The organism is Hyphomicrobium sp. (genome assembly GCF_035548195.1).
Taxonomy (GTDB): Bacteria; Pseudomonadota; Alphaproteobacteria; order Rhizobiales; family Hyphomicrobiaceae; genus Hyphomicrobium_B.
On sequence record NZ_DASZTY010000035.1, the window covers coordinates 115,344 to 157,500 of the forward strand.

A 42,157-nucleotide genomic window follows, 5' to 3' on the forward strand; every position below is an offset into this window, starting at 1 on the left:
TTCAGGTAGGACAGCCACCCGGCATGCCACCTCGGACTGCGGCTAGATAAGGACGCTATTTCCGTAGTTCAAGATTATTGAACTATTGAATTATCACGAAGGCGTGTCTATATGTCGCCGCATGCAAAGACCCTTCGTCCATCCGGCGATCGAGGACATCACCCTCGAAAGCGTGCTCTATGCACTCGCCGATCCGACTCGCTTGGAAATTGTGAAACGCCTCGCCGGGGCCGGGGGCGCGTGCGGTATGAACTGCTCGGCTGCAGCGCCTGCCGATCTGCCAAAATCGACACAGTCGCATCACTTCCAGGTGCTGCGCGAGGCCGGGCTCATTCGTTCCGAACGCCGCGGCACCGAGGTCGTCAACGCCCTGCGCTGCGCCGAAATCGAGAAGCGCTTTCCCGGCGTCATCTCGTCGATCCTGAAAGCCAGCGAAAAAGCCAAGAAGCGATAACGAGCCATCTGCGCTTTCAAGATCAGTTTTTTTAATCCATGGCCGGGCTCGACCCGGCCATCCAGGGCCGCATGCTCCGGACCGTTCCTTTCATTGCCCTCGACGGCCGCCTCGGCGCGACCATGACGTGGGGTGAGAGAAAGAGTGCTATCGGAAATGCTTCGACAGCTTCAAACCCTGACCTTGATAGTTCGATTTTAATCCCTGGCCGTAGATCATCTCGGGCGTCTCGATCATGCGCTCGTAAATCAGCCGCCCGATGATCTGACCGTCTTCGAGAATGAATGGCACCTTGTGCGAGCGCACCTCCAGCACGACGCGCGACCCGACACCGCCAGCCGCCGCATGCCCAAAACCGGGATCCATGAACCCCGCATAATGCACGCGAAACTCTCCCACGAGCGGATTAAACGGCACCATCTCGGCAGCATGCGTCGGCGGTACATGCACGGCTTCCTTCGATGCCAAAATATAAAACTGATCCGGATCGAGGATCAGCCGGTGCTTGTCCTTGACGTAAATCGGGTCCCAATAGTCTTCGACTGGATAGGAGGCCGGCTTGTCGACATCGACGACGCCCGTATGCCGCCGCGCGCGGAAACCGACGAGGCCCTTCGCATCGCCTGCAAGATCGACCGTCAACGCGATACCGCCCGAAATATCCGCATCGTCCGACGACACCAGACGTTCCCGCTTGTGCAACTCCCGCAGATCGACGTCGCTATCGGCAGCAGTGCCAATGCGAAAGCGGATTTGCGACAATCGTGATCCCTTGCGCACGACGATCGGAAACGTTTGCGGACAAATCTCCGCAAAGAGCGGACCAGAATATCCGTGCGGAATTTGATCGAACGCGCCGACACCGTCCGCGATCACGCGCGTAAAAACGTCGAGCCGCCCTGTCGAACTTTTTGGATTGGCCGACGCTTCGACGTCCGGCGGCAACTCCAGGCTTTCGAGCAGCGGCACGATATAAACGCACCCCGTTTCGAGAACAGCCCCCTGGCTGAGGCTAATCGTATGCAATGCAAGATCGTCGAGCTTCGACTGTACCCGGCCCCCGGGGCGCGGTAGAAAGCTCGCACGCACTCGATAAGCAACGGGCCCGAGCCGGAGATCGAGACTCGCAGGCTGCACTTGCGTCTCAGCGGCAGATTCGGCGAGCAGCACCTGCCCCGACGCGATCATCCGCGCGATCCCTTGCGACGGTACGATACCCGTGGTCGCGTCGCCACGTTTCGTCGCCGCAATTGTCTTTTCTGCTCTCGCCATCTGCCTGCTTTGCTTTTTCATCGAAACCAGAAGCGTTGTTTAACGCCAGCGGTTTCGATCCCTAAGGCAGTGGGCCCTTGACGCCAAGAGGCACCGGCGTTAATCCCCGCTCTGTTCGTGGTCCTTTGGCCGGCCGGCTTGCAGCCACGTTAAACAAATCGCTAAAGAGGCCGTGTGCGCTCCCCCGGTTTCCTGCGCTCGGCCTCGACGTCCGGCGATTGTGGACCGGGTTTTTTGTTGGCGCGAAAGGCTTGTTCCCGATGACGAAAAACGAGCAAAAATCTTCCGGGCACAATTGGCGGCCCGAGACCGCTCTCGTTCACGGCGGTATCACGAGGTCCCAGTACGGCGAAACCGCCGAAGCCCTCTATCTGACGCAAGGCTTCGTCTACGACAGCGCCGAACAGGCCGAAGCGCGATTCAAGCAGGAAGACCCCGGCTTTCAATACACGCGCTTCGGCAATCCGACGATTGCGATGTTCGAGGATCGATTAAAGATCTTTGAAGGCGCTGAAGAATGTCGCGCCACAGCGACCGGCATGGCCGCCGTTACGGCCGCGATCCTCTCTTATGTCAAAGCGGGTGATCACATCGTCGCCGCACGGGCGATGTTCGGTTCGTGTCGTAATGTCATCGAAACGATTTGCTCCCGCCTGGGCGTCACCTCGACCTTGATCGACGGCAAGGACCTCAACGCCTGGCGCGATGCAGTCCGTCCGAACACCAAGCTGTTCTTCTTTGAAACGCCCTCAAACCCGAACCTTGAGCTTGTCGATATTGCCGCGGTCTGCAAGATCGCGCGCGAGAAGGACATCATATCGATCGTCGATAATGTCTTCGCAACACCGATGCTGCAACGGCCGCTCGCGCTCGGCGCCGATGTGGTAGTTTATTCGACGACGAAGCACATCGACGGGCAAGGCCGCTGCCTCGGAGGCGCCGTCCTCGGCTCCACGGAATTCGTCGGAAAGTATGTCCAGGAGTGGTTGCGTCAGACAGGTCCTTCGATGGCCCCATTCAATGCCTGGGTCATGCTGAAAAGCTTGGAAACCATGCCGATCCGCATCAAGGCGCAATGCGAAACAGCCGCAAAAATTGCCGATCTGCTGGCCCAAACCAATGGCGTAATGCGCGTCCTCTATCCGGGCCGCGCCGACCATCCGCAAGCGGACCTCGCCAAAAAGCAGATGCCGGGCGGCGGGCAGATGATCGCGTTTGAAATCGAAGGTGGCAAAAAGGCGGCGTTCGAATGTTTGAATGCGCTGCGCCTCATCCTCATTTCGAACAACCTGGGGGATGCAAAAAGCATCGTTACCCATCCTGCGACCACAACTCATTTCAAGTTGACTCCCGCACAACGCGAGGAACTAGGCATCAGCGACGGTATGATACGACTTTCGGTTGGACTTGAAGCCGCCGAAGATTTGGCGGACGATCTCACTGGAGCTATACGAGCGGCCACGGGCTAACGGGAAACCCATGACCAAGAGCACATCGACCTTGAAATCGAAGCGGCGTGGACGCACGGCCGCACATCCTTATGAAGCCACGACGCGCGGCATCCGCATTCGCGTCGAGCCGGAGTATCTGGAGGACCAATCCTCGCCGGAAGACGGCCATTTCGTCTGGGCCTATGCGGTCGAGATCAGCAATGATGGCGCGGAAACGGTTCAACTTAAGTCGCGCATGTGGCGCATAACGGATGCACTCGGCTTTACCGAGGAAGTGCGCGGACCGGGCGTCGTCGGCCAAACACCCGTCATTCCGCCGGGGGAAACCTTTAACTACACCTCGGGCTGTCCCCTAAAGACGCCGCAAGGCATCATGGTCGGCAGCTATCAAATGACTGACGAAGCCGGCGAGCTTTTCGACGTTGCGATTCCCGCGTTCTCGCTCGATAGTCCCCATACCCGGCGCAGCATGAATTGATCGCGACAGACAATGAATGCGAAAGGTCCGATCTACGCGCCGGCCGAACTGCTGGCCCGCCTTGTCGCATTCGACACGACGAGCCACCGCAGCAATCTTGAACTCATCTCGTTCATCGAAGACTATCTGCGTCAGCATGGCGTTACGTCGCGCCGCATCGTGAGTAGCGATGGCGAAAAGGCATCGCTTTACGCCACCATCGGGCCGGACGGCGGAGGTGGGATCGCCCTTTCGGGACATACGGACGTCGTGCCCGTCGATGGACAGAACTGGACCAGCGACCCATTCACGGTGCGCATTGCCGATGGCCGCTTCTATGGACGCGGCACAGCCGACATGAAGGGTTTCATCGCCGCCGTCCTCGCCGCCACCCCGGATTTCAAGCGCCGCAAACTGAAAACACCCATACATTTTGCTTTCTCTTACGACGAGGAGATCGGCTGCATCGGAGTCCGCCCGATGCTTGCCGATCTTGGCAAGAACCTGCCGAAACCGCGCATGGTCATCGTCGGCGAACCGACGTCGATGCGCGTCGTCGATGCGCACAAGGGACCTGTGCGCTGGCACGTCGAGGTCAAAGGACGCCCGGTGCATTCGAGCATGGCGCCGCTCGGGGTCAATGCCATCACTTATGCCGCCCGCCTGATAGAAGAACTCGAACGCATCGAGGACGAGTTCAAGCATACGACCGTCAATTCGCGCTTCGATCCGCCCTATCCGACCGTACAGGTGACGACGATCGATGGCGGAACCGCGTCGAATATCATCCCCGTCACATGCACATTCGGTTTCGAGGTTCGAGCGCTTCCTGGGCTAGACCCATTGCTCATCGAACAGCGTCTCCGCGCGTTCGCCGAAGAAAACTGCTTGCCCGAGATGCGGGCCGTAGCGCCGGAGGCCGACATCTCGATCAGGCGCAATGAAGGCGTTCCACCTTTCGGGGCAGACCGTGCTTCTGATGTCGTCGCGCTCGCGCTGAAGCTGACAGGACAGAACGAGACGCACACCGTTTCGTTCGCAACGGAAGCAGGACTGTTTCAAGACGCGGGTGCTCCGGCCGTCGTTTGCGGACCGGGCGATATCGCGCAGGCTCACACCGCCGACGAATGGATCGCCGAAAGCGAAATCGCGAAATGCGCGGAATTTCTCACTCGCCTCGGCGATTGGGCCGAGAGCTGACGCGTAAAGAGAGCTTAAACCAAGCCGAAACCCGTAAGCCACGCAAACGCGAATGCGTTTCCCGAACAAAAACAGAAACTTGACGATACCGGACGGTCGTGTGACATGAGTGCGACATCTTCGGGCTCATCGGCATCAACCCACCGTTTTTTCCAATGCTGCCGCGCTATCGACGCAGTGTTGGGAGTACCAATGCGCCCTGATCTGCATGCACTCGCGAACTCAGAGACAGTCCCATGCCCGTGCGCTCGAAATCCGTTTCTAATCTGATCTGCGCAATGGTCGCCGGGATGGCCCTCTCGGCTTGCTCCACTGCGCCGCTGCCGTCGATTGGTTCGATAGGTTCGATCAACCCGTTTGGCGGCAACACGCTGTCCGACGTCGATCGCGCCTTTTTGCAAGCCGCGGGAAGCTGGGACACCAACCATGACAACGTCGTCACCTGCAACGAATGGAAGTCGTACGCAGAAGATCTTTTCAATGGTGCCGATACCAATCACGACGACTCGCTTGAAGCCGACGAATGGCCAAATCTCGTCAAAGTCGATCGTCTCTTTCAAACAGCCGACCTGAAATATTACGACGCCAACGGCGATGGCAAGGTCACCCGTGCTGAGTTTGTCGATAAGCCGAATCCCGCGTTCGTCCTGATGGACAAAGCCGGTACTTGCAGGCTCGACGGCTCGCAGATCGCCAGCGCACGATCCAAGACACAGTATGACGTTTCAGGCGCAAAGCCCCAAAACAGCGACCCGCGCGACGCAACTGGTCAGCAGGGCAAGGCCGCAAACGGCGGGCTATGAGCTAAAACAAGTCCGGCCGTACGCACATCCTGCTCCGACAGGATAAAAGATGGTTAGTCTTGCGCCTGCTTCAAATCTCCCAACGAGAACGAATACTGCGCCGTACAGAACTCGCACGTGACGACGATCCGGCCGCTTTCGTCGCGCATATCCGAAAGGTCTGCCGCCCCGAACGCCAGCAGCACATTCTCGACTTTCGCACGGCTGCATCGGCAAAAGGACGAAAGCGGTATAACACGTTCAACAACAACCGCTTCCTCGTGAAAAAGCCGAAGCAGTAGGCGCTCCATCGATAGCTCCGGATCGAGAAGCTCGTGATCCTCGACCGTCGCCGCGAGCATCTCGACACGACGCCAATTTTCGCTAGCCTCGTCATCGTCGTCGCGTCCCTGCGTCGCCGCGCTTTGCATCATCAGACCGCCGGCCCGCCGATGCCATCGCGACTGTGCCGGGGCCGCGTTTTGAGAGCGGATAAATTGATCCGCCACCGCAAGCCGGATAAACGTCGGCATCATCTCTCGCTGCTCGAAATAAGCGGCGGCCGTCGCCGCAAGCGGTGTATTCTCGAAAGCAAGGATACCTTGATAGCGCTCTTCACCGGGTCCCGGATCGAGTGTAAGGGCAAGATGCCCGTCCCCAAGCGCATCGCCTTTCGCAATCTTGTCCGCGTCGTAGCGCGCATATCCACGCAACCGGCCGGGCGCTGCATAATCGGCAACCAAGATCGAAACGGCACCGTCAGAGCGCGTCTGAAGATTGAGATTGCCGCCCTCAGGTAACGGCGAACCGCAAAGAGCCGCGAGCGCGACGGCTTGCGATAAATAGCGGCTGGGAACGTCGGGCAGCGCGTGCGGCGTAACGACAGCGTCCAGCGTCTTGCCTAGCCGTACAAGGCGACCACGGACATTTGACCGCTGCGTGCGGAAAACGACGAGGCAATCGTCCGATGCGGTCAACGCTGGCTGCGATTCAATCGCCATGGACCTGGGCTCTGGCCATCAGCCGCCAAAGCACCATCCAAGAATGGCCTTTTGCGCATGAAGCCGGTTCTCCGCCTCGTCGAAAATAACCGACTGCGGACCTTCTAGAACATCTTCGCTCACCTCGTGCCCGCGATAGGCTGGTAAGCAGTGCATGAAGATCGCTTTTTTGTTCGCCTTGCTCATCAGCTTCGCATCGACGGCATAGGGCTGAAGCATCTTTTTCCGCTTCGCGGCATCCGACTGTCCCATCGACACCCACGTATCGGTCACGACGCAGTCGGCACCCTTGACCGCTTCATTGGGATCAGTCCCGACTTCGACGTCGCCTTTCTCACGGCGCACCCAATCCAGGGCCTCCGCCTCGGGATAGAGCGCTTTCGGACAGGCGAGCTTCAACTTGAAACCAAAACGCACAGCAGCGTGCATCCACGAGACGGCGACGTTGTTACCGTCTCCGATCCAGGCGACGGTACGCCCCTTGATCGAACCGAGATGTTCCTCGAACGTCTGGATATCGGCCATCACCTGACACGGATGGCTTTTCTCCGTCAAACCGTTGATAACCGGAATTGTCGCATACTGCGCCAGTTCGACGAGCGTCGCGTGCGCGTTGGCGCGGATCATGATGCCGTCGGCATAACGCGAAAGGACGCGTGCCGTGTCCGCCACCGACTCGCCGCGCCCGAGCTGAAGATCGGTATGATTGAGCGTCAACGCCCCGCCGCCGAGCTGCCGCATGGCGATATCGAACGAGACGCGCGTTCGCGTCGAAGGCTTCTCGAAGATCATCGCAAGAACGACGTCCTCAATGCCCTTGGGACGCAACTCTTTCGGGACGCGCTTACCGGCACGCTTCATCTCATGCGCATTATCGAGGATCTTACGCAACGTTTTGGAATCGAGATCGGCAATATCGAGAAAATGCCGGGGCGATTGCTTTGCGGTCATTAAAGTCGGAGCTTTCTCAAGCATCAGCGAACCTCGCGAGCGACGCGCGAGAGTGCGCGCGATAGAATTTGAATAGCCTCGGCGATTTCCTTATCGGAAGCGATCAAGGGTGGAAGAAGTCGAATGGTATTGTCGCCCGCTCCCACGACAAGCAGTTTGTCGTTGGCGGCGGCCTTGACGACCTCGGCGGGCGCGACATGCTCTTTGAGCTTGAGTCCCATCAGCAGCCCCTCGCCGCGCACCTCTTCGACGACATCGGCATGCTGGTCCATAAGTCCCGAGAGCCCTTGCTTCAGATGCAACGCCTTGGTCCGAACGTCCTCAAGGAACTCAGGCTCCGACACGATATCGAGCACAGTTGAAGCGACGGCCATCGCCAGCGGATTGCCGCCGAACGTCGAGCCGTGCGTGCCGGGCGTCATACCTTTCGCTGCTTCCGCCGTTGAGAGAACTGCGCCGACCGGAAATCCGCCGCCAAGCCCCTTCGCAACGGCCATGACGTCAGGCGTTATGCCTGCCCACTCATACGCGAAAAGTTTTCCCGTGCGGCCGACGCCGGTCTGCACCTCATCGAGCACGAGCAACAAGCCGTTCTCATCGCAAAGATCGCGGATGGCGCGCAAAACTTCGGGCGGGAACGCGCGAACACCGCCTTCCCCCTGGATTGGCTCAAGCATGATCGCCGCCGTTTCCGGCGAGATCGCTGCTTCAATGGCGGCGAGATCGCCCGGCTCGACATGATCGAACCCTTGCGCTTCCGGTCCGAAGCCTTCGAGATACTTTTCGTTTCCGGCAGCCGAAAGCGCCGTCAAGGTCCGCCCATGAAAAGCGCCACGAAATGTGATGATCCGCTGCCGTTCGGGATGTCCCGAAACATAATGATAACGCCGCGCAACCTTGATCGCGCCTTCGCAGGCTTCTGCTCCGGAGTTGCAGAAGAAAACGCAGTCCGCGAATGTTAGGCGCGTCAGTTTCTCGGCGACAGTCTCCTGCCCTTCGACGCGATAAAGGTTGGAGGTGTGCCAGAGCTTGTCGGCCTGCGCCTTAAGTGCTGCAACGAGCGCCGGATGCGCATGTCCGAGAGAATTGACCGCCACTCCGGACCCGAAATCCAGATAACGATCGCCATTCTCTGAAACCAGCCAGCAGCCTTCGCCTCGCACGAACACGACGTTTTGGCGGCCGTACGTACCCATGACGGCCGTCGACGGCGCGCCTGGCGAAGAAGGGGAACGGCCGGGTGTTTTCCCCAGCGCTGCGGGGGAAGTTGCCATGTGCGTGGATAACCTCAGGCGGAAAATCAAAAAGCCGCCCACTTCCGGCGGCTCAAACACAACCATTGATACGCGCAGGGTCCACCGCTGTCAACGAATTGGCCCGTTAGGCAGGCTCTTGCGGGAAAATATTGCAACGCTACAACCCAATGGTTGAAAGAACAGGGTTCGAACAGGCATTTGGGACATATCCCCGGCCGCGAATCGTTCTGTTGCTGGCTCGCAACGTATTCCTGTCAATACCCTTAAGACTAAACCTCTGTCTTGTAGGCGGGATTCAGCATGTTGTAATTTACCCTTGTTGGGCCACGAGATGTGGCGGCGCTCCGCGCCCCTCGTTCGGCTGTGTATCGGCACCAACCGCGCCCTGGGCAGCCTTGTATCCGCTGCCCGCGTCCTTGGCGCGTATGTTCTGCGTTTTCCTAAAGTTTCCGCGTTTGTAACCGGTCGGGACCGTCGTCCTACGCCGCGTGCTGTCGAGTCGACTGTGCGCGTCTGGGCCTCGCGTTCGGCCGTCTGTGGTTCTGCGGGCACCGGGGGGTGCACGCCGCAAATGCGGCTCGAGAGGGAGCATACGACGCATGTCTTGGACTGATGAGCGCGTGGATCTGTTGAAAAGGCTCTGGTCGGAAGGACTAAGCGCTAGCCAGATCGCCGGCCGCCTAGGAAGTGTGACCCGTAACGCGGTCATAGGAAAGGTTCACCGCCTTGGCCTTTCGGGCCGGGCGACGACTTCACGCATGAAAACGCATCGGCCGCGCACGCGCATGGCCAATCCGAAGCGGCCCGTGAAGCCGCGCTTCGCGCAGGCGGGTAATCCCGCGGTCCGTGCTCTTTATATGGACTCCGAAGTCTACGTGCCGCCCGCCGAAGAAATCGAGATCCCGCTCGCCGAGCGCAAAACGATCCAGACGCTGACCGAATGCAGCTGCCGCTGGCCGATCGGTGATCCGCAAACTGCTGAATTCCATTTCTGCGGCCGCAACAAGGTCCCGTTGCTGCCCTATTGCGAGGTCCACGCCCGCCGCGCCTTCCAGCCGGTCGCGCCGCGCCGCCGTGAGCGCACCGAAGTCGAAAGCCCAACGACCGCTGCCGCGAATGCGATTCTTGCCGCGGCAGATTCGAAGTCGCGCGGGTAAATCGGTCCTGAGATTTTTCCGCAGGCAAGCCGGGGGGCAGGACCTGCGGAGACGGAAAGCCAGCAGTCTGCAAGGGGGACAGCTGCTGGCTTTCCTATTTTCCGGATCGCTAACCCTTTTCCGTACGCTCTCGAAGTCGGCAAGCGCCATATGCTAGCCTCGGCACCGCTGCATGGGAGCGAAATGCCGATGGCAAAATCCAAGTCCAAAGACGACAAGGCGGCCGAGATGAGCACCTCGCCGTCACCTGGCGCCGAAGCAACTTCGATCGATCCGCTCGCTAGCCAGGCGCATTGCATTTCGAAACCAGCTTCGCAACTTCCGCGCGGCTTCTCCATCGACGCACCAAAACTGCCGAAGGAGATCGAAGAGCGCGCGATGCGCTCGGGCGGCTATCCCTATGACAAGCGGATGAAGAAAAAGGAGTACGAGGCACGGCTCCTCGCGCTCCAGATCGAGCTCATCAAATTACAGAAACACAACTTGAAAACCGGAGGCCGCATCGTCTGCCTTTACGAAGGCCGCGACGGATCGGGCAAAGGCTCGTGCATCAAGGCCTTTAACCAGCACATGAACCCGCGCAACACGCGCACCGTCGCTTTGACGAAGCCTACGGAGACGGAGCGCGGACAGCTCTATTTCCAGCGCTACGCCGTCCACCTTCCGACGGCCGGAGAAATCGTGCTTTTCGACCGCTCCTGGTACAACCGCGCCGGCGTCGAGCGCGTCATGGGCTTCTGTACCGGACATCAATTGGCGATCTTCCTTCGCGAAGCGCCGGAGTTCGAAGGTCTGCTCGTTCGCGATGGAATCAGGCTTTTCAAATTTTACCTGACGATCGGCCGCGAAATGCAGCTTGAGCGCTTTTTCGAGCGGCGCCACGATCCACTAAAGCAATGGAAGTTATCGGACATCGATTATGCGTCGCTCTCAAAATACGACGACTACACGTTGGCCGAGATCGAAATGTTCCGCTTTACGCATACCGTGACCGCGCCGTGGTCGGTGGTTCGCGCCAACGATCAGCGCCGCGCCCGTCTGGAAACAATCCGCCACGTCCTCCTGGCCGTCGAATATGAAGGCCGCGATCTGTCCGCGATCGGAGAAGCCGATCCCAACATCATCTTCCCGCCGCAACAATAGTGCCCTGCCGGGCAATTATCGAACGAGCAATATCGGCGCACGCGTCGCAGCCGACGCCCGAGTGAGTTCCCGGCCGTCGGCAAGCGCCGCGCCGCCGAAGCGCGCAACGATCAAGCTCGGCTTCATACGTGCAACAGCCTCGGTCAACACGCCCGGCACACCGAACGTCGGCCCAACCGACGTGAACACGACCGTAGGCGCATCCGCCATCAAGAGGCGCGCCTGCTGTTCAAGTTCTACGTGCTCGGCCGTGGTTTCAGCACCAATCACAATATGAATTGAACGGTCCGGCTGAGAAAGCCGCTCCGCCGCGCGCAACATCGACGGCAACCTATCGGCATCTTCGACGATCACCACGATGGGAGATTTTGTGCTTGCCGAATGTTCGGCACATAAAAGAAATCCGGTGGCGCCACTAACGTTTGCGAGTAGCGAACCGACGACGGACTGCCCGCCGAGTGTCGGCAGGCGCAGCGCAACGATGTTCCACGGACCACGCGCCAAGCACATTTCGGCGATGCGATCGATAGCGTCACCCTGCGCGAAGGCATGATGAACCTTGACTTTGCGATTAGCGCCCGCGCGCTCGACCTCGCGCCTGCACCGCTCAGCCAGAAGTTCGAACCGATGCTCGATCGCCAGAACCTCCGAAGCCGCGCCGCGTGCCAGTCTGCGAACAGGGACGTCACAGGCCCCATCGTCCTCGGCAATCGGATCGACGACGACCGTCTCGATTTCCGCGTCATAGGCCGCCGCTAGACGCAATGGTGCGTCGAGAAACTCCGGCGTACACCGCAACTCGGGATCGAGCCACAAGACGACGCGGCCGCTAAGCTCGGAAGCCTCGGCCACATGCGCCATCATGGGGCATCCGCCTCTGCGCGTAGGGCGAGCGCTTCCGTAACGTCGGAAGCGCGAATTTGCGAAGCGGAGCGATCCGCCGCAATAGAATCCGCATTTTGCAGGAGGTGCAGCAGAGCGATACAGGACAGCGAAACGCGTCCGCCGCCGCGCCGGGTCGCATCTTTATAGATGATGGGTGCCACGCTTGGCGCAAGCGGCCGCAACGCGTTGTCGGCAGCTAAACGCGCCGCACCTTTTGAAAATTCCAGTTCAGGCAGTTCGGCAAGCGGCGCCGTCGCGGCGAGTTTCGCAACATGCAGAAAATACCTCGCGACCCCGGGCTCAATCGCTTGCAGTTTCGACCACGATTGATCGTCGGCGATCAGAATGACCGTCGCTTCGAGCGGTATCGGATCGGCCTTAACGCAGATACCGGGACCGGAAAGCGGCGTGATCTTCCGCGAGGTTAGCGCCGCACTCAAAGCCGACCATGCAGCAGGATCGGAGGCCAGCCGCCACGCTTCGATGATAACGAATCCCGACCCCGCGCGCGCCAGCTCTCCGGGGATATACGCGGGGCGCCCAAGTGCGTCGCGCCCGATTTCACCAAGAAGGTCCTTGGCCGAAACATTCCGGGCCGTCACGACCTTTCGTCGTTCGGGCGAATCCTTATCGACGAAATCGAGCAGCATCGCCGATTGCGCACTAGTCCCTCCACTCGCAACCGCAGATGCCACGAACGCCTCTTCGACCGCGTCGATGGCAGCACCGGCCGAAGGGTGATCGGCACACGACTCCTTCAGCGCAGCAAGACTGGGCCGGATCGCGCGCAACGCCGTTTGTCGGATCAGCGCCTCGTATTTCGCGCTGGCTTCGAGTTCGATGTCGGGAAGGGTCGCGACGATTGACTGCAACTCGTTTTCCAGCGTCGTGATCTTGGCTTCGACATTGCGTTTCAACGATTCGGGCAGCGCACGGAAAACGTCCGAGCGCACGACGCGTCCCTCGTGCATCGGCGCAAGCACATATCCATCGAGAGATTTGACGACAGCGATGTTCTGAGCCTCCGCCCGCCGCCGCACTTGTTCGACGGCCTTGTCCCCAAGATAGCGAATCTCCTCTTCGAGCAGATCGAGGCTGATACGGTGCTCGTCACTCTTGAGGTGGCGCTCGAAAGCGATGTTCGCCTTGTCGATCGCCGAAAACATTTCTCTCGCAACACGGCCGCCTTCCCCGCTTGGAACGGAAAATGCTTTGGCGCGCGAAGGCGTGTGCCGCTCTATGACGTAGATCCAGTCATCGACGTCTTTGCGCGTCGCCTCCGCGGCAAGAGATTCCACGAGAGCCATCCGTCCTGTGCCGGGTTCACCGAGAACGATCAGATGCTCGCCCGCGCTCGACGATAGCGCTGCACGAATCCGCGCAACGGCGCGCTTCTGCCCGAAGATGTGCGGTTGATCGACTGGAACGATCGCGGCGGGCTCTGCGACCGTCGGAACCTTTGGCGGCTTGATAGCCTTCGCGTCTTGCGTTTCGGGCGGTGTTGCACCGACGGTGACGTTCGCCAATCTGTCCGCAAGGCGCGTCGTGACCAGCGTGACGACATTGGTCGGCGAGTCGGTCTTCGGCGTCTCGGAACTTGGAGCTTCCGACTTTTCCGCAGCAGACTCTTCGCTGACGACAACCGGCGTCTCGGCTTTTTTTGCCGACCTATTACGCCAGAAAACCATGCCACAGTCCCCCCAGAAAGCGGTGTCAATGAACGGGCGGACCTTGCAATTGGACAAGGCGCGCCGCCGCTTGCTTGTCTGAGAGACTGTCGCATGGCCATAATGGCGGGACCATGACCGACACGCCTTCCTCCGCAATGAATCATTCTCTTGCCGCTTCCGCGAGCATCATGCGCGACGACTCGCAGGCGCGTGCCATCCTCCGTGGCACGCAGCGGCTTTTACGCGCTCTTAACTTTGAAAGTCTGAGCGAGGTTTGTCTCGCTAACGGCCGTCGCGCCGACATCCTCGCACTCGGTCCCAATGGAGAGGCGTGGATCGTTGAAATCAAATCGAGCATTGCGGATTTCCGCGCCGACCAGAAATGGCGCGAATACCGAGACTACTGCGACGCGCTGTTGTTCGCCGTTGCCCCGGATTTTCCCGCCGACGTTTTACCCGCCGATGCGGGCCTCATTCTCGCCGACGCCTATGCGGGCGAGATCGTCAGAGCACCGCCCCGCCATCCATTAGGGCCTGCACGAAAAAAAGCTTTAACGCTCGCATTCGCACGCACGGCCGCCTCGCGGCTGCACGGGCAAAGCGATCCGGGCGCCGGAATTGCGATGGATTAAATCGGAGAAGGAGCGGAGCCGAAACAGGCCCCGTTCGATCATTTCGGAGCGCGTTTCGCGAGAATACGCTGGAGCGTACGCCGATGCATATTGAGACGGCGTGCGGTTTCCGAAACGTTGCGATTGCACAATTCATAAACGCGCTGAATGTGCTCCCAGCGCACGCGGTCGGCTGACATTGGATTTTCCGGCGGCGGTGCCTTCGAATCGCTCGGCGCCAGAAGCGCGTCGGTCACATCATCCGCATCGGCGGGCTTTGCGAGATAATCGACGGCGCCGAGTTTGACAGCCGTCACAGCGGTCGCGATGTTTCCATACCCGGTCAACACGATGGCGCGGGAATCCGCGCGGGCCTTGGCAAGTTCAGCGATGACATCGAGACCGGAACCGTCTTCGAGCCGCATATCGACGACGGCAAACGCGGGCGGTTTCTCACGAATGAGATCAATACCCTCGGCAACCGAATGACCGGAACGCACCTCGAAACCGCGAAGCTCCATAGCTCGCGCGAGGCGCTGCAAGAACGCGCGATCATCATCGACAATGACCAGCGACCGGTCGGCCGGCAGTTCGTCCTGCTTGAATGACAGGTCCTCGGTAACCAAGTTCTCCTCCCGCATCAGGGCTCACCTATTTAGTTGTTCCTTATAGCCATAATCCAACGCCACCACATGCGCCGCAAGCCCTGAAACTCCGAAAAACCGGGCTGAAAGGTTACCAGACGGGTGTTCGAGCTGATACCTTTTCGCCAAAAGTCGCAATCTTAACCGATTTTGACCTCCGGGCGGCGGCGCCCGGGCCAGTCGAAAGTGCCCGGAGGAAGCTCGAACGCGTTACGCGGCCAGGCAATCTGGACCATTGCTCCCCTTCGCGGCGGCGGCTGATTTGAAAACGTCACCGTCGCCCCCGAGCGTTCAAGCAGCGTCTTGGCTATGAACAGCCCAAGGCCGAGCCCAGAATGCGCCTTATCGCCCTTTTCCTCGTAGCGGCGCGATGTCACGTAAGGCTCGCCAATGCTGTCCATCATCTCCGGAGAAAACCCGTGTCCGTCGTCGACGATGGTGAAGACGACGTGTGTCGCATTCCATCGTGCCGTGAGTTGCACCTCCGACACGGCAAAGCTCACGGCGTTCTCAATAAGATTTCCGAGACCGTAGATCACACCCGGCCGGCGATGGACGACGGGCTCGACGCGCGCCGTTTCATCTTGGCCCGCGAACGGATGTGCCGAGATCATGATCCTTTTACCTGCCGCTTTGTGAGGCGCTGCGGCTTCTTCGAGAAGCTCTTCCACACTTAGGCTCGCGTGCATGGGATCCTGCTCGCCGGGCTTACGCGTCAGCTTTTGAAGAATTTCTCTGCACCGCTTGGCCTGACTATGCAGCAATTGCAAATCGTCGCGAAAACGACTCTCCGGGCCGAGCTCATGCTCAAGTTCCTTCGCAACGAGCACGATAGTCGATAGCGGCGTGCCAAGCTCATGCGCCGCCGCGGCAGCAAGTCCGTCGAGCGCATGTAACCGCTGTTCGCTCGCAAGAACCATGTCGGTCGCCGCAAGTGCCGCCGACATCTGTCGCGCCTCCTTATTCAGACGCCACGTATAAAAGGCCATGAACGCCATCGAGGCGATCAACGCGACCAAAGCACCAACCTTGTAATCACGAGGGAGTTCGAAGCGCATCCCTTCATACCAAGGAAGCGGATTGTGATTCGAGATCAGCACGCATCCGGCAACGACGACGATTGCGCCCAACGCGATCGTATATTTCGGCGGTTGCGTCGCTGCCGCGACCGTAACCGGAGCGACAAGCAGCACTGAAAACGGATTTTGAATTCCACCCGTGAAATATAGAAGTCCCGCAAGCTGCAGCACATCGTAGACGAGAAGCCCGAAGGCGACCGGCGTGCTGAGGCGATGACGCGCGGGATAGCGGATCGACAGAAAGACATTAAGCCACGCCGACATCGCGATCAGGATAAGGCAACTTCCGATATTGAACGGAAAGCCGTAGACTAACCTGATAAGAGCGACGGCAGCGAGCTGGCCAAGAACCGCCATCCAACGCAATCGTACGCTCGTAACGAGACGGAGTTGACTCTCGCGCTCGTTGACGATGCCCTTCAAGACCGGCGCGGCTGCGGTCGTGCTATCTGCCGGCATGCTCATGGCGCTGGAATCCAAACTTTGCTGTGGTGACCTCAAGCCGCATGATAGACGAGCCTGCGCACGTAATCGGAAAAATCGAAAGAACGTGAACGTGCAGCTGCTTTTTTACCCAAAGGGCAATGGAGACTTCAAGCAATGAGCCGCACGATGATTGGACTTGCCGTAGCCGGCCTGATTATAGGCGCTGCGTTTGGCACCTTGGCCCTTCGTACAAGAACGGCCGAAGGTCCCTCTCAGGGTCAGACCCAAGTTACCGGCAAGGCTCTGGTCGGAGGCCCCTTCAGCCTCATCGACCAGACGGGCAAACACGTGACCGACAAAGATTTCCGCGGCAAATACATGCTCGTCTTCTTCGGCTACACAAATTGTCCCGATATTTGCCCGGCCGGCCTGCAGGTCATGTCGGCCGCTCTTGAGAAACTCGGAGATCGCGGCAAAGACATCGTCCCGATCTTCATTACGGTAGATCCCGAGCGCGACACCCAAGAGAAACTTGCAGCCTACGTCAAAAATTTCACGCCGCGCTTGGTCGGCTTGACCGGCAGTCCGAGCGATATTGCAGCGACGGCAAAAGCATATCGCGTCTTCTATCAGAAGGTGCCTGACCAAAGCGATCCGAAGAACTACAGCGTCGACCATTCTTCGATTTTCTATTTGATGGGCAAGGATGGAAATCTGGTCGCACCCATTCCGTACAGCACCGATGTCGCGCAGTTGACGCAGGCAATCGACAAGGCGTTGCAATAATTAGGATTGACCGATTCGCTGTGAGACCGTGGCGCCACACTTTCACCGGGCACGGATGCGGTATGACATTGTTGCTGGAGCGGCGGTGCGAAGCTTGTTAGGTCATTTTCGTGCTGCATTGGTCCGGCACACGCGTGCCGCACTTCGCTGCATCGACAAGATGCGCGCCGGCTTTGGGGGGCAGAGCGCATGAGGATCAACAAGAGACGGCACGTCGCCGAATTGTCGACTGAACCGCAGTCGGTCCGTCTCGAAGACATTGGTGCACAACTCGAAGTACGCCGGCATCCGAGCGCACGGCGCTTGACGCTGCGCGTCAGCCGAACGCGTCGCGCAGTTATCGTCACGCTGCCTTTGCAGTGCGATCTCGACGAAGCCGGCACCTTTCTTAGCCGTCACATCGATTGGGTTCGCGCCCGTCTCGACAGTTTACCGAACCACGTGCCGTTTGAAGATGAAGCCACAATGCCGCTGCGTGGCGAAGCACACGAGATTGCATTTACCGGCAACCGGCGCACGCGCATCGTTTCCGTCGAACGTGGAACGGACGAGCCGAGGATCCTCGTTCCCGGCCCGAAGAGTCTTGCACCAAACCGCCTGACGCGCTGGCTCTTCGAAGAAGCGCGGCACGATCTTGAAAAAAGCGTGGCGCATCACGCCGGCCTTCTTTCACTCAAGGCGAAACGCATCGCCATTCGCGATCAGACCAGCCGCTGGGGTTCATGCTCGACGACAGGTGCGCTGTCGTTTTCCTGGCGCCTCATTCTGGCGCCACCTTTCGTCCTCGATTACGTCGCCGCCCACGAGGTTGCTCATCTCGCCGAGATGAATCATGGACCGAAATTCTGGGCGCTTGTGAAAAAAATCTGTCCGGACTTCGAAATCGCAAAGCACTGGCTGCAGATTCGCGGACCGGATCTGCATCGCTATGGTCCGGTGCACGGACGCGCCCGCTAGCGCGACGCGCGCATCACCACCAGTTTCCGAACGACACGACGTCCGGACGCGATTGATGTGAGTCATCCGAGAATGTCACGGAGTTCCTGACCGGTTCGTCTGCAACAGCACGCGCAATAAAATCCGCGCCGATGCTCGTCATGGGATGTGTCGGCGCCGGAATCGCACCGTCCGCAGCCCTATCCTCGTGCCTCTGTTGCGCAACCTGTTGTGCAGGCCTCATGGCCCAAGGCAGCACCTCGTGATATTGCACGACGCGAGGAATGTGAGTTCGGGCCGATGCAAACATTGACGCCTTTCCGAAACCGCCAACGCCCTCAGCGTCCGGTCGGCTGAAGACCGTTCCCGCCAATGCGGTTGGCGGGCGCCCGGTATTGGCAACGCGCATGACCTGATTCCAGATCTCTGCGGGCAAGCTGCCGCCGGTCGTACGTTTCATCGACTTGCCGTCATCATTCCCGACCCAGACACCCGCCGTCAGTTCGCTGGTATAGCCGATGAACCAAGCGTCGCGAAAATCCTGCGTCGTTCCGGTCTTTCCCGCGATAGGCCGATCGGGGAGCGCGGCGCGTCGCCCGGTGCCGTACACGACAACGGCGTTCAACATGTCATTCAGAGCGCCGATGGTGTCGAGGCTAGCCACTCTATCGGTGCGCGGCGGCGGACTGACGTAGACCACGCGTCCGGAGCTTAGACTCACGCGCGAAATGATGTGCGGCTCGACCGCAGCGCCGCCGTTGGAGAAGACCGTGTATGCCCCAGTCATCTCAAGCAGCGACACTTCCGACGTGCCGAGTGCAAGCGATGGGCCTTCGTGCAAATCGGATCTGATCCCGAGACGTCGCGCCATTTCGATGGTCCGTCCCTGTCCAACCTCCTGGTTGAGACGCACGGCCACGGTGTTTACCGATTGCGCCAGCGCTTGCCGCAAGGTGATCGGGCCAGAAAATTTGCCGTCGTCGTTCTTCGGCGACCAGCCCCCGATCGTGATCGGCGCATCGAGCGCGACGGTATCGGGCGTCATACCGCGCTCAAGCGCCGCGAGGTAGACGAATGGCTTAAAAGCCGAGCCCGGTTGGCGTTTTGCTTTGACGGCACGATCGAACTGGCTCTCATTATAGTCCCGCCCGCCGACCAGAGCGCGAATGCCGCCATCGCGGTCAAGAACAACAAGTGCCGCCTGACTTGCTCCGAACGCCGCACCTCTTTTATCGAGCGTCGTCTTGACGACTTTCTGCGCCGTACGCTGCAAGGATTTATCGAGGGTCGTCTGCACGATGACTTCGGCGTCTCCAGTACTTGAGATCGGCGGAATTTGATCCAGAATGTAATCGACGACGTATCCCGTATCGGCGGAGACTGTCGTAATTTTGGGATCGCTGAAAACAACCGGTTGAGCCAGAGCGCGCTGCTGTTGCTCCGGTGAAATGAACCCGGCATCGACCATCAAGGAAAGAACGACCCGGCCGCGAGCACGGGCGCCATCGGGGTTCGTCGCCGGGCAATACTTTGAAGGTGCCTTCAGAAGGCCCGCAATGATTGCAGCTTCTGGCAGCGTGAGTTTGCTGGCAGGCTTGCCGAAATACCGTTCACTCGCCGCGCCCACGCCATAAGCGCCGCTGCCGAAGTAGACCTGATTAAGATAGAGTTCGAGGATCTCGTCTTTCGTCAGTCGGATTTCAAGCCATAGCGCCAGCCCGAGCTCGGCAAGCTTGCGGGTCAACGTTCGCTCTTGCGTTAAAAAGAGATTTTTTGCGAGCTGCTGCGTCAAAGTCGAACCGCCCTGTGCGTATCGCCCGGCGCGGAGGTTCGTGAACATCGCCCTTAACGTGCCCGCTGGATCGACACCGTAGTGATCGAAGAAGCGACGATCTTCCGTTGCAACGACCGCTGCCGGAACGACCTTCGGTAAGTCGGCGAGGCGGACGTATTCATGAGACGCCCCACGCTCCGCAATGGTGGAACCGTCGCGCGCCAGAATCCTGATAAGCGGAGGGCTATCGTTATTGCGAACGGCAAGCGGATCGGGAAAGACGACGGTATAGTAGACCATCATCGCCGCAAACATCAGGATCAGGCCACCTGTGCCGGCGACCCCCAGCCCGAAGACCACACGATATTTGAGTTTCATCCGGCCGAAGGCACGGCTTAGAAAATTACCGCGTCGCCGCGCAGGCTTTCGTTGCGGTGCGTCATCAAAATCAAACGCGTGTTGCGCAACCGACTGGAATGATCCCGGAAGTGTCCGACGCGTACGCTTCCGCGATGGGAAACCGAGCAACTTGCCAAGCACCCAAAAGCAAAGCCGAACCGCCGCAAATAAGATCCGAAACACCCTCGCACCTTGGCCCGCACTATCGAAATCCGCAGCACCTTGGCACGCGCCAGGTCACCGCGGAACGATCGGGCTCCAGTGTTATCTGCCCTTGGCTAAAGGCCAGTTAAGTTCGCCGGGCCGATTATGATTGAATATACGAGAAAAATTTGTGTTGTAGACGCGCATTGCAGCAATTCGTCAGCACAATGCAAATTTGGCGGATTTGCCTCAAATTGCGTGGTAGCCGCGGGAGCTTAAGACAGACATAATGTTGCGGCACGGGTGGGGAGGTTGATGTCAGCAACAACTGATCTTGTCGTTTACAAGGATGCACTTCTGGTCCTCGGCACCGCCGGGGTGATTGTGCCGCTGCTTCATCGAGCTGGGTTCAGCACGGTTCTTGCGTTTTTGTTAACCGGCGCCGTTTTGAGTCCGGGCGGCCTTGGTGCACTGACGCCTTACATCCCCTCTCTTTCTTGGCTGACGGTCACGGATCCAGAACGGCTGGCAAAGTTTGCCGAGTGGGGCGTCGTCTTTCTTCTCTTCCTCATCGGCCTGGAGCTGTCGTTCGAACGCCTCTCGACGATGCGGCGGCTGGTTTTTGGCCTGGGTGGTCTGCAAGTCATTGTTTCGGCAGCCATCATTGCGCTTGTCGCAATCGAATTAGGCCAGCCCCCCGCGACCGCCATCGTTATAGGCTCGGCACTCTGCCTGTCATCGACCGCGATCGTGATCGAGTTGCTGGCCCGTCAGAAACGCTTGTCGACGACAGTCGGACGAACGAGCTTCGCAATTCTGCTGTTCCAGGATCTCGCCGTTGTCCCGATCTTGCTGCTGGTCGACGTCCTCGAACCCGGCAGCCAAGGATCGATCTTGCTCGGAATTGCGACGGCATTGCTCCAGGCTGTGGGGGCCCTGCTCGTCATCATCGGCATCGGCCGCTTTCTCTTGCAGCCGCTCTTTCGCGTCGTAGCGCAGACACACAATGCCGACCTGTTCATCGCAGCAACCCTGTTCATAGCGGTCGGAACAAGCTTCATTACGGCCGCAGCCGGGCTTTCGATGGCGCTCGGCGCGTTTGTGGCAGGGCTGCTGCTCGCCGAAACCGAGTACCGGCGCGCGGTTCAAACAACCATCGAACCGATTAAATCGCTGCTCCTCGGCGTCTTTTTCTTTTCAGTCGGCCTGAGCCTCGATTTGAGATCGCTCTTCGCCGACCCGATCACGATTCTGGCAATCGCTGGCGGCATGATGATGCTGCAGGCGCTCCTCATCTTTGGTCTCGCACGATTGTTCGGCATCGCGCGACCGGCGTCGATCGAAACGGCCGCGCTGCTTGCACCGGGGGGCGAATTCGCATTCGTCATTTTGACGGTCGCTCTTAGCTCCGGCCTCATCAATCGCGAGCTGTCGAGCGCTCTGTTGACGTCCGTCTCGCTAACGATGGCCTTCATACCCGCGAGCGCCAAGATCGGCCGCTGGCTGGCGTCGCGCAATGCTCCGCCTGCGCCTGTGGACGCGACGCTAAGCATCGTTCCCCCTGCGGAGAAGAACATCACCGCGCTTGTCGTCGGCTATGGCCGCGTCGGCCAGCTGATCGGTGACATGCTCTCCGAACACCAGGTGCGTTACATCGCTATCGATCGCGATGCGCGCCTCGTCGCCAATGCCCGGCGCGACGGTAAGCCCGTTTATTTCGGCGATGTGCGGGAGCTGGAATTCCTCAAGAACTGTGGGCTCGACACGGCCAAGGCCGCAATCATCACGATCCACGAGAAAGCCGAAATCGATGCAATCGTGCAGACGCTGAGGTCCAGCTATCCGAACCTCGTCATCGTCTCACGCGCCAAGGACGCCAGCCACGCTCAACATCTGTACGAAATCGGCGTCAACGATGCGGTTCCCGAAACGATCGAAGCAAGTCTGCAGCTATCGGAATCGGCGCTCGTCGGCTTGGGCATCCCGACAGGACTTGTAATTGCCTCGATCCACGAAAAACGCGATCAGTTCCGCGCTAAACTCCTTGGGGCGGCAAAAAAAGCCGGTACCGAAACCCGCGCCCTCCCGAACCGCAAACGGCTCTAATCTCGCGCTGTAGGCAGTCGGGTAGCAAATTACACGTCCAAATTCGAAACGTTGAGGGCATTTTCCTGAATGAAATCCCGGCGTGGCTCGACAACATCGCCCATCAGCTTGGCGAAAATTTCATCGGCCTCCGCCAGATCGCCGACCTTTACCTGTAAAAGCGTGCGCACGTCGGGATCGAGAGTCGTTTCCCAGAGCTGCTCCGGATTCATCTCGCCAAGACCTTTGTAGCGCTGCAACTCGATGCCCTTGCGACCGGTTTCATAGACCGCATCCAAAAGCGACCGAGGTCCGGTGACGACCTCAACCTTGTCCTTGCGCTTGAGCTTCGCCGGCTTGTCGTACACCTCTACCAAGTGCGCACGACGTTCATGCAAACGCCGCGCATCAAGCGAGCCAAGCAGCGCGCGGTCGAGGAAATGCACCTCCGTCACGCCACGAACTTCACGCTTAAACACGAAGCCGTCGTTGCCGAACCGGCCTTCCCAGCCGGTCTCCATTTCTTCCGAGATGTCGTCCAGCCGCTTCGCAATGCGCACCGCGGCCGCATTCGCTTCGACGGCCGACTGCAAAAGCGCCGGGTCAAAGATCCCACCGATCGCACCTTGCTCAACGACATTTCGATTGTAGCGCGAATGCAGCCCGTTGATTCCGCCCGAAATCTGCCGCGCCTGATCGACGATATCACGAAGATCGCGGCCAGCCCGTTCGGCGCCGTCACCGGTGACGAGAACGGCGTCGACCAGCCCCTGGTCGATCAGGTAGTCTTCCAGGGCGCGCTCGTCTTTGAGATAGGACTGCGTCTTGCCGCGCACGACTTTGTAGAGCGGCGGCTGCGCGATGTAGACATGCCCCTTATCGACGAGCTCGGGCATCTGCCGGTAGAAGAACGTCAAGAGCAGCGTGCGGATATGCGCGCCGTCGACGTCGGCGTCGGTCATGATAATGACCTTGTGGTATCGAAGCTTGTCGAGCTTGAACTCGTCGCGGCCGATGCCCGTGCCGAGCGCACCGATGATATTCGTCACCTGCTCGGATGAGAGCATTTTGTCGGTCCGCGCCCGCTCGACATTGAGGATTTTACCGCGGATCGGCAACACAGCTTGAAATTCGCGCTTACGGCCCTGTTTTGCGGAGCCGCCGGCGGAATCACCTTCGACGATGAAAAGCTCCGTCTTCGATGCATCGCGATCCTGGCATTCCGCCAGACCGCCAGGCAGCCGGAGTCCGTCGAGCGCACCCTTGCGACGCGTGAGATCACGGGCCTTTCGCGCTGCTTCGCGCGCAAGCGCCGCCTCAACGATCTTGCCGACGATAATTTTGGCTTCCTTTGGATGTTCTTCGAACCACGCGCCAAGCTGTTCGCCCACGGTAGACTCGACGATCGGCTTCACTTCCGACGAAACAAGTTTATCCTTCGTCTGCGACGAAAACTTCGGATCCGGCACCTTCACCGAGAGCACGCACGTCAACCCTTCACGCGCATCGTCGCCCGAAAGCGTGACCTTCTCTTTCTTCGCAAGGCCCGTTTCTTCCGCGTACTTGTTGACGATGCGCGTCAGTGCCCCGCGGAAACCAGCGAGGTGCGTGCCGCCGTCACGCTGCGGAATGTTGTTCGTAAAGCAGAGGACGGTCTCGTGATAACTGTCGTTCCACCAAAGAGCCGCCTCGACCGTAATACCGTCTTTCTCACCGCGAACCATGACCGGCTCAGCGAGCGGCGAAGTCTTCGAACGATCTAGGTAGCGCACGAACGCAGCCGTGCCGCCGTCGTAAATGAACTCCTCGCGCTTGACGTCGGCATGCCGCGCGTCCGTCAAGACGATCTTGGCGCCGGAGTTCAGGAACGCCAACTCGCGCAAGCGGTGCTCAAGCGTTGCGAAATCGAATTCGATAACATTGTGAAAGGTTTCGGGGCTCGGTAGAAACGAAACCTCGGTCCCGCGCTCTCCGTTGGCATCGCCAACGACTGCAAGCGGCGCGACGGTATTGCCGTTGCGAAACTCGATCATGTGTTCCTTGCCCTCGCGCCAGATGCGGCACTTGAGCCAGGTCGAAAGCGCGTTGACGACGGATACGCCGACGCCGTGCAAACCGCCTGAAACCTTGTAGGAGTTCTGGTCGAACTTGCCACCTGCGTGCAGTTCGGTGAACACGATCTCCGCCGCCGAGCGCTTCGGCACCTGATCGTCGTCCTTTTTGATACCGGTCGGGATGCCGCGCCCGTCATCGCGCACCGTGCACGACCCGTCCGGATTGAGCGTCACCTCGCATCGTGTTGCGTGGCCCGCTAGAACCTCGTCGATACCGTTGTCGACGACTTCGTAGATCATGTGGTGCAGACCCGACCCATCGTCGGTATCGCCAATGTACATCCCGGGGCGTTTACGGACCGCATCGAGCCCCTTCAGCATCTTGATGCTGTCCTCGCCGTAGTCTTCCGGCGCAGGCGTTTTCTTCAGCGGTTGAGCGTTCATTCGAAGCTTTCTCAGGGACGGAATAAGGGTCGCTTTTTATAGCACAAATCGCCGCCAAACGCCGCATGAAATCGCCGCAAAGCCCTCCAAAAAAGCCTTTATTTTTCAGCGCTTTGTGTGTGACCGTTTGTCCCTCGTCCGCGGTTCATTTCAGGACGGTGATTTCACCCTCTTCGACAGCCCAAAAGCGTGCCCTCTGAGACAGCGCCTCGAAGGCGTTAGCGTCCGTTCCCGTCATCCAGGCTTGCGCGCCAAGACGCAGGATTTCCTCGAACAGCGCAGCTCTACGATCCGCATCGAGATGAGCCGTAATCTCATCCAGCAGAAGGATTGGCGCCGCGCCCTCCTGACGTTCCGTCAGCAACTCAGCGTGAGCCAGAACAAGGCCAAGCAGAAGCGCTTTCTGCTCCCCGGTCGAACACTGCCGCGCCGCAAGCGCCTTAGGTCCATGCTCGACGATCAGATCGGAGCGGTGCGGCCCGTCGAGCGTCCGCGACGCGGCCCGGTCACGTTCGCGCGTTTCCCGTAGCGTTTGCGCATAGACATCTTCGGCCTCGACTGCCGATAACCTTTGCAAGCTCTCTTCGATACTGCCCTCAAGCCGGAACGACGACCACGGAAATGCCGAGTTCGGATTGCGCTCCCGGCGATGGGCAACGATTGCCGCCATCGCTGCAACTGCTTCGAGGCGCGCCGCCGCGACGGCAATGCCGTTCTCTGCCATCACCTGCTCGAAGCCCGAAAGCTGCGCGTTGTCGCGCACGCCATCGGCAAGCAACCGGTTGCGGCTCGTCATCGCTCGCTCGAAACGGCCCGCAATCGTGCGATAGCTATGATCGAAGCAGAGGATAAGCCGGTCGAGAAAACGCCGGCGCTCAGACGCCGCGCCTGTGAACAGCCCGTCCATCGCAGGCATCACCCAGACGATTTCAAGATAATCGGCAAGCACGCCCGAACCCGATTGCGCCACGCCGTCGATGCGGACGATGCGGCCCGTACGCTCGCTCCGCTCCGAACTTCCCGAAAATCCCCGTTGCTGGCTCTCGCTCCCACGCTGCGAAACATCCCCGCCGTTTTGCGAACCGGAGCCACCTAAGAATTCCCCTCCCCCTTGCGGGGAGGGGCTAGGGGTGGGGGTAAAAGAAGGAGTGGGGGCCCTAGCCTGCAACCCCGTCCCGATGTCCGCTGGTCCCGCGAGCGTATGCGCCCGCGCCGCGACCGCGAAACCGCCATCGCCCCCAGCGCGCGCGAGATCGCCGAACGGCACACGCCGAAGACCTTGCCCCGGCGATAGCAACGAAATCGCTTCAAGCAGATTGGTCTTGCCCGACCCATTGGCCCCGACGATCACCTGCGGCCCGGCATCCGTCACGACAGTCGCCGCCGCATAGCTGCGAAAGTTCGTGAGCCCCAGCCGCTCGACCCACAGCGTCATTCCCCTCCCCCTTGCGGGGAAGGGTTAGGGGTGGGGGTACGAACATCCAGCGCGACAACAACCTCGTCCATCACGCCGTCGATGTTCGTTACAATATCTGCATTCTGAAACCGAAGGACCTTGAACCCATGGTCCCCAAGGTCGCGCGGACGACTTGCATCACTTTCAATCTGCTCGTTGGTGGCATGGGTTGCGCCATCGACTTCAACGATGAGCCGTCGGGACAGGCAAGCAAAATCCACGATGTAATGATCGATCGGAACCTGCCTGCGAAATTTCGGTCCAGAGATCTTCAACGCCCGCAACTTATACCAGAGTTTTCGCTCTACTGCGGTCGCATTGTTACGGAGTTGGCGAGCACGCTCATTAGCCACTGGATGTCCAATCTCGTTCGATCGTCACCCCACCCCTGACCACTCCCCGTCAAGGGGAGGGGGATCTACCTGCCCCTCTCCCCATTAAGTGCAGAAATGGGGAGACGGAATTTCGATTAAACCCGCATCGGCATAAGCACGTAAAGCGCGCTCAGGTCGCCGCCGTCGCGGACCATCGTCGGCGAGCCGGGATCGGCAAAAAGAAACCGTGCGTCCTCGCTTTCTAGTTGATCGGCGATGTCGAGCAGATAGCGCGCGTTGAAGCCGATCTCCAAAGGCCCGGCGCTGTAGCCGACCGGAATCTCTTCCGTGGCGCTGCCGCCTTCGGGATTATTCACCGTCAGAACAAGCTTGTCCTTCGCAACATTGAGCTTCACCGCACGCCCGCGCTCGCTCGCAATCGTCGACACGCGATCAACGGCGCTTTTGAATGACCCATTCGGCACTTTCATTTCTTTATCGTTGTTGTGCGGAATGACGCGGCCGTAATCCGGGAACGTGCCGTCGATCAGCTTCGACGTGAGCACGACGGGACCGATCTCGAAGCGCACCTTCGTCTGCGATACGCCGACTTTCACTTTCGCGCTCGAATCTTCGAGAAGCCGCGCAAGCTCATGCACGGTTTTCCTTGGCACGATGACGCCGGGCATGCCTTCCGCACCCTTCGGCAGCGGCAGTTCGACCTGCGCCAATCGATGTCCGTCCGTCGCGACCGCGCGCAATGTCTTGGTGCCCGCAGTATCGGCGGGATGCAGATAGATACCGTTGAGATAATAGCGCGTCTCTTCCGTCGAGATTGCAAATCGCGTTTTATCGATGAGACGCTTCAGGTCTCCAGCCTCGATTGTAAACTCATGCCCAATCTCGCCGACAGCAAGATCGGGAAAATCTTCAGCCGAAAGCGTCTGCAGGCTGAAGCGCGAATGTCCCGAGGTGATCGTCAAACGCTCCTTGTCACCATCGCGCTTCATCTCGATCTCGGCGCCCTCAGGCAGCTTACGCACGATATCGTGCAGCACATGCGCCGGAACCGTCAGCGTTCCAGGGGTTGAAACCTTGGCACCGACGCTTTCACTCACCTCGCGTTCGAGATCCGTCGCCTTGAACATCAGTGCCTCACCCGAAGCTTTGAGCATGACGTTCGAAAGGATCGGGATGGTCGTTCGGCGTTCGACGACACTCGTGACGTGGCTCAGCGCCTTCAAGAGTTCCCCACGTTCAATCTCGAGACGCATGTCTGTCCTCAGTCCTGATTTCGGAGAGCGCATGGAATGGCGGCATCGCTACGCCGTCGGCAATCCTGCGCGAAAGATTAGCCCCCGCGGGCGCCCGGAACTGGCTTGCAGCGGAATCGCTCACGGACCCGGATCAGAGCCGAACGGAGCTAACATTTCAAGCCAAGATGTAGCGCCCAGGCGGCGTTTCCGCCTTACAAATCATGCCGCCCGCGCGAAAATAGCGAGGCCGGCCTCCCGAGGGCTTCGGAGGACCGGCCGTGCGCCTTGGATCGCGGCGTGGGGACGCCACGATCAATACGTCAATCAATGATTGAGAAGCCGCTTCAATTCTTCCAGCTCGTCGCCCAGATGAGGATTCTTGGTGATCTCACCCTCGATCTTGCGGATGGCGTGAAGCACCGTCGTATGATCGCGGCCGCCGAAACGCCGGCCGATCTCGGGCAGCGAGCGTGCCGTAAGATGTTTCGCGAGGTACATACCGATTTGGCGTGGCCAAACGACCGACCGATGGCGGCGCTGTGACAGCAGATCACCCTTCGAAACCCCATAATGCCGCGAGATGATCCGGAGAATATCCTCAATCTTGATCCGGCGCGGTTCGAGGTTTTGCACAAGATCGCGGATGACCGTCTCCGCAATGTCCAGCGTGATCGACGTCCGCATATATTGCCACGTCGCGTAAAGACGTGTGACGGCCCCCTCAAGCTCGCGGCCGTTCTCCGTCAAACGCATCGCCAGAAGATCGATGACATCGCGCGAAAGCGTGAAGGACGGATCGGCGGCGCGTTTCTCGGCCAGCCGCTTCTCAAGCACCTTGAGACGCAGATCGTGGTCGAGCGGCATCAACTCGGTAACGAGACCGCGCTGCAAACGCGATCGCATACGCTCATTCAGGCGTTCGATCTGGTTCGGCGCCCGCGCCGAAGCAACAACTACTTGCTTCCCGCCATCGAGTAGGGCGTTGATGATGTGATCGAACTCCTGCTCCGTGCGCTCACCTTGCAGGAACTCAAGATCGTCGATCAACAGCATGTGAATGTTGCGAAAGCGCTCCTTGAACGCCAGAGGATCGGACGACCGAAGCGCCTCGACGAACTGATAGCGGAAGCGCTCAGCCGTGAGATAAAGCACCTGGGCGCTTGGAGCCCGATGTTTCACTTCCCACGCAATCGCCTGCAAAAGGTGACTCTTGCCGAGCCCGACGGCGGAATGGATGTAGAGCGGGTTATAACCGGGCGCGTCCGCGAGCACCGTTTCGGCGACCTGCGTGGCTCCCGCATGCGCCATGCGGTTCGAAGCGCCAACCACGAAACTCTCGAACGTATAGCGCGGATCGAGCGGCGAACCTTCCAGACCGCCCGCCGACGTCCGCTGAGCCGGCGGCATGGGAGGACGCAGCACCGAAACGCGCTGCGGAGCTTCGACCGGCGGCGTCGATGTCAAGGCAGGCTTTACAGCATTTACGGATTCGGCCGGACGCGCATCGTTCGGGCGCTGAATGCCGGCGCCGGGCTGCCGCCAGATAACTTCGACACGCTCGGCGGTTGCAAACTCGACACGAGAACAGTGCAGCAGGCGTTCGGCATAATGCTCCTGGATCCAGTTCCGAACGAACTTGACCGGCACGGAAACTTTGACGATGCGGCCATCGAAGCTCTCGAATTCGAGGCTCTTGAACCAGCTTGAATAAATTTCGTCGCCGAGCTGCGCCCGGAGCATGGCCCGAACCTTTTGTCCGCGGCCCTCGACCGCACCGGCCGGCGTTTCCGCAACGGCTGTTCCCTCTGCGCCTACACTCTGCGCCTCTGCCGTATTTGCTGCCTGCATCGTGATTACTCCCGCTAATTACGCGAGACGCCGGCCGACTGGCGTCCCCCCTTTGTGCTGCATGCCCAAGACCCTCTGAGCAAATGCAGCACGACCCCGTACAAGTTCTGAGCGCTACCCTTGCACCCAGGCCAGACCGGCATGTTTCCAGCCGCCGAGCTGGCTTCTGTGACGGTCGGCATCAATTGGCCCCTCGAAGCCCTCCGCCACATTCTGGCAGCGCCGGTAGCCCGCCGCAGCCATCGCTTCTGCAGCCATTCGGCTGCGGCCGCCGGAGCGGCAGATGAAGAAAACCTGATCTGACTTCTCAACACCGCGAGACTTCAGTGCGGCATCCAGACGGTCCGAAAAATCCGGAGCGACTCTGTTGTCGGGAAACGTCTGCCACTCCATGAGCAACACCTCCCGGCCGAGCTCTCCCAGATCTGGCACGCCGACAAACGCCCATTCGGCGCGCGTACGGACATCGACCAGAACGGCCTTTGGATCGGCCTTCAGACGACCCCACGTTTCGAGGACGGGAACATCCTCGACGCGGGAAGTCTCGCTGTTTTCCACGAGCCCCCTCTCACGCATTACTAGATTTGATAAAGATCACTGCAAGACTTCCCCGAGTACATTTCGGGGAAGTCTTCGCTACGGAGCCTTGCCGCAACAAGGTCCGCAGTCAAAACAAAGATCTTTACCTATTTTGACGATGCATCGAACGCCACGACTAACTCGAAGCTTCTGATGCCACGCTCGCCGACTTACAGAAGTGAACGATCGCATTACCCCGCTGCCATCCACTGCGCATTAACTAACCGGTAACTATTCTTTCGACAAGCGTTTCGACTCCCTCGACGCGGCGTTCGAGCGCCTCGAAAGTTATCCACAGCTACGCTTGAGAACCGAGATCGCGTCGCACTTCCTGTGCAAAAGACCGCTGACTCTCCTATGGATTCCGAGAGTACAGAAACGCTCCGTCGACACCGCGTTGCAGCGTCACGTCACCGTCATTTTCCGGTTGCCCGACGAATGGAATCTGCTCTTAGCCCAGTCTGTGACGACCGGGACATTTGCTTCCGAAGGCGCAATTCCAGCGGGTTAGTGACGTTCAAAAAGAAACGGGCCCTCATCGGGCCCGCTCTTTACCGTAGCGAATATGCAACAGGGAGAAAAATTGCCCTGCGCCGAGTTCGGAAACGTCAGGCCGACATGGCCTTGACACGATGTGCCAGTCTCGAAACTTTGCGGCTGGCTGTCTTCTTGTGCATGATTCCCTTTTGCGCGTTGCGCACCAGGATGGGCTCGGCAGCGGCAAGCGCCGCAAGCGCCTTGGTCTGATCGCCAGCTTTGATTGCCTCTTCGACAGCACGAACCTCGCTCTTGATGCGCGAGCGGCGAGCCTTGTTGATTTCGGTCCGGCGGATCATCTGGCGCGTGGCTTTTTTTGCCGACGACGTATTGGCCATGGAAAGGTCCTTACTGCTTGTTCAAAAGCACCTTCCGCCGTGCGAAAGGCGAAGCGGGCTATTAGGCTGAAGAAAAACTCGATCGGCCCGGATCGACACCCAGGCACGGTTTGCCGGGGGTATAGCGGGCCGTAAATCGGCGGTCAATGAAACACGGCGGTCTGAGGACGGATTTCTTGCCCTCGGCGGCGGTTCGGCGCAGGCACAGATGCGTTGTCCGCCTATACAAACGCCTGTCGGACGCCCAAAGACGCCTCGAAATAAGCTGGGTGGGGGGAGAGGAACGATGCTATCGCTTTTAGGATGGGTATTCGGCCTTGCCGCGGCCGTGTGTGCGACAGTTGTTACCGCTGCTGTTAACGAACCGAATCTGCATATCGCAGCCTGCGGAATCGTGACTTTGGCCATCGTCGTCGTAGCCATCTGGGATCATCAGCGCCTGAGAAATGCAGGCGCCCCGACATTGGCCATCGCCAGCTCGACAGCCCGCTATCTCGGTCTCGTCTGGGCATGGGGTGCACTCGCCGTACTCGCGATCTACACCGCTGTCCTCGGCAAGACGTGGCCGGAGTGGTGGCAGTTCTTCCTCGGTTTCGCTTTCGCAGCGGCCTTCAGTTTAGCCTTTTCCATGCTGCTCGATCGCGACCGCGCCGCCGGACGCTCCGATCCCGTCCTGATCAAAGCGGGCCGCATTCTGGTGCAAGTTCAAATCGTCGGAATGGCTGTCGGCATCGCCAGCCTTTTCATCGATCACAAGTTCCCGCATGACGTCACGCACGCCGACTGGGCGGGCAACAACATCCTCTTTTTTGGCGCCCTTGCCATCGCCGCCATCAGCCTCGACGCTTTACGATCACCCGCGCACATGTGATGCAATCGGGAACCATTGGTCACTCGGATTCTTTCGGCATGTCCTTACGCCCACCGCTTCCACTGTTGCTCGCGCTTCTTGGCGCAGCCTTGTTCGTAATGTTCATCGCTGCAAGCACCTCCCGCAAAGCCGAAGCAGCAGTTGCAGCTGCTTTATTCGCAATCCTTCTCATTTCGTCTGCCATCCGCACCAATTCACCGTTCTGGCAACGAAACGCGATAAATACCGGCGTGACGCCGCGCGACGCGCTTTGGCAAACAACGCGGCTGATCATGCTCGCGTATCTCTGGTGCGCACTGGCGTTCTATGCCGTTTATCTAGGAACAACGCTGCATTGGCAGCATGGTTGGGAGTACGGGTCCGCGATTTTGCTGATCGCAATCGGCCACGCCATCTATCTTCGGCGGCTCGCCGATCCAAATGACGCCGTCTCGACACCATCGGCAATTGAGCGCGCCGTACGGTTGTCGTCCTATCAGGCGATTGCGATTGCAGTCGGATTGATCTGGCTCATCCAATCTGGAAAACTTTCATCGCTCAAAGGCGACTGGGCCGCGAACCAGTTGTTCCTCGCCGGCGGTTTCGCGGTCATGTGTTTGAGTGTCATCATCATCAAGACGAACGCCGCGTTGAGCGAGCGGCCCGCGCGTTGATAGCGCAATCCTTACCGCTGGCAACGCGGACAGTAGAACGTCGCGCGCCCCGCATGCACGGCTCGCCGGATCGTGCCTCCGCATCCAGGCCGCGGACACGGCTGCCCGGCGCGATCGTAAACCGCGAACCGGTGTTGAAATCCGCCGGATACTCCATTCGCATCGCGATAATCGCGAAGCGTAGAGCCCCCGGCATTGATTGCAAGCTCCAGCACCTCGCGAATGGCGGGCACCAGCCGCTTAGCTGGCTCGGTCGGTGCTCCACGGCGATCGGCGAGCGTCCGCGCGGCACGGTTCGGTGACAGACGCGCCCAGAACAGCGCCTCAGAAACGTAAATGTTTCCGAGCCCGGCGACGATGCGCTGGTCCATCAGAAATGCCTTGAGATTGACCTTCTTGCCCTGCGCTCTGCGAGCCAGATATTGCGGTGCCAATTCCGGGCTAAGCGGTTCCACGCCCAATCCGCGAAACAACGGATGCTGGGCTCGCTCCGCATGCGGCATCATGACCATAAATCCGAAACGGCGCGGATCGTTGTAGACAATGCGCGATCCATTCGAGAGCCGCAGGAGAAGATGATCGTGCGCCGGATTAGGCCCGACGGTATTGGTGTATTCGCCCGGCGTCTCGCGGTGGCCATGCTGTACAATCGTAAACCGGCCCGTCATGCCGAGATGCATGACAAGATCCTCGCCGCTTGAAAGCCCTGCGATCAGGTATTTCGCGCGCCGGTCGAGGCTGACGACCTTCTGGCCCACAAGCCGCTCGAAAAAGCGCTCCGGGAAAGGAAATCTGAGATCCGGCCGCCGCGTTTCGACATCGGTGATACGGCGGCCGACGACGACCGGCGCCAGACCGCGCCTGACGGTTTCAACTTCGGGAAGTTCGGGCATACACTTTGGAAACCGCGATTGACGCTAAGCCGAGCTTACAATAGCGCGGAGCGGCATAGACGGCTATCCTGGACGACATGACCGACAATATCTCCGAACCAAGCAACGAAAATACCGCCTCCTTCGGCTTTCGCGCCGTCCCTGAGGGTGAGCGGCAGGGCCTCGTCAACGAGGTCTTTGCCTCAGTCGCCGAACGCTACGACCTGATGAACGACCTGATGTCGGGCGGCTTGCATCGGCTTTGGAAGCGCGACCTCATCACGATGCTGAACGCGCCACGCGGCGATAGACCCTTTCAGCTCCTCGACGTCGCGGGTGGAACCGGCGATATCGCGATGCGCTTCGCACGTGACGGCGGCCCGGCGACAAGCGCTGTCGTCTGCGACATCAGTCCGGAAATGCTGAATGTCGGACGCCGCCGCATCGAAGAAGCCGGATTGCAGGATCGCATCACGTGCGTCGAAGGCAATGCCGAATCTCTGCCTTTCGCCAGCGGAACGTTCGATGCCTATACGATCGCGTTCGGCATCCGCAACGTCACGCACATCGATCGTGCGCTAGCCGAGGCTTATCGCGTTCTGAAGCCTGGCGGCCGGTTTCTTTGTCTCGAATTCTCCGAATGTCAGGTTCCGGTTCTCGATCGGCTGTACGACTTCCACTCCTTCGAAATTATCCCCCGACTCGGCAAGCTGGCGGCGGGCGCCGCCGAACCCTATCGCTATCTTGTTGAGAGCATTCGCCGCTTTCCGAATCAGGAAATGTTTGCAGATCTCATTCGCAAAGCGGGATTTGCGCGAGTCGCCTATCGCAATCTGACAGGCGGGATCGCCGCGATCCACGGCGGCTGGAAGATCTAATCGGCCACACGTCAACCGCGTTTTATTTGCCTCGCGTCGACTCCGATTGACCGTGGCCCGGACCGCTCATAGCTTCCGCACAGATGGGGAGAAGGAGCTTTTCTTCTGTTGGAGGAGATGGGACGCATGAAGACGAAACTTCTGATGTGTGCAGCAATCGGCGCCGCAATGACGTTTGGAGCGGGCGTCGCCAACGCCAGGTGCATGACCAAAGCCGCCGTCGCCACGTCGACCTCAGCCGATTCCGCCCGCTGGTTTGCGATGGAAACGATGGTCCAGAACGTCAGCTGGGGGCTATGGCCGGGCTTCCTAGCCAACGGCCAGGTCGAGGGCTACAGGGTCGTAAATAAGCGTTACCGTTGCCGCCCCGACGGTGGCATGGTCACCTGTCACGGCCGCGCCACCTTCTGCGCGAAATAGGCCGCCGGCCTGCATTCGTTACGATGCGATAAGATTTAACGGCGCTCGCCAAAAGCTCGGGCGCCGTTTATGTTGTAGGACATCCCGATAACCCCGCCTCGCAATGGCGCACAGCGTCGAAGCGTCTTTACCCGTTGCCTCGACTTCACTTGACCGAAACCAGTCCACGCGCATTGTGCAAGCCTCGGCGGCTCGTCCGCGACCACAGGACGATAATTCGCGGTTATGGCCGGAGCACTTCTTAATACTCTGAGACTGATACGCGCTGGCTTCGTGCTGGCTCAGCATGGCGTGCGGTTTGTGCCGAACGGTATGCCCGTGCCGCTGCCGCTTAAAATCGCGCGCGCTGCAACCGTACCGATCCGGATCGTCACCGCGCCCTTCCGCAAGGACGAACCGCGCGCAACGCGCGTCGCATCCGCATTGGCCGAGCTTGGCCCGAGCTACGTGAAACTCGGTCAGTTTCTAGCCACGCGCGCCGACGTTATCGGGCCTGAATTATCTGCCGACCTGCGCCACCTCCAAGACAAGGCCGAACCGTTTTCGATGGCGGAAGCTCGCAGCGCCGTCGAACGCGCGCTTGGCGGCAAGCTCGAAGACCATTTCGTCGAGTTCGGTCCGCCCGTCGCTGCCGCATCGATCGCCCAGGTCCATAAAGCCTACGTGATCGAGAACGGCCTTAAGAAGGCCGTAGCGGTCAAGATCTTGCGCCCGAATATCGAGAAGCGTTTCTATCGCGATCTCGACAGCTATTATTTCGCGGCGCGCATGATTGAGCGATTCTATCCGCCCGCGCGCCGGCTGAAACCCGTCGCCGTTGTCGACAACCTGAAGCATACGACGGATCTCGAAATGGATCTGCGGCTCGAAGCGGCTGCAATCTCCGAGATGGCGAGCAACATCACGAACGACGAAGGTTTCCGCGTCCCCGAAGTCGATTGGCGCCGCACAGCAAAACGCGTTTTGACCGTCGAGTGGATCGACGGCACGCCGATCTCGCACCGAGAGATTTTGGAAGCCAAGGGTTTCGATACCGGCGCGCTCGGCATGACCGTGCTTAGAACATTTCTGCGCCATGCGATGCGCGACGGCTTCTTCCACGCCGACATGCACCAGGGAAATCTATTCGTCGATGACACTGGAAAAATCGTCGCCGTCGACTTCGGCATCATGGGACGCCTCGGTCTCGCGGAACGGCGTTTCCTCGCCGAAATTCTGCACGGCTTAATCACGCGCGATTATTATCGCGCCGCCGCTGTGCATTTGGAAGCGGGCTACGTGCCGCCGCATCACACCGTCGAAGAATTCGCGCAGGCGATGCGGGCCATCGGCGAACCGATCCACGGCCGTACCGCCGAGGAAATTTCAATGGCCGATCTCTTGGGCCAGCTTTTCGCTTACACTGAAGTCTTCGACATGCAGACGCGGCCGGAGCTGATCCTGCTGCAAAAAAGCATGGTGATCGTCGAGGGCGTGGCGCGCGATCTCGACCCGCACTTAAACGTTTGGATCGCAGCCGAGCCGGTCGCCAAGGAATGGATGGAATCGAACCTTTCCGTGTTAGGCCGCTTGAAGGGAGCCGGACGCGGCGCCGAAACGATCGGCGACATCCTGATGCGGACGCCCGGTCTTTTGCAAAAAGCGGAGCAGGCAATTGTCGGCTTTTCGGAGATGGCGAAATCGGGATTGAGGCTCGACGATGCCACGCTCGAAAATCTCGCGTCGCGTTCGCGCAGAAGCCGCGCCGCCGACATCGCACTCTGGATCGCCGCTCTCGGCATTCTCGCAATCGCGCTGATGCTCTACGGCGCGCGCTAGCGTCCGCCCCAATTGTCATCTCGGGCAGGCCGCCTTACGAGGCCCTGGACCAAGAACGTCATCGAACAGCGATCAACGCGGAGCTTTTCGCGGACCGACGAGATGCGTGCCGTGCGCGATCGCTGCCGTCGCGCGCATCGTCGCCGCTAAAAAAATGACTTCCGCGATTTCAGCTTCCGTGACGCCCGCATTCTCAGCATTCGTCCGGTGCACCTCCAGGCTGTAAGGGCACTGCGTCGCAATCGCCACTCCGAGCGCTATCAACTCCTTATAACGCCGTGGAATCGCCCCCGGCGCCATCGCCGCACGATCGAAATTTTCGAATGCCGCCATCGTCGTCGACGACAAGCTGCGCAATTGCGGAAGGTTCGATAAGTTGGAAATGTCATACATGGCTAAAGCTCCCCTCGTGCGGTTCGCCCGCTGCGAACTGGCGCGAAGCGTCGCGACGTTCGCGGGAGGGGTCAAGCGACTCGATCCCGAGTCTGACAGAAAAGGAAGCGTCCCATGACCGAGCAGCGGCCCCCATTGCCCCCGTTTACGCGCGAAACCGCGATCCAGAAAGTTCGCATGGCTGAAGACGGCTGGAACTCACGCGACCCACACAAAGTCGCGCTCGCTTATTCAGTCGACAGCGTATGGCGCAACCGCGCCGAATTTCCCGTCGGCCGCGAGCAGATTGTGGAATTCCTGACGCGCAAGTGGAACCGCGAGCTAGACTATCGGCTCATCAAGGAGATGTGGGCCTTTATGGACAATCGCATTGCCGTGCGCTTCGCCTATGAATATCGCGACGACAGCAACCAGTGGTACCGCGCTTACGGCAACGAAAATTGGGAGTTTGGGGCGGACGGGCTGATGCACCATCGTTACGCCAGCATCAACGACATGCGAATTTCAGAAAGCGAGCGCAAATATCGCTGGCCGCTTGGCCCACGCCCTAAAGACCATCCAGGGCTCTCGGAGCTCGGCCTCTGATCGCAGGAAACGCCCCCAATCGTTAGGGCGCACACATCTCTCAGGCGCGCGCCGAGCTTTGCTTGGATACCGCTGGCGCCCGCCGCGAATACGCCATCGCGAAAATCGTGCAAGCCGTGATCGCGTAGGCGATAAGCTGCATGCCTGTCGGCCGATCCATGTACCCGATCAGAACGTGAAGCACGCGGCCGGGCCAGCTGTCCTGCGACAGAAGCCACGACGTGTCCCAAACTTTCGTATCGAGGATGTTCAACAGACCAGCGTTCGATAACTGCTGAACCGCCGAAGCCGCGAGCCCGGCGGCGAGTAACGTAACCAGAACGCCGGTCACGGAGAACATGCGCTTTAGTGGGATAGCGGCGAGTCCGAGATAAAGAACGAGAGAGACGGCAGCACCGAGCAGAAGGCCGATACCCGATCCAATCAAGAGTTCCGCGGCGGTATCCTTCCCCTGCATGACGATACCCATCATGAACAGGACGACTTCGCTTCCTTCACGCATGACCGCGATCGCGACCGCCGCACCCAATGCAAACAACGATTGCTTTCCGGCCGCGACCTCGCTGCCGAGCCTGCGGAGTTCCAGAGTCATCTCGCGGGCATGCTCGGCCATCCAGACGACATGCCAGGCGAGCATCAGGACAGCGAACAGCAATATCCCGGCGATAAAAAGTTCCTGCCCCCGTCCGTCGAATGCGTCCGAAATGCGCGCCGCAAATAGCGCGACGACCGTCGCGCCGACAACGCCCGCTAAAACGCCGAGTGCCACAGCGCCGTTACGCCCTTGAACACCGCGCGATGCCGCGAGAACGACTCCGACGATCAGTCCCGCTTCGAGGACTTCGCGAAAAACGATGACAAGCGCAGCGAGCATTCAGATGTCACTCCGCAACGATGTGACCAAGAGCGGTGTCCATATGATACTCGCCATAGAAGATGTACGTTCCTGCCTCCAGCGGCTTCAGCCGGATGATCGCATCGCTGTTACCCGCAATGACCTTTTCGAATCCCAGATCCTTGCTCTCGAATTCTTCCGCTGAGGGGTCCAGGTTCTTGACCGAAATCTTGACGCGCTTTCCGACAGGAAGCTTGAGGGCCGAGGGTTCGAACTTGTGGTCCTTGATCGAAATCTCGATCTCCATTTCGTCAGATGCGTTCGCCGGTGGAACCGATTGATAAGCGACCACCAGCCCGAGGGCTGCGGCACTGACGAATACCAAAGAACGAGGGAAAGCGGCTGTACGCCCGGCCAACCGGAAATTCATGACGTCTCCTAATAAGTCAGGATTAAAGGTCCTGAGATCAGGTAAGCGTCAGGTAGAACCAACGCCACAAAAAGAGTCAAGAATATTCCCGTATTTGGAACGATTTCAAAAAAGGATGCAGACCCTGTGCGACGAAACTGCGCACACTGGCGCTCTTGTGAAGCAGCGAGCGCGGAGCTTTCGAAGCAAGAGTGAATTTCTACCGATTATTTCGCGCAGCGATCGCCGCGTGCGGGATGTCATGCATGAGCCGTTGGAAGTCACCGCCAGCAAGATGCACAAGCGAGCGATGATCACCGCCTTCGAAATAAACGTCTCCCGGACTTTCGAGATTTTTATCCAACACAGCGGTCAAGTCATATGCGCCAGCAAGCGGCGGAACGCTGCCTAACGCGCAATCGCCGAAAATCGCCGACGCCTCAATCTCGCTCGCGAGCACGATGGGCTGCCCGAGGAATTTTGAGAGTTCGTCTAGCTCGACGCGATAAGACGCAGGCACGATTGCCAGGAGGTAGCCGTCATCCTGCCTGAGCAAAACGCCTTTCGCCAGTCTGTCTTCAGGGATCAGACTGGCCCGTGCCGTTTCTCGCGACGAATGGGTGGGCATATGAGTAACGACGTCGTAGTCGACACCATGCCCTTCGAGATACTGTTGCAGCGAGATCGCGATCGCCATGGCAGGCCTCCATGCGTTAGCCCATCCCCTCACCCAGTCTCAATTATAAGGTTCGCGACGAGCAGCTGCAACGTCATGACAAAAGCGAACGGTGCGCTGGCTCCGACGGTGATTTCGATTAAAAATCTCGGGCTTAAACACTAACGAAAGCATATTTGAACGGCATCACTCAATTTGTGTGAGCGCATTTCTCGCCTCCTCGTGCGCGCGCAACACCCGCGATCGCCCTTTACAACTGCCCTTCACAGCATCTCGTTCTCGGCAACAAACAAAAACAAAAACGCGCCGCTGGCACAGGGCACAGCGGCGCATTTGAATGCGATATCGACAGAGGGCACTGATTGACTTCTTTGATTGCGCATCGCGACTCCCGTTCCGGGAGCCGGCCGCGATGCGCGGGTTAGAAAATCACATGACGTCTCGGCAGACCTGGCAACGACCTACTCTCCCGCGTCTTAAGACGAAGTACCATCGGCGCAGGGGCGTTTCACGGCCGAGTTCGGAATGGGATCGGGTGCAGCCACCCCGCCATAATCACCAGGTCAGCGGAGACGTCATATGACTTCTTTGATTGCGCGTTCCGACTCTCGTTCCGAGCCGGGCGGAACGCGCGGGCCTTGCAGGCGCCGCTTCGCTCCGTTGCGCACTTTGGTCTTTCTGAAGGCCTACGCTCATCGTACGGCTGCGCCTCTTCGCGCCTCTAGGCGCGAGCGATCAAGGATCGCCGGCACAAGTGCCGCCCGCCGGAGCCGCGTCGCGCATTCGCACGATATGCGGCGTTAGGCAAACGATGAGCATTGCTAAATGAGAGCAATCAAGCCAATCGAGTTATTAGTACCGGTAAGCTACACGCCTTGCAGCGCTTCCACACCCGGCCTATCAACGTGGTGGTCTTCCACGACTCTCGAGGGAGAACTCGTTTTGAGGTGGGTTTCCCGCTTAGATGCCTTCAGCGGTTATCCCGTCCGCACATAGCTACCCTGCTGTGCCGTTGGCACGACAACAGGTCCACCAGAGGTGCGTCCATCCCGGTCCTCTCGTACTAAGGACAGATCCTCTCAATTCTCCTACACCTACGGCAGATAGGGACCGAACTGTCTCGCGACGTTCTGAACCCAGCTCACGTACCTCTTTAAATGGCGAACAGCCATACCCTTGGGACCTGCTCCAGCCCCAGGATGAGATGAGCCGACATCGAGGTGCCAAACGATTCCGTCGATATGGACTCTTGGGAATCATCAGCCTGTTATCCCCGGCGTACCTTTTATCCGTTGAGCGATGGCCCTCTCACAAAGAACCACCGGATCACTATGGCCGTCTTTCGACTCTGCTCGACTTGTCAGTCTCGCAGTCAGGCGGGCTTATGCCATTGCACTCGACGGTTGATTTCCGACCAACCTGAGCCCACCTTCGCACGCCTCCGTTACGATTTAGGAGGCGACCGCCCCAGTCAAACTGCCCACCATGCGCTGTCCCGGATCCGGATAACGGACCGCGGTTAGACAACCATAATCACTAGGGTGGTATTTCACATTTCGGCTCCGCCCGAGCTAGCGCCCAGGTTTCATAGCCTACCACCTATTCTACACAAGCAGTCACGATTGCCAGTGCAAAGTTGCAGTAAAGGTGCACGGGGTCTTTCCGTCTAACCGCAGGAACCCCGCATCTTCACGGGGAATTCAATTTCACTGAGTGTGTGCTGGAGACAGTGGGGAAGTCGTTACGCCATTCGTGCAGGTCGGAACTTACCCGACAAGGAATTTCGCTACCTTAGGACCGTTATAGTTACGGCCGCCGTTTACTGGGGCTTCGATTCAAGGCGTGAACCTCTCCTCTTAACCTTCCAGCACCGGGCAGGCGTCAGGCCATATACGTCGTCGTTGGACTTAGCATAGCCCTGTGTTTTAGGTAAACAGTCGCCACCCCCTAGTTTGTGCCCTACCCCTCCGGTTGCCCGAAGAGATAGCCTGCTTCTCCCGAAGTTACGCAGGTAATTTGCCGAGTTCCTTCAGCACACTTCGCTCAAGCTCCTTGGTATTCTCTACCAGTCCACCTGTGTCGGTTTCGGGTACGGTCTATATGGGGGCTATTTCCAGGGACACATTCGCTGCCTCGGCAATCCGATAAGCCTCAACAACTTGCTGCATCCGTCACACACCCACTGGCCCACGAATATTAACGTGGTTCCCATCGACTACGGCTTTCGCCCTCGCCTTAGGGGCCGGCTAACCCTGCGCAGATTAACTTTACGCAGGAACCCTTGGACTTTCGGAGGGAGTGTTTCTCACACTCCTTTCGTTACTCATGTCTGCATTCGCACTTCCGATACCTCCAGGA

38 protein-coding genes, 2 rRNA genes and 1 riboswitch (1 of these 41 running past the window's edge) are annotated in these 42,157 nt (G+C 59.3%); of the genes, 17 read left to right on the plus strand and 23 right to left on the minus strand.

Translation table 11 applies throughout. The annotated features are described in order from the left end of the window. The first annotated feature begins 121 nt into the window (after window positions 1–121). On the plus strand, window positions 122–454 hold the full coding sequence (locus tag VHB22_RS14160) for a metalloregulator ArsR/SmtB family transcription factor (RefSeq protein ID WP_325457629.1): 333 nt from the start codon (window positions 122–124) through the stop codon (window positions 452–454). A 147-nt stretch (window positions 455–601) separates the two neighbouring features. On the opposite strand, the gene VHB22_RS14165 is transcribed toward VHB22_RS14160, so the two are convergent. Further along, entirely contained in the window at window positions 602–1,726 is a 1,125-nt protein-coding gene (locus tag VHB22_RS14165) for a 2'-deoxycytidine 5'-triphosphate deaminase (RefSeq protein WP_325457630.1), read from the minus strand. A 107-nt stretch (window positions 1,727–1,833) separates the two neighbouring features. Beyond that, window positions 1,834–1,912: riboswitch (SAM riboswitch) on the plus strand. A 74-nt stretch (window positions 1,913–1,986) separates the two neighbouring features. On the opposite strand from VHB22_RS14165, the gene metZ reads away from it, so the two are divergent. The 4 genes from metZ (at window position 1,987) to VHB22_RS14185 (ending at window position 5,637) form a co-directional block, all read left to right on the plus strand. Beyond that, the gene (gene metZ, locus VHB22_RS14170) at window positions 1,987–3,195 is read left to right on the plus strand and encodes an O-succinylhomoserine sulfhydrylase (protein ID WP_325457631.1); all 1,209 of its coding nucleotides are present in this window, start codon (window positions 1,987–1,989) and stop codon (window positions 3,193–3,195) included. 10 nt (window positions 3,196–3,205) lie between these two features. Further along, a complete protein-coding gene (apaG, locus tag VHB22_RS14175; RefSeq protein ID WP_325457632.1) occupies window positions 3,206–3,655 on the plus strand; it encodes a Co2+/Mg2+ efflux protein ApaG in 450 nt (149 codons plus the stop codon). Between the two features lie 12 nt (window positions 3,656–3,667). After that, on the plus strand, window positions 3,668–4,834 hold the full coding sequence (gene argE, locus VHB22_RS14180; protein WP_325457633.1) for an acetylornithine deacetylase: 1,167 nt from the start codon (window positions 3,668–3,670) through the stop codon (window positions 4,832–4,834). 236 nt (window positions 4,835–5,070) lie between these two features. Continuing rightward, window positions 5,071–5,637 carry a histidine kinase gene (locus VHB22_RS14185; protein WP_325457634.1) on the plus strand — a complete coding sequence of 189 codons (567 nt, stop codon included), beginning with the start codon at window positions 5,071–5,073 and terminating at the stop codon, window positions 5,635–5,637. A gap of 53 nt (window positions 5,638–5,690) precedes the next feature. On the opposite strand, the gene VHB22_RS14190 is transcribed toward VHB22_RS14185, so the two are convergent. From VHB22_RS14190 to VHB22_RS14200, 3 genes are read right to left on the minus strand one after another with little or no spacing between them, the layout of a single operon-like run. Further along, window positions 5,691–6,617 carry an Hsp33 family molecular chaperone HslO gene (locus tag VHB22_RS14190; RefSeq protein ID WP_325457635.1) on the minus strand — a complete coding sequence of 309 codons (927 nt, stop codon included), beginning with the start codon at window positions 6,615–6,617 and terminating at the stop codon, window positions 5,691–5,693. A gap of 18 nt (window positions 6,618–6,635) precedes the next feature. Further along, window positions 6,636–7,592 carry an ornithine carbamoyltransferase gene (gene argF, locus VHB22_RS14195; protein WP_325457636.1) on the minus strand — a complete coding sequence of 319 codons (957 nt, stop codon included), beginning with the start codon at window positions 7,590–7,592 and terminating at the stop codon, window positions 6,636–6,638. After that, window positions 7,592–8,764 carry an aspartate aminotransferase family protein gene (locus VHB22_RS14200; RefSeq protein WP_325457782.1) on the minus strand — a complete coding sequence of 391 codons (1,173 nt, stop codon included), beginning with the start codon at window positions 8,762–8,764 and terminating at the stop codon, window positions 7,592–7,594. The genes argF and VHB22_RS14200 overlap by 1 nt, the downstream gene beginning before the upstream one ends. Before the next feature lie 659 nt (window positions 8,765–9,423). Between VHB22_RS14200 and VHB22_RS14205 the strand changes: the two genes are divergently transcribed. Beyond that, complete coding sequence (locus VHB22_RS14205) at window positions 9,424–9,981, plus strand: GcrA family cell cycle regulator (protein WP_325457637.1); 558 nt, start codon at window positions 9,424–9,426, stop codon at window positions 9,979–9,981. 189 nt (window positions 9,982–10,170) lie between these two features. After that, window positions 10,171–11,124 (plus strand): polyphosphate kinase 2, encoded by a 954-nt coding sequence (ppk2, locus tag VHB22_RS14210; RefSeq protein WP_325457638.1) that lies wholly within the window; start codon window positions 10,171–10,173, stop codon window positions 11,122–11,124. 15 nt (window positions 11,125–11,139) lie between these two features. Here the strand turns inward: ppk2 and VHB22_RS14215 are convergent, their stop codons facing one another. Both VHB22_RS14215 and VHB22_RS14220 read right to left on the minus strand, forming a co-directional pair. Next, entirely contained in the window at window positions 11,140–11,988 is an 849-nt protein-coding gene (locus VHB22_RS14215; protein ID WP_325457639.1) for a hypothetical protein, read from the minus strand. Continuing rightward, window positions 11,985–13,697 carry an AAA family ATPase gene (locus VHB22_RS14220; RefSeq protein ID WP_325457640.1) on the minus strand — a complete coding sequence of 571 codons (1,713 nt, stop codon included), beginning with the start codon at window positions 13,695–13,697 and terminating at the stop codon, window positions 11,985–11,987. The genes VHB22_RS14215 and VHB22_RS14220 overlap by 4 nt, the downstream gene beginning before the upstream one ends. 113 nt (window positions 13,698–13,810) lie before the next feature. Here VHB22_RS14220 and VHB22_RS14225 point away from each other — a divergent pair, with 113 nt between their 5' ends. Beyond that, the gene (locus VHB22_RS14225) at window positions 13,811–14,311 is read left to right on the plus strand and encodes an MmcB family DNA repair protein (RefSeq protein WP_325457641.1); all 501 of its coding nucleotides are present in this window, start codon (window positions 13,811–13,813) and stop codon (window positions 14,309–14,311) included. A gap of 38 nt (window positions 14,312–14,349) precedes the next feature. Here the strand turns inward: VHB22_RS14225 and VHB22_RS14230 are convergent, their stop codons facing one another. Both VHB22_RS14230 and VHB22_RS14235 read right to left on the minus strand, forming a co-directional pair. After that, window positions 14,350–14,931 carry an ActR/PrrA/RegA family redox response regulator transcription factor gene (locus tag VHB22_RS14230; protein WP_325457642.1) on the minus strand — a complete coding sequence of 194 codons (582 nt, stop codon included), beginning with the start codon at window positions 14,929–14,931 and terminating at the stop codon, window positions 14,350–14,352. 143 nt (window positions 14,932–15,074) lie between these two features. Further along, window positions 15,075–16,478, minus strand: coding sequence for an ActS/PrrB/RegB family redox-sensitive histidine kinase (locus VHB22_RS14235; protein ID WP_325457643.1), 1,404 nt, complete (start codon window positions 16,476–16,478; stop codon window positions 15,075–15,077). A 135-nt stretch (window positions 16,479–16,613) separates the two neighbouring features. On the opposite strand from VHB22_RS14235, the gene VHB22_RS14240 reads away from it, so the two are divergent. Further along, a complete protein-coding gene (locus VHB22_RS14240; RefSeq protein ID WP_325457644.1) occupies window positions 16,614–17,225 on the plus strand; it encodes an SCO family protein in 612 nt (203 codons plus the stop codon). Window positions 17,226–17,414: 189 nt separating this feature from the next. After that, the gene (locus VHB22_RS14245) at window positions 17,415–18,182 is read left to right on the plus strand and encodes a SprT family zinc-dependent metalloprotease (RefSeq protein ID WP_325457645.1); all 768 of its coding nucleotides are present in this window, start codon (window positions 17,415–17,417) and stop codon (window positions 18,180–18,182) included. Window positions 18,183–18,195: 13 nt separating this feature from the next. Here the strand turns inward: VHB22_RS14245 and VHB22_RS14250 are convergent, their stop codons facing one another. Continuing rightward, a complete protein-coding gene (locus VHB22_RS14250; RefSeq protein WP_325457646.1) occupies window positions 18,196–20,313 on the minus strand; it encodes a penicillin-binding protein 1A in 2,118 nt (705 codons plus the stop codon). Between the two features lie 480 nt (window positions 20,314–20,793). Here VHB22_RS14250 and VHB22_RS14255 point away from each other — a divergent pair, with 480 nt between their 5' ends. Then, a complete protein-coding gene (locus tag VHB22_RS14255; RefSeq protein ID WP_325457647.1) occupies window positions 20,794–22,584 on the plus strand; it encodes a cation:proton antiporter in 1,791 nt (596 codons plus the stop codon). Window positions 22,585–22,613: 29 nt separating this feature from the next. Here the strand turns inward: VHB22_RS14255 and gyrB are convergent, their stop codons facing one another. The 7 genes from gyrB to rpsT all read right to left on the minus strand — a co-directional run bounded on the left by gyrB (window position 22,614) and on the right by rpsT (window position 31,389). Beyond that, window positions 22,614–25,061, minus strand: coding sequence for a DNA topoisomerase (ATP-hydrolyzing) subunit B (gene gyrB / locus VHB22_RS14260; RefSeq protein WP_325457648.1), 2,448 nt, complete (start codon window positions 25,059–25,061; stop codon window positions 22,614–22,616). Window positions 25,062–25,206: 145 nt separating this feature from the next. Then, window positions 25,207–26,496, minus strand: coding sequence for a DNA replication/repair protein RecF (gene recF / locus VHB22_RS14265; RefSeq protein ID WP_325457649.1), 1,290 nt, complete (start codon window positions 26,494–26,496; stop codon window positions 25,207–25,209). Beyond that, window positions 26,493–26,870 (minus strand): endonuclease domain-containing protein, encoded by a 378-nt coding sequence (locus tag VHB22_RS14270; protein WP_325457650.1) that lies wholly within the window; start codon window positions 26,868–26,870, stop codon window positions 26,493–26,495. Before VHB22_RS14270 ends, recF begins: the two co-directional genes overlap by 4 nt. 116 nt (window positions 26,871–26,986) lie before the next feature. Further along, window positions 26,987–28,105 (minus strand): DNA polymerase III subunit beta, encoded by a 1,119-nt coding sequence (gene dnaN, locus VHB22_RS14275; protein ID WP_325457651.1) that lies wholly within the window; start codon window positions 28,103–28,105, stop codon window positions 26,987–26,989. Window positions 28,106–28,411: 306 nt separating this feature from the next. Beyond that, on the minus strand, window positions 28,412–29,827 hold the full coding sequence (gene dnaA / locus VHB22_RS14280; RefSeq protein ID WP_414652747.1) for a chromosomal replication initiator protein DnaA: 1,416 nt from the start codon (window positions 29,825–29,827) through the stop codon (window positions 28,412–28,414). Between the two features lie 222 nt (window positions 29,828–30,049). After that, window positions 30,050–30,493, minus strand: coding sequence for a rhodanese-like domain-containing protein (locus VHB22_RS14285; protein ID WP_325457653.1), 444 nt, complete (start codon window positions 30,491–30,493; stop codon window positions 30,050–30,052). 629 nt (window positions 30,494–31,122) lie between these two features. Further along, entirely contained in the window at window positions 31,123–31,389 is a 267-nt protein-coding gene (rpsT, locus tag VHB22_RS14290) for a 30S ribosomal protein S20 (protein ID WP_325457654.1), read from the minus strand. Between the two features lie 286 nt (window positions 31,390–31,675). Here rpsT and VHB22_RS14295 point away from each other — a divergent pair, with 286 nt between their 5' ends. Both VHB22_RS14295 and VHB22_RS14300 read left to right on the plus strand, forming a co-directional pair. Further along, on the plus strand, window positions 31,676–32,260 hold the full coding sequence (locus VHB22_RS14295; RefSeq protein ID WP_325457655.1) for a hypothetical protein: 585 nt from the start codon (window positions 31,676–31,678) through the stop codon (window positions 32,258–32,260). A 38-nt stretch (window positions 32,261–32,298) separates the two neighbouring features. After that, window positions 32,299–32,913, plus strand: coding sequence for a hypothetical protein (locus VHB22_RS14300; RefSeq protein ID WP_325457656.1), 615 nt, complete (start codon window positions 32,299–32,301; stop codon window positions 32,911–32,913). 11 nt (window positions 32,914–32,924) lie between these two features. Here the strand turns inward: VHB22_RS14300 and mutM are convergent, their stop codons facing one another. After that, the gene (gene mutM / locus VHB22_RS14305; RefSeq protein WP_325457657.1) at window positions 32,925–33,806 is read right to left on the minus strand and encodes a bifunctional DNA-formamidopyrimidine glycosylase/DNA-(apurinic or apyrimidinic site) lyase; all 882 of its coding nucleotides are present in this window, start codon (window positions 33,804–33,806) and stop codon (window positions 32,925–32,927) included. Window positions 33,807–33,883: 77 nt separating this feature from the next. Here mutM and ubiE point away from each other — a divergent pair, with 77 nt between their 5' ends. The 3 genes from ubiE (at window position 33,884) to ubiB (ending at window position 36,901) form a co-directional block, all read left to right on the plus strand. Continuing rightward, window positions 33,884–34,663: a bifunctional demethylmenaquinone methyltransferase/2-methoxy-6-polyprenyl-1,4-benzoquinol methylase UbiE gene (gene ubiE / locus VHB22_RS14310; RefSeq protein ID WP_325457658.1), complete on the plus strand. Its 780-nt coding sequence runs from the start codon at window positions 33,884–33,886 to the stop codon at window positions 34,661–34,663. Window positions 34,664–34,789: 126 nt separating this feature from the next. Then, on the plus strand, window positions 34,790–35,083 hold the full coding sequence (locus tag VHB22_RS14315) for a hypothetical protein (protein WP_325457659.1): 294 nt from the start codon (window positions 34,790–34,792) through the stop codon (window positions 35,081–35,083). Between the two features lie 225 nt (window positions 35,084–35,308). Then, window positions 35,309–36,901, plus strand: coding sequence for a 2-polyprenylphenol 6-hydroxylase (gene ubiB, locus VHB22_RS14320; RefSeq protein ID WP_325457660.1), 1,593 nt, complete (start codon window positions 35,309–35,311; stop codon window positions 36,899–36,901). Window positions 36,902–36,973: 72 nt separating this feature from the next. Here the strand turns inward: ubiB and VHB22_RS14325 are convergent, their stop codons facing one another. After that, a complete protein-coding gene (locus tag VHB22_RS14325; protein ID WP_325457661.1) occupies window positions 36,974–37,294 on the minus strand; it encodes a carboxymuconolactone decarboxylase family protein in 321 nt (106 codons plus the stop codon). A gap of 114 nt (window positions 37,295–37,408) precedes the next feature. Between VHB22_RS14325 and VHB22_RS14330 the strand changes: the two genes are divergently transcribed. Then, window positions 37,409–37,879 (plus strand): nuclear transport factor 2 family protein, encoded by a 471-nt coding sequence (locus tag VHB22_RS14330; RefSeq protein ID WP_325457662.1) that lies wholly within the window; start codon window positions 37,409–37,411, stop codon window positions 37,877–37,879. Between the two features lie 40 nt (window positions 37,880–37,919). On the opposite strand, the gene VHB22_RS14335 is transcribed toward VHB22_RS14330, so the two are convergent. The 5 genes from VHB22_RS14335 to VHB22_RS14355 all read right to left on the minus strand — a co-directional run. Next, window positions 37,920–38,753, minus strand: a complete 834-nt coding sequence (locus VHB22_RS14335) for an FTR1 family iron permease (protein WP_325457663.1) — start codon at window positions 38,751–38,753, stop codon at window positions 37,920–37,922. 7 nt (window positions 38,754–38,760) lie between these two features. Next, window positions 38,761–39,144 (minus strand): cupredoxin domain-containing protein, encoded by a 384-nt coding sequence (locus VHB22_RS14340; protein WP_325457664.1) that lies wholly within the window; start codon window positions 39,142–39,144, stop codon window positions 38,761–38,763. Between the two features lie 199 nt (window positions 39,145–39,343). Continuing rightward, window positions 39,344–39,820 (minus strand): YbaK/EbsC family protein, encoded by a 477-nt coding sequence (locus tag VHB22_RS14345; protein WP_325457665.1) that lies wholly within the window; start codon window positions 39,818–39,820, stop codon window positions 39,344–39,346. Window positions 39,821–40,247: 427 nt separating this feature from the next. After that, window positions 40,248–40,362: ribosomal RNA gene (gene rrf / locus VHB22_RS14350) — 5S ribosomal RNA — on the minus strand. A 268-nt stretch (window positions 40,363–40,630) separates the two neighbouring features. Next, window positions 40,631–42,157: ribosomal RNA gene (locus VHB22_RS14355) — 23S ribosomal RNA — on the minus strand (it continues 1,272 nt past the right edge of the window).

Excerpts from the sequence above, each read along its gene's own strand:
- VHB22_RS14160 (WP_325457629.1), top strand. The coding sequence starts at position 122 with ATGCAAAGACCCTTCGTCCATCCGGCGATCGAGGACATCACCCTCGAA.
- VHB22_RS14165 (WP_325457630.1), bottom strand. The coding sequence starts at position 1,726 with ATGGCGAGAGCAGAAAAGACAATTGCGGCGACGAAACGTGGCGACGCG.
- metZ (WP_325457631.1), top strand. The coding sequence starts at position 1,987 with ATGACGAAAAACGAGCAAAAATCTTCCGGGCACAATTGGCGGCCCGAG.
- apaG (WP_325457632.1), top strand. The coding sequence starts at position 3,206 with ATGACCAAGAGCACATCGACCTTGAAATCGAAGCGGCGTGGACGCACG.
- argE (WP_325457633.1), top strand. The coding sequence starts at position 3,668 with ATGAATGCGAAAGGTCCGATCTACGCGCCGGCCGAACTGCTGGCCCGC.
- VHB22_RS14185 (WP_325457634.1), top strand. The coding sequence starts at position 5,071 with ATGCCCGTGCGCTCGAAATCCGTTTCTAATCTGATCTGCGCAATGGTC.
- VHB22_RS14190 (WP_325457635.1), bottom strand. The coding sequence starts at position 6,617 with ATGGCGATTGAATCGCAGCCAGCGTTGACCGCATCGGACGATTGCCTC.
- argF (WP_325457636.1), bottom strand. The coding sequence starts at position 7,592 with ATGCTTGAGAAAGCTCCGACTTTAATGACCGCAAAGCAATCGCCCCGG.
- VHB22_RS14200 (WP_325457782.1), bottom strand. The coding sequence starts at position 8,764 with ATGGGTACGTACGGCCGCCAAAACGTCGTGTTCGTGCGAGGCGAAGGC.
- VHB22_RS14205 (WP_325457637.1), top strand. The coding sequence starts at position 9,424 with ATGTCTTGGACTGATGAGCGCGTGGATCTGTTGAAAAGGCTCTGGTCG.
- ppk2 (WP_325457638.1), top strand. The coding sequence starts at position 10,171 with ATGGCAAAATCCAAGTCCAAAGACGACAAGGCGGCCGAGATGAGCACC.
- VHB22_RS14215 (WP_325457639.1), bottom strand. The coding sequence starts at position 11,988 with ATGATGGCGCATGTGGCCGAGGCTTCCGAGCTTAGCGGCCGCGTCGTC.
- VHB22_RS14220 (WP_325457640.1), bottom strand. The coding sequence starts at position 13,697 with ATGGTTTTCTGGCGTAATAGGTCGGCAAAAAAAGCCGAGACGCCGGTT.
- VHB22_RS14225 (WP_325457641.1), top strand. The coding sequence starts at position 13,811 with ATGACCGACACGCCTTCCTCCGCAATGAATCATTCTCTTGCCGCTTCC.
- VHB22_RS14230 (WP_325457642.1), bottom strand. The coding sequence starts at position 14,931 with ATGCGGGAGGAGAACTTGGTTACCGAGGACCTGTCATTCAAGCAGGAC.
- VHB22_RS14235 (WP_325457643.1), bottom strand. The coding sequence starts at position 16,478 with ATGAGCATGCCGGCAGATAGCACGACCGCAGCCGCGCCGGTCTTGAAG.
- VHB22_RS14240 (WP_325457644.1), top strand. The coding sequence starts at position 16,614 with ATGAGCCGCACGATGATTGGACTTGCCGTAGCCGGCCTGATTATAGGC.
- VHB22_RS14245 (WP_325457645.1), top strand. The coding sequence starts at position 17,415 with ATGAGGATCAACAAGAGACGGCACGTCGCCGAATTGTCGACTGAACCG.
- VHB22_RS14250 (WP_325457646.1), bottom strand. The coding sequence starts at position 20,313 with ATGAAACTCAAATATCGTGTGGTCTTCGGGCTGGGGGTCGCCGGCACA.
- VHB22_RS14255 (WP_325457647.1), top strand. The coding sequence starts at position 20,794 with ATGTCAGCAACAACTGATCTTGTCGTTTACAAGGATGCACTTCTGGTC.
- gyrB (WP_325457648.1), bottom strand. The coding sequence starts at position 25,061 with ATGAACGCTCAACCGCTGAAGAAAACGCCTGCGCCGGAAGACTACGGC.
- recF (WP_325457649.1), bottom strand. The coding sequence starts at position 26,496 with ATGACGCTGTGGGTCGAGCGGCTGGGGCTCACGAACTTTCGCAGCTAT.
- dnaN (WP_325457651.1), bottom strand. The coding sequence starts at position 28,105 with ATGCGTCTCGAGATTGAACGTGGGGAACTCTTGAAGGCGCTGAGCCAC.
- dnaA (WP_414652747.1), bottom strand. The coding sequence starts at position 29,827 with ATGCTCCGGGCGCAGCTCGGCGACGAAATTTATTCAAGCTGGTTCAAG.
- rpsT (WP_325457654.1), bottom strand. The coding sequence starts at position 31,389 with ATGGCCAATACGTCGTCGGCAAAAAAAGCCACGCGCCAGATGATCCGC.
- VHB22_RS14295 (WP_325457655.1), top strand. The coding sequence starts at position 31,676 with ATGCTATCGCTTTTAGGATGGGTATTCGGCCTTGCCGCGGCCGTGTGT.
- VHB22_RS14300 (WP_325457656.1), top strand. The coding sequence starts at position 32,299 with ATGTCCTTACGCCCACCGCTTCCACTGTTGCTCGCGCTTCTTGGCGCA.
- mutM (WP_325457657.1), bottom strand. The coding sequence starts at position 33,806 with ATGCCCGAACTTCCCGAAGTTGAAACCGTCAGGCGCGGTCTGGCGCCG.
- ubiE (WP_325457658.1), top strand. The coding sequence starts at position 33,884 with ATGACCGACAATATCTCCGAACCAAGCAACGAAAATACCGCCTCCTTC.
- VHB22_RS14315 (WP_325457659.1), top strand. The coding sequence starts at position 34,790 with ATGAAGACGAAACTTCTGATGTGTGCAGCAATCGGCGCCGCAATGACG.
- ubiB (WP_325457660.1), top strand. The coding sequence starts at position 35,309 with ATGGCCGGAGCACTTCTTAATACTCTGAGACTGATACGCGCTGGCTTC.
- VHB22_RS14325 (WP_325457661.1), bottom strand. The coding sequence starts at position 37,294 with ATGTATGACATTTCCAACTTATCGAACCTTCCGCAATTGCGCAGCTTG.
- VHB22_RS14330 (WP_325457662.1), top strand. The coding sequence starts at position 37,409 with ATGACCGAGCAGCGGCCCCCATTGCCCCCGTTTACGCGCGAAACCGCG.
- VHB22_RS14335 (WP_325457663.1), bottom strand. The coding sequence starts at position 38,753 with ATGCTCGCTGCGCTTGTCATCGTTTTTCGCGAAGTCCTCGAAGCGGGA.
- VHB22_RS14340 (WP_325457664.1), bottom strand. The coding sequence starts at position 39,144 with ATGAATTTCCGGTTGGCCGGGCGTACAGCCGCTTTCCCTCGTTCTTTG.
- VHB22_RS14345 (WP_325457665.1), bottom strand. The coding sequence starts at position 39,820 with ATGGCGATCGCGATCTCGCTGCAACAGTATCTCGAAGGGCATGGTGTC.